This is a genomic window from Sinorhizobium psoraleae (assembly GCF_013283645.1).
Taxonomy (GTDB): domain Bacteria; phylum Pseudomonadota; class Alphaproteobacteria; order Rhizobiales; family Rhizobiaceae; genus Sinorhizobium; species Sinorhizobium psoraleae.
In genome coordinates this window covers 1,359,425-1,416,172 of record NZ_JABEKV010000002.1, presented here as the reverse complement: position 1 = coordinate 1,416,172, position 56,748 = coordinate 1,359,425, and the positions used below count along the sequence as shown (strand labels likewise).

Here is a 56,748-nt window from a genome sequence, read left to right as displayed (position 1 = left end):
CTCGCGGTGCCGCGGCGGCTTGCCGAGGGTGCGCAGATCCTGACCGATCGCAAGGGCGAATGGGCTGGCTGGTCGCCGACATGGATGCTTGGCCGGCGTATCGCCGGCAAACGCATCGGCATCGTCGGCATGGGGCGGATCGGAACCGCCGTCGCCCGCCGTGCCAAGGCGTTCGGACTTTCGATCCATTATCACAACCGTCATCGGGTCAAGCCCGAAACCGAGGAAATGCTCGAGGCGACCTATTGGGACAGCCTCGACCAGATGCTTGCGCGTGTCGACATCGTGTCCGTGAACTGCCCCTCGACGCCCGCGACGTTCCATTTGCTGTCGGCGCGCCGGCTGGCGCTGATGCGGCCGGACAGCTACATCGTCAACACCGCGCGCGGCGGCATCATCGATGAGACTGCGCTGATCAAATGCATCAGGGAAGGCAAGATCGCCGGTGCCGGACTCGACGTTTTCGAAAACGAGCCGTCGGTCAGCCCCAAGCTCGTCAAGCTCGCCGGAGAAGGCAAGGTGGTGCTCCTGCCGCATATGAGCTCCGCGACCCTCGAAGGCCGTATCGACATGGGTGAAAAGGTGGTGATCAACATCCGCACCTTCTTCGACGGCCACCGCCCGCCGGACCGTGTGCTGCCGGGGCGCGACTAGAGCAGATCCAGGAAAAGTGTGTAGCGGTTCTCCGTCCGGATTTGCGTCGTCCTACAGCGCCGCGCGTCTTATCAGACGCGCAAAGGACGCTGTAGCACTTTGAATTGCTGCATGTTTTTATCTTTAAATCGGCTACGATTTAAAGAAACATGCAGTAGCGCTACAGGCGTTTCCGCATTTCGATCGATGTCGGGCGGGTGAAGCCGGGATGGGCCGAACGGCCGGTTTCGACGAAACCCCAGGCCGAGAACGTGGCGTGGTTCTCGGAAAGCTCGATGCGCGTCTGCAGCCGCAGGGCGGGAAGTTTGAGATCGCGCGCCACTTCTTCGGCGGCGGCGAGAAGCAGCCGCCCCGCGCCCTTGCGTTGTGACCGGGGCGCGACGGCGAGCTTGCCGATATAGAGGCAATCCGGTTCCGGCTTGCAGAACACGCAGCCAACGAGATCGCGCTCGGCGAGGGCAACAAAGGCAATTTCGTCTTCGGCCTTTCGACGGAGCACGTCTGGCGTCAGTTGATGCGCGGAGGAAGGCGGATCGATCCGCCCGTCCATATACGCAAAGGATGCAAGGATCAGCGCCAGCAGTTCTTCGAAGCGATCGAAGCGACTGTCGATACGAGTCTTCTCCATGTCCTTGCTCAAACGGCACCGCGACGGTAGCGGATCGTGCTGAACTGTGCGGCAAGCGCATCGTAGAGCAGCAGCCGGCCGACGAGCGGCTCGCCGATGCCGGTGATGAGCTTGATCGCTTCCATCGCCTGCAGCGTGCCGATGACACCGGTCAGCGCCCCCAGCACGCCGGCCTCGGCGCAGGACGGAACCACGCCCGGTGGGGGAGGGGCGGGAAAAAGGTCGCGATAGGACGGGTTGGGATGGCCGTCGCTGTCGGTTTCGTAGGGCTTCAGCACGGTGACGGACCCGTCGAAACGGCCGACGGCGCCGGTGACGAGCGGGACCTGTACCGCTTCGGCCGTATCTGCCGCCAGATAACGCGTATCGAAATTATCCGAGCCATCGATGACGAGATGGTAGTGGCGGAAGATCTCCTCGGCATTTCCCGCCTCGAGCCGTGTGTGATGCATCGTAGCCGTCACGTGCGGGTTCAGCGCATTGATCGCCAGGATGGCGCTTTCGACCTTGGGCCGGCCGATGTCGGCGGTTGCGTGAATGACCTGTCGCTGCAGGTTGGACAGCGATACGACGTCGTCGTCGATGACGCCGAGTGTTCCCACGCCGGCGGCGGCGAGATATTGGAGCACCGGCGCGCCGAGGCCGCCTGCACCGATGACGAGCACCCGCGCGGCCTTTAGCTTCTGCTGCCCCGCGCCGCCCACTTCCGGCAGGACGATATGGCGCGCGTAGCGGGCGATTTCCGCGGTGTCGAGCTTTGCGTCGATCGTCATTCGGAGCCCCCTTTCCGTAGAGCACGATTCTGAATTGCTGCGCGATCCGTCCCAGGACGTTGAACTGCAGGGAGACCGCTAATTCGTCCGCTCTAAAACGAATCTCACCCCGAAACCTGCCCGTTGGCAACGGTCAGGAAGCGGCCGCGTTCACCGAGCGCCGTGAACATGGTCCGGTCGGTTCCGGTCATGAAGGCCTGGCCGCCGAGGCCGTCGACCAGATCGAAGAGCGCCGAGCGCCGCGCCTCGTCGAGATGGGCAGCGATTTCGTCCAGCAGCAGCACGGGTGCGTGGCCGGTCATGTCGCCGACAAGCCGGGCATGGGCGAGCACAAGGCCGACCAGCAACGCCTTCTGTTCACCGGTCGAGCACCGCTCAGCCTCCATGTTTTTTTCCCGGTGACGGATGAGGAGATCGCTGCGATGCGGACCATCGAGCGTGCGGCCTGCTGCGGCATCGCGGCTGCGGCCCTCCAGCAGCATTGCGAGATACCGCTCTTCGAGATCGTAGGCCGGCAGGCCTTGGAGGTCGTCAAGAAAGCCCGAGAGCGACAGCGTCGCTGATGGGAAAGTGCCATCGCTTTGGCTTCGTTCGACAAGCGCTGTCAGCAGGCCCAGCATTTCGAGGCGCGCCAGCGCCATGGACACGCCGAGCCCGGCCATTTCGCGCTCGATTGCCGAAAGCCAGGCGGGGTCCGGCCGAAATTCGGTCAGCAGCCGGTTGCGGCTGCGCATCGCGCGCTCGAACTCGCTGGCGCGCCGCCCGTGCTCAGGGTCGAGCGAGAGCACCAGCCGGTCGAGAAACCGCCGGCGATCGGCGGAAGGGCCGGTGAAGAGGCCATCCATTGCCGGGGTCAGCCAGAGCACGCGCAGATGGTCGGTCAATTCATCCACGGTCTTGGCCGGCGTCCCGTTGAGCCGGAGGCGGCGCGATTGGCCTTCGTCGGTGCCGGCCGTGCCCGTGCCAATCTCTACCGGCCCCTCCATGCCGTCAACCGCCGCAAAGACCGAGAAGCCGTCGGCTGCCCCAACGCGCGCAACCTCGGCATAGGCTGCACGACGCAGCCCTCGACCGGGAGAGAGAAACGAAACCGCTTCCATGAGGTTCGTCTTGCCTGCGCCATTCTCGCCTGTCAGCACCACGTGGCGCGCGTCGAGGTCGAGCGCCAGCGTCGCGTAATTGCGGAAGTCGGTCAGTTTCAGGCGAGTGAGGAAGACCTTGTGGGGCATCTCGGGTCCGGATTCGACGTTGCTGTCAGGTAGGATGAAAGCGGCGCCAAGGCAAGGCGAAAGGATATTCGGGCCTGGGTCATATCGGAGCGAAACCAACGCGCGGAGGCGGGCGTTCGGCCTTCCCCGGCGCGCTTCTTCTGCTTCCTCGACCCGATTCTGTCGTCCGTGCGGCGCTGCGTCATCTGGTCTGGCCAGGCCCCGAATCCCCTGGGGGAAGCCTTTGTTTTCTTGCGCTTCGGAACTTTCCTTGGGATCGCGGGTACAATATGACAGTTTCATGACAATCGACGGTTGGGTGCATCGATAATGATCGGCTTATTTCGCAAGCTTCTTCCTCGCGAAGATCGATTCTTCGATCTTTTTGCGCAGCATTCGCGCACAGTCATGGGAGCGGCGGAAGCTCTGAATGCTTTGCTTGCCGGGGGACCGGACATAGATCGCCATTGCGATCGTATCGTCGCGCTCGAGCACGAGGCTGACGAGATCACCCGCGAAGTCCTGCTCGCGGTGCGCCGCAGTTTCATCACGCCCTTCGACCGCGGAGACATCAAGGATCTCATCCAATCGATGGATGATGCGATCGACATGATGCACAAGACGGTGAAGACGATCCGGCTCTACGAGCAGAAAAGCTTCGATCCCGGCATGCAGGAAATGGGTGGCGCAGTCGTGCAGGCGGCCCATCTCGTTGCCGAGGCCATACCCTTGCTCAATCGGATCGGCGTGAATTCTCACCGCCTCAGCACGATTGCCGAGGAAGTGACCCGTGTCGAAGGGCGTTCGGACGAGTTGCACGACCAGGGGCTCAAGGATCTGTTCCAGCGTCACGGCGCCACCAATCCCATGGCCTACATCATCGGCAGCGAAATCTATGGCGAACTGGAGAAAGTCGTCGATCGCTTCGAGGACGTGGCAAACGAAATCAGCGGCATCGTGATCGAGAACGTCTGATGGATGCGACGCTCGCCTTCCCGCTGCTCGTGGGGCTCATCGCCGTCGCTCTGTTCTTCGACTTCCTCAACGGATTGCATGACGCGGCCAACTCGATCGCGACGATCGTCTCGACCCGCGTCTTGAGGCCGCAATATGCGGTCTTCTGGGCCGCCTTCTTCAACTTCATCGCCTTCCTGTTCTTCGGGCTGCATGTGGCCGAAACGCTCGGGACCGGCATTATCGACCCGGGCATCGTCACGCCGCAGGTGATCTTCGCGGCGCTGATGGGCGCAATCGTCTGGAACATCGTCACCTGGCTTTTCGGGATTCCTTCGAGTTCGTCCCACGCACTCATCGGCGGCCTTGTCGGCGCGGGGCTCGCCAAGACCGGCTTCAGCGCGATCGTCTGGCACGGACTCCTGAAGACGGCGGGGGCGATCGTCATGTCGCCTGCCATCGGTTTCTTCCTGGCGCTGCTTCTCGTCCTGATCGTGTCCTGGCTCTTCGTGCGCCAGACGCCATTCGCTGTCGACAGCACCTTCCGAGTTCTGCAGTTCGTCTCCGCCTCGCTCTATTCGCTCGGGCATGGCGGCAACGACGCGCAGAAGACCATGGGTATCATCGCTGTTCTGCTCTTTTCCCAAGGCTATCTTGGGCCGGAGTTCCACGTGCCTTTCTGGGTGGTCATTACCTGCCAGGCAGCCATCGCGCTTGGCACGCTGTTCGGCGGCTGGAGGATCGTCCACACGATGGGATCGAAGATCACCAAGCTCAACCCGATGCAGGGCTTCTGTGCCGAGACGGGCGGTGCCATCACGCTGTTCGGCGCCACCTGGCTCGGCATCCCGGTCTCGACCACGCATACGATCACCGGCGCGATCATCGGTGTCGGATCGGCACGACGCGTCTCGGCGGTGCGCTGGGGGCTGGCCGGCAACATCGTCATCGCCTGGGTGATCACCATGCCGGCGGCTGCCCTGATCGCCGCTCTTAGCTACTTCGCAGTCGACTTGATCGGCTAAGATAACTCAGGAAACGTGTAACGGTTTCCCATCCGGAATAGCATAGCTTCAAAAGAGTTGGGGCGTTTCGGTGTCTCATCGAGACTGCGAAACGCCCCAAGTGTCTTCGGTCCTGGACGGCGGTGCTTGATATTCCGCCGCATTCGAACCGGCATCAGTCGCTGAGAGTGTCGAAGAAATCCTTCATCCGGGCGAAGAAGCCCGTCGATTCCGGATTGTTCTCCTTGGACGAGATCTGCTCGAATTCCTGCAGCAGTTCGCGCTGACGCTTGGTGAGCTTCTGCGGCGTCTCGATCTGGATCTGGATGTAAAGGTCGCCGCTCTGGGTGGAGCGCAGCACCGGCATGCCCTTGCCTTTGAGACGGAACTGCTTGCCGGCCTGCGTGCCTTCCGGGACGGTCACTCGGGACTTGGTACCATCGAGCGTCGTCACGTCGAATTTGCCGCCGAGCGCCGCCGTCGTCATCGAGATCGGCACGCTGCAATAGAGGTCGGCGCCGTCGCGCTGGTAGAATTCGTGCGGCTTGACGGAGAGGAAAATGTAGAGGTCGCCCGCGGGACCGCCGCGGAGGCCCGCTTCACCCTCGCCCGAAAGGCGGATGCGCGTCCCGTCCTCGATACCGGCCGGAATGTTGACGGAAAGCGTGCGCTCTTCCATCACCCGGCCCTGACCGTGGCACTTGGTGCAGGGATCGGTGATCGTCTGACCGCGGCCGCCGCAGGTCGGGCAGGTCCGCTCGATCGAGAAGAAGCCCTGCGCCGCGCGCACGCGGCCCGAGCCCTGACAGGTCGCACAGGTTTTTGGGCTCGTGCCCGGCTTGGCGCCGCTGCCGCTACAGACGTCGCAGGTGATCGATGTCGGCACCCGGATCTGCGCGGTCTTGCCGGAATAGGCCTCCTCGAGCGAGATTTCCATGTTGTAGCGAAGATCCGCTCCGCGCTCACGCCCGCCGGAGGAGCGCCGCTGGCGGCCGCCGCCCATCATCTCGCCGAAGATGTCCTCGAAAATGTCGGAGAAGCCGCCGGCGCCGCCGCCCGCGAAACCATTGCCGAAGCCGGCGCCCATACCGCCCTGCTCGAAAGCGGCGTGACCGTAGCGGTCGTAGGCCGCGCGCTTCTGCGGGTCCTTCAGTGTTTCATAGGCTTCGTTGATGTCTTTGAAGGTCTTTTCCGCTTCCGTGTCGCCCGGGTTCTTGTCCGGATGATATTTCATCGCCAGTTTGCGGAAGGCGCTTTTCAGCTCCTTCTCATCCGCGTTTCTCGCAACACCAAGCGTTTCGTAAAGATCACGTTTCATGCTTCAAAGATTGTCCCGTTGACAAGGCGTGCCAGCGCGAGGTTCCGGCGGCTGCTGCCTGATTATCTTGCCACAGGATTTAGTAAACCTTGAAGCGTGATACCATAGCCAACTCGGGCTACGCGTGGTTTTTTGTCGAAAAATGGCGCGCATCCGTGCCGTTGCGTGGTCGTCCGCATCCATCGACCGTGGCCGGGCGGTCGTGAGGGCAACAAAAAAGCCCGGGATCGCTCCCGGGCTCATCGGATGTAAAGGTCGAAAGAGACGTTATGCCGACCGCTTGCGACCGTCCTCGTCCTTGACCTCTTCGAAGTCGGCGTCGACGACATCGTCGTCGCGAGCTGCGTCGGCTGCGGCATCCGCATGGGCGGCCTCAGCCTGCTGTGCTTCGTAGATCGCCTGACCGAGCTTCATGGAAACTTCCATGAGCGTGTTGGTCTTGGCCTTGATGTCCTCGGCGTCCGGCTCGGAAACTTCGGTTGCGGCCCTCAAGGCTGCGATCGCGTCGCTGATCGCGTTGCGGTCGGCTTCCGAAACTTTGTCGCCGTATTCCTTCAGCGACTTCTCCGAAGAATGGATCAGGCTCTCCGCCTGGTTCCTGGCTTCGACCGATTCGCGGCGCTTCTTGTCGGCCTCGGCATTGGCTTCGGCGTCCTTGACCATCTTCTCGATGTCGGCATCGGAGAGACCACCGGACGCCTGGATGCGGATCTGGTGCTCCTTGCCGGTGCCCTTGTCCTTGGCCGATACCTGCACGATGCCGTTGGCGTCGATGTCGAAGGTGACTTCGATCTGCGGGACGCCACGCGGTGCCGGCGGGATGCCGACGAGGTCGAACTGGCCGAGCAGCTTGTTGTCGGCGGCCATTTCACGCTCGCCCTGCGAAACGCGAATCGTCACGGCGGACTGGTTGTCATCAGCCGTCGAGAAGGTCTGCGACTTCTTGGTCGGGATCGTCGTGTTGCGTTCGATCAGGCGGGTGAACACGCCGCCGAGCGTTTCGATGCCGAGTGACAGCGGCGTCACGTCGAGGAGCAGAACGTCCTTGACGTCGCCCTGCAGAACGCCGGCCTGGATGGCAGCACCCATGGCGACCACCTCATCGGGGTTGACGCCCTTGTGCGGCTCCTTGCCGAACAGCTGCTTGACGGTTTCCTGGACCTTCGGCATGCGAGTCATGCCGCCGACGAGAACGACTTCGTCGATCTCCGCCGCCGAAACGCCGGCATCCTTCAGCGCGGCCTTGCACGGCGCGATCGTCTTCTGGACCAGATCATCGACAAGGCTTTCGAACTTGGCGCGCGACAGCTTCATCGTCAGGTGCTTCGGACCGGATGCATCGGCCGTGATGAACGGCAGGTTGATTTCGGTCTGCTGCGAGGACGACAGTTCGATCTTTGCCTTTTCGGCAGCTTCCTTGAGGCGCTGCAGCGCAAGCTTGTCGTTTTTGAGGTCGATGCCCTGTTCCTTCTTGAACTCGCCGGCGAGGTATTCAACGAGACGCATGTCGAAGTCTTCACCGCCGAGGAAGGTGTCGCCGTTGGTCGACTTCACCTCGAAGACGCCGTCGCCGATTTCGAGCACCGAGATATCGAAGGTGCCGCCGCCAAGGTCGTAGACGGCGATGGTCTTGCCTTCCTTCTTGTCGAGACCATAGGCGAGCGCGGCCGCGGTCGGCTCGTTGATGATGCGCAGCACTTCGAGGCCGGCGATCTTGCCGGCGTCCTTGGTGGCCTGGCGCTGGGCGTCGTTGAAGTAGGCCGGAACGGTAATGACGGCCTTTTCGACCTTCTCACCGAGATAGGATTCGGCGGTTTCCTTCATCTTCTGAAGGATCATGGCCGAGATCTGCGACGGCGAGTAGCCTTTGCCGTGCGCTTCGACCCAGGCGTCGCCATTGTCCGCCTTGGTGATCTTGTAGGGGACCATCCCCTTGTCCTTCTGGGTGGTCGGATCCTGGAAGGTACGGCCGATCAGGCGCTTGATTGCAAAAAGAGTGTTTTCCGGATTGGTGACGGCCTGGCGCTTGGCCGGCTGGCCGACGAGACGTTCGCCGTCGTCGGTAAATGCCACCATCGAGGGAGTCGTGCGCGCGCCCTCGGCGTTTTCGATCACCTTCGCGTCCTTGCCGTCCATGACAGCGACGCAGGAGTTGGTCGTTCCCAGGTCAATACCAATAACTTTAGCCATGTCGTTCTCTCCTTGCAGCGGACTGTCGGAACCCGGTCAGGCATTCGTGGGACAGCCCCTAACGGGATGGTCTTTAGATTTCATCGCAGCCGCGGCTGCGTCGATGCGGCGTATATAAGGACCGGCGTTTCGGACTGCAAGGCATTCTGCGGGGGGATCAGGGGCAAAAGCAAGTGCTCTTGCAGGTGCGTTGGAGCGATATCGGCACGGCGCCTCAGCGCGGTCGGCGAATCCGTTCGTAAAGCGCGGTTGGCGCGGCGGCTCAACCGCCCGTCAGCAGGTCGAAAAGCGTCGTCCGGCGGGTCGCTCCGGTCGTCTCGCCGACGCCTGCGGGCGGGATGGGGCCGCCGGCATTCTGTTCGTTGACCGGCCGCACCTCATCGATGGCCGCCGTGCCGTCCAGGCTCGCCGGCGGTTCTGGGAAGGCATCGGGATTGCCGCTTGCGAAACCGTCCGGAACGGCGCCGCCGCCTGCGACAGCGCCAGCGTCGTCGAAGACCGGTTGCACGCCGGTGGTTCCGAACAGCGGCGAAGGCGACAGGCCCTCGTGGGCCGCGGCCATGAAATCATGCCAGGCCTTGGCGGGAAGCCCGCCTCCGGTCACCTTCTTCATCGACTTGCCGTCGTCATTGCCAAACCAGACGCCGGTCGTCAGATTGGACGTGTAGCCGACGAAGAGCGAGTCGCGGAAGGATTGCGTCGTGCCGGTTTTTCCGGCCGCCTCCCAGCCTTTCAGGCGCGCCTTCTTGCCGGTTCCGTTCGTCAGCACCCGCACCATCATCTGGTTCATTTCGCTGACGATCGCCGGGTCGAGCACCCGCGGGGGGTTATCGTAGGTATTTTCGTAGAGCACGGTACCGTCTGCGGTGGAGATGCGGCGGATGACGTGCGGCGTCGCCTTGAAGCCACCATTCATGAAGGGTGCGTAGGAGGAGGTGAGCTCGACGAGGCTGACTTCAGACGTTCCGAGCGCGATCGAGGCGTTTGCCTGCATCTCGGAATCGATCCCGAGCCGATGCGCGAGCTTGACCACATTCTGCGGGCCGACTTCCATGACGAGCTGGGCCGCGATCGTATTCAGCGAATTGGCAAGCGCGTCGGCAAGTGTCACCTCGCCGCGATATTTCTGGTCGTAGTTTTCCGGTGTCCAGTTCCCGATCCTGACCGGCGCGTCGTTTCGGACGGACATCGGCGTGCGGCCGATTTCCAGGGCTGCCGCATAGACGAAGGGTTTGAAGGCGGAGCCCGGCTGACGTTTGGCCTTGGAGGCGCGGTCGAACTGGCTTTCGGCATAATCGCGGCCGCCGACCAGCGCGCGGATCGCGCCGGTGCCGTCGATCGACACGAGGGCGGCTTGAGAGGCGTTGAGCTTGCCGCCGTCTGCGTCGAGCGCCGCGGCAATCGCTTCCTCGGCCTTCTTCTCGAGCGTGAGATCGATGGTTGTGTCGATCACCAGATCCTGGCTGATTTCGCCGATCATCCCGGGGAGCTGGTCCATGACCATGTCGGCGACATAGTGTTCGGCCCCGGACCAGAAGCTCTTGGCCTTGGTCGGCGTCTGCGACATCGCCGTCTTGATTTCGGCGTCGGTGACGAAGCCCTCTTCGCGCATCGCGCCGAGCACAAGCTGCGCGCGCTCCTCCGCCGCTTCCGGGTCGCGCGCCGGCGACAACCGCGAGGGCGCTTTCAGGAGCCCGGCGAGCAGCGCCGCCTCGCCGAGATTGACGTCGCGGGCCGACTTGTTGAAGTAGCGTCGCGACGCCGCCTCGACGCCATAGGCGTTGGAACCGAAGAACACGCGGTTGAGATACATCGCGAGAATCTGTTCCTTGGAGTATTTCTGCTCCAGCCAGAAGGCGAGCAGCACTTCCTGGACCTTGCGCTCCAGCGTGCGCTCGGGTGAGAGGAACAGGTTCTTGGCGAGCTGCTGCGTCAATGTCGAGCCGCCCTGGACCATGCGGCCGCTCATCAAATTGGTCAGCATGGCGCGGGCAAGGCCCAACGGATCGATCCCGAAATGCGAATAGAACCGGCGATCCTCGATGGCGATCACCGCTTGCGGAATGTAGGGAGACATGGTTTCGAGCGACAGCGCCTCGCCGCCCGTCGCGCCGCGATTGGCGATGATGTCGCCGTTGACCGAAAGGATTTTCACGTTCGGCGGCCGGTCGGGGATCGACCAGCTAGTCGCACTCGGCATCCGCGCGCCGTAATAGAGCACGAGACCGCCGACTCCGATTGCGCCCCAAATGCCGAGCACGACGCACCAGTAGGCGAGCCTGCGGACAAGGCCGAAAAAGCCGCCGCCGCTGGATTTGGAGCCGCCTCGGCCGCCGCGCTTGCGGGTCTTTCGCTTGCCGGCTTCGGACTTGCCACGGGCGGGCCGGCGGGCGCCGCCGCTCACGCGATCGCTCGCCTCGACACGCAACTCGTCATCATCGCTGTCGCCGCCGAAGGAAGGTTCGATCCGTTGTCCTGATTTGCCGCGTGCTGCCATGCCGGAAGGAACTATCCCTTTGAGGTCCGATCCGTCATCGCTCAAAAGCGATTCCCGGCGGCGCAATTCCTGTCGTGCGGTTCGAGCTAATCTGCCCGCACGTGCCGATGCGTTGGACTCTAAATGCGGCAATTTAAGGGGGAGTTAAGAGTTGCTGAACAACGAGGACGGTCGTCTCGATTTTCCGGAAAGCGCAAATTCTGCCGCGACAGATTTCAGGCCACACGTTGCCATCTCGCCCTGCGTCCAACGCATTGCTGCATTGCAGCATTAGCGGTATTAAATCAGACTAAATGATTTATCTTGAACTCATCGAAGCGCTGCACCTCCTCCCGCGGCGCCCGATGCGGATCGGTTTCACTCCTCCTCCCAGGAACCGATCGAATTCAAGGACCCCGAGCCACCTCCTCCCGGCTCGGGGTCTTTTTGTATCCGCCTGCTGCAGGTTCCCTTAATTCCCGCGCTGGTATATCAGGTTGCTCATGAAATCCAGGGCAAACGGCTACGTCTTCGCGCTTGCTGCGATCGTCATTTTCGCGATCCAGGACGGCATCTCCAAACATCTTGGCACCCTCTATCCGCCGGTCTTCGTGTCGATGATCCGCTATTGGGCGTTTGCGGCCTTTGCCGTCGCCCTGGCGGCGCGGGCGCAGGGTGGGCTGAAGGCCACGATCGTGACGAAGAGGCCAGTGTTGCAGGTGCTACGCGGTGTGCTGCTACCAACGCAGATCGTGGTCGTGATCACAGCCTTCACCGTCGTCGGCCTGGCGCATTCGCAGGCGATTCTGGCGGCTACCCCGCTCTTCGTCGCGCTCCTGTCCATGCCGCTTCTTGGCGAGCGCGTCGGCTGGCGGCGCTGGGCTGCGATTTCGGCAGGGCTTATCGGCGTGCTTCTGATCCTGAAGCCGCAGCAGGGCACCTTCGACACGAGCTTTCTGCTGCCGCTCTCGGCGGCGCTGATGTTCGCCATCTATATTATCACGACGCGACTGGTCAGCCGCGCCGATTCGGCGATGACAAGCTTCTTCTACACCGGCATCATCGGCGCGGTTGCGATCAGCCTCGTCGGCCCGTTCTTCTGGACGGCGCTGGCGCCGACCGATTGGGTCTGGATGCTGCTGCTCTGCGTCACCGGGACCTCCAGCCACTATTTCCTGATTCGCGCCTACGACATGCTCGATGCCGTCGCCGTCCAGCCGCTCACCTATCTGCAACTCGTCTTCGCCTCGATCATGGGCGTCACCATCTTCGGCGAGACGCTGACGACAAATATGATCCTCGGCTCGATCCTTGTTGTCGCGGCCGGCATCTTTACGGTCTGGCGCGAGCACGTGGTTGCAAGGCGCAAGGCCGGCCTGCCGCCGCAGTGATCCCACATCGGCTTCAAATCGCCCTCGCGATCGGGTGAACACTCCCTTGCCTTCTGGCTGCCACTTGCCGGGCTTTGAATGGGTGTCCGGTGAAAGGAGAAGGCGATGAAGGTTTGTTTGATGGCAGCGCTCGCGCTTGCAGCCCTTGCGGTGGTGAAGGCCGAAGCCTCGGCGGAGGAAGTGGTCGCCGCCTATGTCGACGACCGGTCCGATGGCGCGGCACTTGTGCGTTCGCTCTACAATGCGATCAACCGAAAGGAATATGCCCGCGCCTACGGTTATTTCGCCGAGACACAGCCTGTCGGCGGTTTCGCGGATTTCTCGCGCGGCTATGCGAACACGATTTCGGTCGAGGTAAGGATTGGAAAGGTGACGACCGAGGGTGCTGCCGGCAGCGTCTACGCCGCCATTCCCGTTGCGGTCAAATCTATCGAGCGGCCGACAAAAACTCGCTTGTTTGCAGGTTGCTATGTCGCCCGCATCATCAATCCGGCGCAGCAGGCGCCCCCCTTCACGCCCTATCAGATCGAGGCGGCGCGGCTGAAGGAGGTGGAAGGACCGATCGAGCAGGCGATACCCGCCGTTTGCGACGTTCCCTAATGCGCGTCGCCCGGAAGTGTGCAGCGGTTTCGGGACAACGACATGCACGCAAACAAAGACTTAAAGCGCGTCGCCTTGAATGCGACGCGCTTTAGTCGCCTCTCTATCGCGCGGTAGGCTCTACGGCATTCCGCCGTTTCGCTGCGCCAGGAAGCGCGAGCGCTCGTAAATCAGGATGACGACAAGCGCCATGACGAACGGCACGATCAGGTAGAGCAGCCGGAAGATCGCGAGTGCCGCCAGGACGTCTGCCGGATCCATCTCGGGAAGCGCTGCGATGAAGACGAGCTCGAGCACGCCGAGGCCGCCAGGCGCGTGCGACAGCAGCGCTGCCGAGAAGGACGCCAGGAAGATCCCGAGAATCACCACGTAGCCGGGATTGCCGGCCTGCGGCAGGGCGAAATAGATGATTCCGGCGGCACCGAGCAGTTCGACGGGAGCGATCACCAATTGCCTGAAGACGATCGAGGGCCGTGGATAGTGAAGCTGAAACCAGCGCATGCGAATCGGCCGAAGTCCGATCAGGCTGCCGAGCACGTAGAGCCCGACGAGCGCGAGAATGACGACGCCGGTCGTCAGCGACATCTCGATCGGCAGGAATTCCGCAAAGCGCTCGATGATGTCCGGCTTCGCCAGGAGGACGATCGCCGACAACATCAGCGTGCCGAGCGTGAAGGTGAAGGAGCAGAAGGCGACCAGCACGCCGACCTCGCCGGCCGTCAGGCCCTTCGAGCGATAGGCCCGGTAGCGCACCACGGCGCCTGAAAACACCGATGCGCCGAGATTATGCGACAGGGCATAGGTCGTGAACGAGCAGACCGTGATGAACCAGATGGAAATGTGGTGATGCCCGAGATGGTCGAGTGCGAGCTTGTCATAGGCGGCAAGTGCCGCGTAGGCGACGAGGGTCGCGCCGATGGCCAGCAGCCAGCTTCCGAGCGAGATCGCCTGGAAGCTTGCGATGAACTCATCGACGGAAAGACCTCGCAACTCGTGATAGAGCGCATTGACCGAGAACAGGATCGCCGCCAGTCCGACGACAGGCCAGAAATAGGCTTTCAACCTTTTCATGCCGGCGCCAGGGTGTTCCTGGAGGCGAGGTTGGCAGGGGACCTTGGAGGATGGCGAAGAATGCCATTCCAGTCTCGCATTCTAAAAGCACCGCGTCCGGAACGCGATGTCTCGGTCCTCGACCTTACCAACAGCCCATTTCCCCATTCTGATTGTTTTGTGAAAAGGGAAACATCCCATAGCCGCGAGGTCAAGCAGCGATGACCGGATTCCGACACTCATCCGGGAAATCGCGACGGGGCTGAAGGAACGCCAAGACGAGGCGATCCGGCTTTGCACGTCCCATCGCAAACCGTGGCGGAACGTCCGCCACGGTTTGCGAAAGCAAATCAGGCGGCCAGCGCGTCGAGGATGCGGATCCACGAGCGGATGCCCTTGTGGAAGGACATGAGCTCATATTTCTCGTTCGGTGAATGAATCCGGTCGTCGGAAAGGCCGAAGCCGACGAGCAGCGATTCGATGCCGAGCATCCTCTGGAAATCGCCGACGATCGGGATCGAGCCGCCCATGCCGATGACGACTGCAGGTTTCGGCCATTCGTCGGAAAGCGCGACTTTTGCCGTGTTCAACAAGGCGGAATCATAGGGCAGGTGGATCGCCGGCGAGCCGCCATGGGCATGGAACTCGACCGAGCAGTCGGCCGGCACCTTCGACCGGACATAGGCGCGGAAGGTTTCGCGGATCTTGGCTGGGTCCTGGTTGCCGACGAGGCGGAACGACACCTTGGCCGATGCCTGCGCCGCGATCACCGTCTTGAAGCCTTCGCCGGTGTAACCGCCGGTGATGCCGTTGACCTCCGCCGTCGGGCGTGCCCAGGTCAGTTCGAGCACCGAGCGCCCCTTCTCGCCCGAGGGGATCGACAGGCCGATCTCGCCGAGAAACTTCTCCGCCGTCTGGCCGAGCGTGTCCCAGGCCGCCTTGATCTGCGCGGGCGTTTCCTCGACGCCTTCATAGAAGCTTTCGAGTGTCACGCGGCCCGTGTCGTCGTGAAGGCCGGCGAGGATGTCGGTCAGAATGTGGATGGGATTTGCCGCCGCACCGCCGAAATAGCCCGAATGCAGGTCGCGATCGGCCGCCTTGATGATGATCTCCTCGCCGACGAGGCCGCGCAGGCCCGCGGAAATCGCCGGAGTCTCACGGTCCCACATGCCCGTGTCGCAGACGAGCGCATAATCCGCCTTGAGTTCCGCCGCATTGGCCTCGAGGAACGGCTTCAGCGACGGAGAGCCCGATTCCTCCTCGCCCTCGAAAAGAATGGTAATCCGGCAAGGAAGCGCGTCATGGATCTCCTTGTAGGCGCGCACCGCCTCGACGAATGTCATCAACTGGCCCTTGTCGTCGGCCGTGCCACGGCCGGTGATGATCTTGCGCCCGGGCTCGACCTCCTTGATCGCCGGCTCGAACGGAGGCGCATCCCAGAGGTTCAGCGGGTCGACCGGCTGCACGTCGTAATGGCCGTAGAACAGCACATGCGGAGCATCGGCCCTTGCAGCGGCGTGGTGGGCGACGACCATCGGATGACCGGGCGTGTCGCGCACCGAGGCGGTGAAGCCGAGCGCGGTCAGTTCCGACACCAGCCACTCGGCCGCCTTGCGGCACTCTGCCTTGAAGGCCGGATCGGTGGAAATGGACTTGATGCGGACGAGATCGAAAAGCCGGTCGAGGCTCTTCGGAAGATTGGCGTCGGCGCGCTCCAGCACAGGGGTGATATCTGCCATCATGCGAATCCTTATGTGGGTTTCGCGCGGAACCTAAAGCCGAATGCTGATCGCTTTAAGCAAAATTTTTTGATGCAACGGTAAATTGTCGATGCGAGGAATCAGGAAACGCTGTCGTTGCGCGCAGTGTTGGCGAGCGCCATGCGCATGTATTCGATCATCAGTTCCCGTTCGAAGCGGCGAAATCCGGAGAGAAGCGACTGCTCCGCGGCGAGTGCCGCTTCCTTAGCCGCGGCCTCGATCCCCCTCGCCCGGTCGGTCAGGAAGATCTGCTGCGATCGTTTGTCGTTCGGGTGCCTGCGGCGGGTGATGAGCCCGTCGCGCTTCATGCGGGCGAGCGTGTTGGCCATGGTTGGCTGCTCGATGTCCAGCCGATCGAGAAGCTGCTTTTGCGTCAGGCCTTTCTCCGACCAGAGTTCGAGCAGGACCGGAAACTGACCGGCGCGAAGCCGAGCTTCTGTCCGCGCTCCTGCAGGGCGCGCGAGAAGCTCCTGGCCAGCAGACTGGCCAGGTAAGTCGCAGATTCCATGCGATTGGATGCCATGGCCTATGGGTATGCGTGAACCGAAGCGAAGACAAGTTACAAAGCTTGCGATGAAGTTGAAGTGTTCCGCGCTCATAGACTTTGAGCCCCCGCGTCGGGGCGCCGATGCGGGCGGAAAACCGCGCAAACGTTTCGTTATCCTGCTGTTCGAGTGGACAACAAAAAACCGTCGCGGCGCGGAGGCGGCGCCGTGACGGCTCTTTGAAAGCGGGACAAAGGCCCGGAGAGGGGGATAAGGCCTTTGTCCACATCTGGTGCGGGCGGGGGACAGGCCAATCACCAGACGACGGCATCATTTCAGTGCCGTTCGATGATAATTTGAGGAGCCAAATGTGGCTTTTCAAGGATTGTCCGACTGAATCGCACATTACAAATGTGTAACGTTTCCGTGAGCCTTCTGGCGGCCTCCGCGTGTTCCTGTCGTAACTGTTTTGAGATAGGCGCTATGGACGAAAACCGCAATGGACCTTTGCCTCACCCCGCGCTATCCATGGCCGCATGAAAAACGGTGATCACCTCTTCCTCGTCGACGGCTCCGGCTTCATCTTCCGGGCGTTCCACGCAATCCCGCCGCTCAACCGCAAGTCCGATGGCCTTCCGGTCAATGCGGTCGCCGGCTTCTGCAACATGCTCTGGAAGCTCCTGACCGATGCGCGCGATACGTCGGTCGGCGTGACACCGACGCATTTTGCGGTGATCTTCGACTATTCCTCGAAGACCTTCCGCAACACGCTTTACGACCAGTACAAGGCGAACCGCACCGCGCCGCCCGAAGATCTGATCCCGCAGTTCGGGTTGATCCGACATGCCACCCGCGCCTTCAACCTGCCCTGCATTGAGAAGGAAGGCTATGAGGCGGACGACCTGATCGCCACCTATGCCCGGCTTGCCGAAGAGGCGGGCGCCGACGTGACGATCGTTTCCTCGGACAAGGACCTCATGCAACTGCTGACGCCCAGGGTGTCGATGTATGACAGCATGAAGGACAAGCAGATCACGATTCCCGATGTGATCGAAAAATGGGGCGTGCCGCCGGAGAAGATGATCGATCTCCAGGCGATGACAGGCGATTCGACCGACAACGTGCCGGGCATTCCCGGCATCGGACCGAAAACCGCGGCCCAACTTCTGGAAGAATACGGCGATCTCGATACGCTGCTGGCGCGCGCCGGCGAGATCAAGCAGCAGAAGCGGCGCGAGAACATCATCGCCAATGCCGAGCTTGCGCGCCTTTCCCGCCAACTCGTGACGTTGAAGAACGATACCCCTCTCGACGTTCCGCTCGAGGATCTGCGGCTTGAGCCGCAAAACGGGCCAAAGCTCATTGCCTTCCTGAAGACGATGGAATTCAACACATTGACGCGCCGCGTGGCGGCGGCGACGGACACGGACGCTGAAGCAGTCGAAGCGGCCCATGTGCCGATCGAGTGGGGCATCGAGGCGCACGGACCGGATCTCGACACCGGGGAGGCTGCCGGTCCGCCGCCCTCTGCCGAATCGTCAAGCACCGCCCCGCCGCGTGGGCAGGCAGCAAAGGCCGCCGTTTCGTTCCTCTCGAGCGCTGAGGATGCCGACGTCACCGGCGCGACGCCACAAGGCCTTGCGCGGGCGCGCGCCGATTTCTTTGCCAAGGCTTCCGTCGATCGTTCCGGTTACGTCGCGATCCGCGATCTTGCGGCGCTCGACCGATGGATCGCCGATGCGCGCGATGCCGGCGTGGTTGGTCTCGACGTGGCAACGACATCGACCGACGCCATGCAGGCGGATCTGGTCGGCTTTTCGCTGGCGATTGCGAACTACCGCGACAACCCCTCCGGTGCGAAGATACGGGCAGCTTACGTGCCGCTGATCCACAAGAATGGCGCCGGCGATCTGCTTGGTGGCGGTCTTCTCGAAAATCAGGTCCCCATCCGCGAGGCGCTGAGCCGGCTAAAGGCGCTGCTCGAGGATCCGTCGGTGTTGAAGGTCGGGCAGAACCTGAAGTTCGACTATCTGTTGATGAAGCGGCATGGCATCACCATGCAAAGCTTCGACGACACCATGTTGATGTCCTATGTCATCGATGCCGGCAACGGTGCTCATGGCATGGATTCTCTGTCCGAGCGGTGGCTCAATCACAAGCTGACGGCCTACAAGGACATCACCGGCAGCGGGCGGTCTTCGCTCACGTTCGACTTCGTCGATATCGACAGAGCGACGGCCTATGTGGCGGAAGAGGCAGATGTCACGCTGCGACTCTGGCACGTCCTGAAGCCGCAACTTTCCTCCAAGGGGCTGACGCGCGTCTATGAGCGGCTCGAAAGACCGCTGGTCGGCGTTCTTGCCCATATGGAGGAGCGCGGCATCACCGTCGATCGCCAAATTCTCTCGCGCCTCTCGGGAGAGCTTGCGCAAGGCGCGGCGGCGCTCGAGGACGAGATCTATCGCCTGGCCGGGGAAACCTTCACGATCGGCTCGCCGAAGCAGCTCGGCGACATTCTCTTCGGCAAGATGGGATTGCCGGGCGGCTCCAAGACCAAGACCGGCCAATGGTCGACTTCGGCGCAGGTTCTGGAGGAGCTTGCCGCCGAAGGCCATGAGCTGCCGCGCAAAATCGTCGACTGGCGCCAGCTCACCAAACTGAAATCCACCTATACCGATGCGTTACCGGGCTTCGTGCATCCGGAAACGCGGCGCGTACATACGTCCTATGCGCTGGCGGCGACGACTACAGGCCGCCTTTCTTCGGCCGACCCCAACCTGCAGAACATTCCGATCAGGACCGGTGAGGGCCGCAAGATCCGCACCGCCTTCGTCGCCACGCCGGGGCACAAGCTGGTTTCGGCGGACTACAGCCAGATCGAGCTCCGGGTGCTCGCGCATGTGGCGGACATTCCGCAGCTTCGCCAGGCTTTTGCCGACGGCGTCGACATCCACGCGATGACCGCTTCCGAGATGTTCGGGGTTCCCGTCGACGGCATGCCGGGTGAAATCCGCCGCCGTGCCAAGGCGATCAATTTCGGCATAATCTACGGCATCTCCGCCTTCGGGCTTGCCAACCAGCTTTCGATCGAGCGTTCGGAGGCGAGTGAATACATCAAGAAGTATTTCGAGCGCTTCCCCGGTATCCGCGACTATATGGAGAACACCAAGGCCTTCGCTCGCGAGCACGGCTATGTCGAAACGATCTTTGGCCGCCGTGCCCACTATCCGGATATCCGCTCCTCCAACCCCTCGCATCGTGCCTTTAACGAACGCGCGTCGATCAACGCGCCGATCCAGGGCTCTGCCGCGGACATCATCCGCCGCGCAATGGTGAAGATGGAGCCGGCGCTTGAGGAGGCGAAGCTGTCCGCGCGGATGCTGCTGCAGGTGCACGACGAATTGATCTTCGAGGTCGAGGATGGTGAAATCGAGCGCACCATCCCGGTGGTCGTTTCGGTCATGGAAAATGCCGCCATGCCGGCGCTGAACATGAAAGTGCCGCTGAAGGTCGACGCCCGCGCCGCGCTCAATTGGGACGAGGCGCATTGAGCGCGTGAGACGGGGGAGCGGTTGCCCGTCTATTCGGCCGCCTGATCGGCTCCCGTTTGGGGTTGCCGGAAGCTGGCGAAGAGACGCCTCAGCGCTTCGCGTCCTTCTGCCACCAGATCGAAACGGCGGCCGAACAGCAGCCATTCGGTGCACAGCCCCATCATCATCCAGCGCAAGGCGCGTGTGGCGGACGCCGGCGTCCAGCTGACTTGGAGTTGCCCCCGTTCCAGCGCACGCGCGAAGGCGAGTTCGAGCGTTGCGTTGTGGCGGTCATCGATCTCCTTCTGCCGGACGAGCACCGCAGACATGTCATTGTCGTAGTCGCATCTCAGCATGATCGCGAGAATGCGCTGCCGCTGCTCGTCCTTGGCAAGCATGTCCAGCCAATCGCCGGTGGCGCTTTCGACGATCGCGAGCGTGTCGGAGGCTTCGGTTTCGACCTCGCGCGCGACCATGTCTTCCTGCGGCAGCGGCACGGCGTCGTAGAGCGCGAGGAAGAGATCGGTCTTGTTGGCGAAATGCCAGTAGACGGCGCCGCGTGTGACCCCGGCAGCTTTGGCCACCTCCTCGAGCGTCGTATTGGAAACACCCTTGGCGAAAAACATCCGCTCGGCGGCGTTCAATATCCTGCTTCGGGTAGCCTCGGCTTCGGCCTTCGTTCGGCGCATGCATATCTCCCAGATCACGTGATTTTGGGTCGGATCGATCCAAAATCTTAAACGTGATCGATTCCAAGAAGTTAGAGAGCGGGATGCGGGCGGATACTCCTCATTCCGCTCTACAGCGCCGCGCGTCCAATCGGATGCGCCAAGATCGCTGTAGGCTTTGAATTGCTGCATGATTTTGTCCGTAAACCGACTCCCATTTAAGGAATCATGCAGTAGCGCGACGGCCCGCCGGATGAGGCGGGCCGTCGATGGTTGATCACTCGGCAGCTTTGGCGATTTCGGATGCGGTATCTTCTGCCACGGCCGCTTGCGGTGCGGCAGCCGCGCTTTTCCGTCCGAAGATCTTCATGATGAACACGAAGAAGATCGGGACGAAGAAGATCGCCAGCACCGTTGCCGAGATCATGCCGCCCATGACGCCGGTGCCGATGGCGCGCTGGCTGCCGGAGCTTGCACCCGTCGCGATCGCCAGCGGCAGAACGCCGAGGGTGAAGGCGAGCGAGGTCATCAGGATCGGCCGGAAGCGCAAGTGCGCTGCTTCGAGCGTTGCGTCGATCAGCGACTTGCCCTGGTCGCGCAGTTCCTTGGCGAACTCGATGATCAGGATGGCGTTCTTCGCCGAGAGGCCAATGATCGCGATCAGGCCGACCTTGAAGTACACATCGTTCGGCATGTCGCGCATCATGACCGCGAGCACGGCGCCGATAACGCCGAGCGGCACGACCATGATCACCGAGACAGGAATGGACCAGCTCTCATAGAGCGCCGCCAGGCACAGGAAAACGAGCAGGCACGAGAGCGCAATCAAGAGCGGCGCCTGCGAGCCCGACTGAATTTCCTGCAGCGACTGACCGGTCCACTCGTAACCGAAGCCCGCCGGAAGCTGGGCTGCCAACCGTTGCATTTCGGCAATCGCGTCGCCCGAGGAATGGCCGGGAGCGGCTTCGCCGCTGATGCGAACCGCCGGATAGCCGTTGTAGCCCACCGTCTGGGTCGGAGCCTTGATCCACTCGATGCTTGCAAAGGCTGAGAGCGGAACCATGCCGCCGTTCGAGTTGCGAACGTTGAGGTTCAGGAGATCCGCCGTCTGCATTCGCTGGCTCTCGTCCGCCTGCACCGTCACGCGCTGCATGCGGCCGGCATTCGGGAAGTCGTTGACATAGGACGAGCCGAGATTGGTCGAGATCGTCGAGTTGATGTCGGCAAAGGTCACGCCGAAGGTGTTGGCCTTCTCACGATCGATGTTGACGGTGACCTGCGCGGCGTCGGGCATGCCCTCGAAACGGACGCCGGTCAGCACCTTGCTCTGGGAGGCGAGCCCGAGCAACTGGTCGCGTGCCTTCGCAAGGGCTGCTTCGCCGAGACCGCCGCGATCCTGCAGGCGGAAGGAGAAGCCGCCGGTCGTACCGAGGCCCTGGATCGCCGGCGGCGACAGAGCGAAGCTGATCGCGTCCTTGATCTGGCTCATGGCCATCGTCGCGCGGCCGGCGATCGACTGCGCTGCATTGTTCGCGTCACGTTCACTCCAGTCCTTGAGCGTCACGAAGGCAAGGCCCGCATTCTGGCCGGTGCCGAAGAAGGAGAAGCCATTGATCGCAACGATCGTGTCGACGGCCTGCTCCTGGCCGAAGATCTTCTCGGCCTGCTCGATGGCCTCGGTCGTACGGTTCCCGGTCGCTTCCGAAGGCAATTGCATCATGACGATGACAAAGCCCTGGTCCTCGTCCGGCAGGAAGGACGACGGCAGTTGCAGGAAGGCCCAGCCAAGTCCCGCGAGCAGCGCCAGGTAAATGACCATGAAGCGGCCGGTGCGGTGGACGACGCCTCTGACGACGCGGGTATAGCCGTGCGACGTCCGGTCGAAGCTACGGTTGAACCAGCCGAAGAACCCGCGCTTGGCGTGATGATGACCCTTCGGAACCTGCTTCAGGAAGCTCGCGCAGAGCGCGGGTGTCAGCGACAGGGCGAGCAGCGCCGAGAACAGGATCGAGACGACCATGGTCAGGCTGAACTGGCGGTAGATCACGCCGACTGCACCCGGGAAGAAGGCCATCGGGATGAACACGGAAGAGAGCACCAGGGTAATTCCGATCACCGCTCCGGTGATCTGCTTCATCGCCTTGCGGGTGGCTTCCTTCGGCGTCAGTCCCTCTTCCGACATGATGCGCTCGACGTTCTCGACAACGATGATCGCATCGTCGACGAGGATGCCGATCGCCAGCACCATGCCGAACATCGTCAAGACGTTGATCGAGAACCCCATGGCCAGCATGACCGCGCAGGTGCCAAGAAGGGCGATCGGCACGACGATGGTCGGGATGATGGTGTAGCGGACGTTCTGAAGAAACAGGAACATCACCAGGAAGACGAGGCCGACGGCCTCGACCAGGGTATGCAACACCTTCTCGATCGACACCGCGACGAAGGGCGAGGTGTCGTAGGGGATGGAGTATTCCAGCCCCTGCGGGAAGAATTCCGCGAGTTCGTCCATGCGCGCCTTGATCGCGGCCGAGGTCGACATCGCGTTGCCGCTTGGAGAGAGCTGCACGGCGATGGCCGCCGAAGGCTTGCCATTGAGGCGCGTCGAGAAGGAGTAGCTCTCGCCGCCGATCTCGAGCCGCGCAACATCGCGAAGCCGCACGGCGGAGCCGTCGGCATTGGCGCGAAGCACGATGGCGCCGAATTCTTCAGGTGTCGAAAGCTGACCCTTGATGATGACCGGCGCGGCGATCTGCTGCGTGATCGGGTTCGGCTGCGCGCCGATCGAGCCCGAAGCGATCTGGGCGTTCTGCGCCTGGATCGCCGCTGTCACGTCGGCCGCCGTCAGATTGAGGCCGAGCATCTTGTCCGGATCAAGCCAGACTCGCATCGAGCGCTCTGTCGCAAAGAGTTGCGCACGGCCGACGCCGGGGACGCGCTGGATCTCGCTCAGCACGTTGCGGCTCAAATAGTCGCCGAGGCCCGTCGCGTCCAACGACCCGTCGGTCGAGGTGAGCGAGATGATCAGGAGGAAGCCGGAGCCGGCCTCGTCCACCTGCACGCCCTGCTGCCTGACGGAATCGGGCAGGCGCGGCTCGACGCGCTGCACGCGGTTCTGGATGTCCACCGAGGCCTGGCTGGGATCGGTGCCAGGTGCGAAGGTCGCGCTGATTTCGGCCGAGCCGGAAGAGCTCGTCGTCGACTCGAAATAAAGCAGGCCCTCAACGCCGTTCAGTTCATCCTCGATCAGGCGCGTGACGCTCTGATAGGTGTCCTGCGACGAGGCACCGGGGTAGCTCGTGTTGATCGAGATCTGCGGCGGCGCCACGCTCGGATATTGCGATACCGGCAGGAGCGGAATCGCAATGATGCCGGCGAGCATGATGAAGATCGCCACCACCCAGGCAAAGATCGGCCTGTCGATAAAGAAACTGGGCATGTTCAAGCTCTCACTTCGCTTCGGTGGCGGGCTTTTCGCCGGCGGCTTCCGGAGCGCTGGCCTGTTCGGTCGCAGGCTTTGCGTTCGGGTCCCAGTTGGACGGCTGCACGGGCGCGCCCGGGCCAACCTTCTGGAAGCCCTCGACGATTACCTTTTCACCGGCTTTGAGGCCGGAAGTCACTTGCCAGCGGTCGCCGACGGTGCGTCCAAGCGTGATGTTGCGGAATTCGACCTTGTTGTCGGCGCTTACGATGTAGACCTGGGACTGGCCGGCATTGTTGCGCTGGACAGCCTGCTGTGGAACGGTGATCGCATCCTTCTCCAAGCCCTGCTGGATCTGCACGCGCACATACATGCCCGGCAGCAGATCGTTGTTCGGATTGGGGAACTCGCCGCGCAGCGTCACTTGGCCGGTGGTCGCGTCCACGGCAGCTTCGGAGAAGAGCAACTTGCCCTTCAGCGCATAAGGCGTTCCGTCATCGAGGATGAGCTGGACTTCGGCTTCGTTGTCGGAACTCATCATCTGGCCGTCCTTGAGCGCCTTGCGCAGGCGGATGAGGTCGGTCGCGGACTGGGTGAAGTCGGCGTAGATCGGGTCGAGTTGCTGGATCGTCGCGAGGTTCTGCGTGTCCGTCGCACTGACAAGAGCGCCTTCGGTGATCAGCGCCCGACCGATGCGGCCGCTGATCGGCGCGGTAACGTTCGCATATTGCAGGTTGAGTTTCGCCTCGGCGAGACCCGCCTCGGCAATGCCGACATCGGCCTCGGCCTGGGCGAGCGCCGCGATCGCGTCGTCGAATTGCTGCACCGCCGCGAACTGTGCTTCCTTCAGCCGCGACTGCCGATCGGCGGTCCGCTTGGCCTGGTCGGCGACGGCCTGTGCCCGCTTCAGCGTCGCTTCGGCACTGTCGACCTTCACCTGGAAGGGGGCCGGGTCGATCCGGTAGAGCACGTCGCCTTCCTTGACGATCGTGCCCTGCTCGAACACGCGTTCGACGACTATGCCGGAAATCCGCGGCCGAACCTCGGCGATGCGCGTCGCAGTAATGCGGCCCGGCAGTTCGTTGGTGATCGGCAGGGCTTCAGCCACTGTCGTGTAGACGGCCACAGCCGCCGGTGGGAACGCCGGGGCGGCTTGCTGTTCTTCGTTCTTCTGGCAGCCGGCAAGAAAAATCACAGTTGCCAGAGCCGCGGCCAGTGGCGGTCGTTTCATGCGTCGCATCGCAATGTCCATAATCAAGGACCGCCCGCAGCCGGCACTTTGCAGTGTTGCGCGGTCCGAAAGTGAGATGAAGCGGATCCGGTATCGGCGTGGGAACATACCGGGGAGCTAATATACAGACACAAATGTATGTTAATTTCTCCCGCAGTGCAACACCGATTTGGAAATCACACCTGAAGAAGAAAAAAGCCAACAGCTGCAGGCGTTTCGGCCATGCAGCTGCTGGCGATCACGCAGGCGCGATCCTTCGTCGAAGAGTTCCGAGAGCGGATTTCCGCCCCTCATCCCGCTGCCGCGACCTTCTCCCCGCGGGCGGGGAGAAAGGGCTTGCCGCGCCGTTCCAGTCCCCTCTCCCCGCGTGCGGGAAGAGGGCTAGGGTGAGGGGCAGTCACATCGACATCCGGGCCTCACTGCCCGGAATTGATCACGCGAGCGTCCGTGCCGAAGCGGTGCATGCTGCCGATGACCGGCGTCGCATAGACGATATTGTCCTCGGCATACCGGTGTTCACCGAACAGCCGCACCGTGATCGTGCCGACGTTTTCCGTATCGAGATAGACGATCGTGTCGGCGCCGAGATGTTCGACGTGGATGACCTTGCCCTTCCACTCGCCGCTCTCGCGAGAAAGCCCGATATGCTCGGGACGGATTCCGATCGTCTTGGCTTGCGCGTCGCCGAGCCGCTCGCCCTCGATGAAATTCATCTGCGGCGAGCCGATGAAGCCGGCGACGAAGACGTTGGCCGGTCGGTTATAGAGTTCCATCGGCGAACCGACCTGCTCGACCTGGCCGGCGTTCAGAACGACGATCTTGTCGGCGAGCGTCATTGCCTCGACCTGGTCATGGGTGACATAGATCATCGTCGCCTTGAGGCTGCGGTGTAGCCGGGCGATCTCCAACCGCGTGTTGACGCGGAGCGCCGCATCGAGGTTCGACAGCGGCTCGTCGAAGAGGAACAGTTTTGGCTCGCGAACGATCGCGCGGCCGATCGCCACGCGCTGCCGCTGGCCGCCCGAAAGCTCTGCCGGACGGCGTGCGAGATAAGGCTCCAGCGACAGCATGCCGGCCGCCTTTGAAACCTTCTCGTCGATCTCCTTCTTCGGCGCGCCTGCCTGCTTCAAGCCAAGGCCCATGTTGTCCTTGACCGTCAGGTGCGGATAGAGCGCGTAGGACTGGAAGACCATGGCAATGCCGCGCTTGGCCGGAGCGACGTGGCCAACCTCCTCGCCGTCGATCTGCACGCTGCCCGAGGTGGCGTCCTCGAGTCCGGCGATGGTGCGCAACAGCGTCGATTTTCCGCAGCCCGAGGGGCCGACGAAAATGACGAACTCGCCATCCTTCACCTCGAGGTCGATGCCTTTCAGCACCTCATGGCTGCCGAAGGCCTTGCGGATGGATTTGAGCTGCAGTGATCCCACGTGTTGCCCCTCTTGGTTAAAGCTTGACCGGCATGCCGGTGCGCACGCTTTCGTCCGCAGCCAGGCAGATCTTGAGCGATTGCACGGCATCGTCCATGTGGCGGTCGAGATTGATGTTCTCGCTGATGGCCTTGAGCACGAAGGCCTGCTCGCGGTCGCAGAGTTCCTGGTGCCCCGGCTCCCCTTCCATCGTAAGGTCCTCGTCGGACTTAAGGAAGCGGCCGTCCGGGCCGGTCGTTGCGCTGTGGAGGCGAATGACTGCGGTCTTGGTGTGCACGTCGATGTCGTCTGACTTCGCGTCCTGGTCCATGACGATCGACACCGATCCGTTCGGCGAGATCACGTCCTTCACGAAGAAGGCGGTCTCCGAGATCATCGGGCCCCAACCGGCCTCGTACCAGCCGACCGACTTGTCGTCGAAGATCACCTGCAGATGCCCGTAATTGTACATGTCCGGCGCCACCTCGTCGGAGAGGCGCAGGCCCATGCCACGGACCTCGACCGGCCTGGCGTCGGTGATCTGGCACATCACGTCGACATAATGCACGCCGCAGTCGACGATCGGCGGCGTCGTCTGCATCAGCGACTTGTGCGTCGCCCAGGTCGGACCGCTGGATTGCTGGTTCAAGTTCATCCGGAAGACATAAGGGCCACCCAGTTTCCGCGCTTCGGCGATCAGCCGCATCCAGGAGGGATGGTGGCGCAGGATGTAGCCGACCACCAGCTTGCGGCCGTTGGCCCGGGCGCAGGCGACGACACGCTCCGCATCGGCTACAGTCGTGGCGAGCGGCTTTTCGACAAAGACATGCGCGCCCGCTTCCATCGCCATCACGGCATAGTCCGCATGACTGTCGGAATAGGTGTTGATCGAGCAGAGCTCCGGCTTGAGCTCGGCGAGCGCCTCCGAGAAGGACGGCAGGATCTCGTAGCCCGCAAGCGCGTCGGGCAATGCGACCTTCGATCGATTGACCAGACCGGCGATCTCGAAGCCGGGGTTTTGGTGATAGGCGAGCGCGTGGCTGCGCCCCATGTTGCCGAGGCCTGCGCAAAGAACGCGGACCGGGTTGACGGTTGAACTCACTTGACTGCTCCTGCCGTGATGCCGCGGATCAGTTGCCGCGAGAAGATGACGTAGAGGACGAGGACCGGGAAGATCGCCAGAGACAGCGCGGACAAGACCGCGTTCCAGTTGGTCACGAACTGCCCGATGAAGATCTGCGAGCCGAGCGTCACCGTTTTCGTCGTCTCCGCCGGTGCGAGGATCAGCGGGAACCAGAGATCGTTCCAGATCGGGATCATGGTGAAGACGGCGACCGTCGCCATGGCCGGGCGAACCAGCGGCAGCACCAGCCGGAAGAAGATCGCGTATTCCGAAAGCCCGTCGATGCGTCCGGCATTCTTGAGGTCATCCGATACGGTGCGCATGAATTCGGAAAGGATGAAGACGGCAAGCGGCAGGCCCTGCGCCGTGTAGACGAGAATGAGTGCCGTCAGCGTGTTGACAAGGCCGGTTGCGACCATGCCCTGCAGGATGGCGACGGTGCCGAGGCGGATCGGGATCATGATGCCGAGCGCCAGATAGAGTCCCATCATGGCATTGCCTCGAAAGCGGTATTCGGACAGTGCGAAGGCGGCCATGGCGCCGAAGAGCAGGACGAGCGCGATCGAGACGACCGTGACGATGGTGCTGTTCTGGAAATAGCCGACGAAGTCACCCTGTTTCAAAACCGTCTCGTAGCCGATCAGGCTGAAGGTTTCGGGTGTCGGGATCGCCAAGGGCTCGCGGAAAATCGCGTTGCGGCTCTTGAACGAGTTGACGATCGTCAAAAATACCGGAAACAGCGCGACGAGCGTGTAGGCGATAAGCGCGATGTGAACGCCGGCAGTCCGGCCAAGGGAGGCGCGTGCTTTCGACATTTCGGATCCTCCCTTAGAACTGGTAGCGGCGCATGCGGCGCTGGATGACGAAGAGGTAGAGCGAGACGCCGGCGAGAATGATCAGGAACATGATCGCCGCGATGGTCGCGCCCATCGATCGGTCGCCGAGCTGGAGCTGGAAACCGAAGAAGGTGCGGTAGAGCAGGGTGCCGAGAATGTCCGTCGACTTGTCCGGGCCGGCAAGCGCGCCCTGCACCGTGTAGATCAGGTCGAAGGCGTTGAAATTGCCGACGAAGGTCAGGATCGAGACGATGCCGATCGCCGGCAGGATCAAGGGCAGCTTGATCTTCCAGAACTGGCTCCAGCCCGTGACGCCGTCGCATTCCGCAGCCTCGATGACCTCGTCGGGAATGTTGAGCAGCGCGGCGTAGATCAGCATCATCGGGATGCCGATATATTGCCAGACGGAGATCAGAGAGACCGCGATCAGAGCGGAATCGGGCTTGCCGAGCCATGGCGCGAACAGCCACTTCAGGCCGACGACATCCAGCAGGGAAGGGGCCACACCCCAGATCGGCGAAAGAATGAGCTTCCAGATGAAGCCGACGATGACGAAGGATAAGAGCGTCGGCAGGAAGATGGCCGTGCGATAGAAGGCGCTGAAGCGCAGCTTCGGGATCGACAGCATGGCGGCGAGCGCAATGCCGATCGGGTTCTGCACGGCCATGTGGATCAGGAAGAAGACGAAATTGTTCTTGAGCGCGTTCCAGAAATCCGCCGCCCAGCGTGGGTCGCCGAAGAGCACCTTGAAATTGCCTAAGCCCACGAAGGTGTACTGGCCTTCGACCGTGTTGAAGAACGATTGCCGCAGCGTCTCGATCAGCGGCAGGATCATCACCGCGGTGTAGACGATCAGGGCCGGCAGCAGGAACACGAGGATATGCCAGCGCCGGGGACGCTTGATCTCGCTGATGTTCGTCGTTTTAGTGTCGCTTGCGTTCATCGGCCTCTGGCCCGCTCTCAACTGGCTGGCCGCTATTGGCACAGCTCCGATTTCGTCCGAAATGCAGCGCGCCCGCATGACGCGCCAGGACGTCCCGGTCCCTTGATTCAGGCTATCCCTTCACGTTCGGCGATCTTGCCCGAACGCGGGATGTCCCGGTCATGATCGGTTCGCCCCTTGCGCCTCTCCAATGGAGCGTGGCGCGAGCCCAGCTGGGCCGAGCATGAAGGTGTGGCGCAGGCGAAGCACCACCATGACATGGGAAAATGCCAGCTAAGCCGGGCTCCCTGGTCCCTTCACATCCGGCTTCGCACCGGACATCCAAACACAAATACGGCGTCCTTCACAGCGCACGAGGGAAATTTCGTGCGAGGAGAAAGGGCGCGCTACCGCGCGGGGATCGCGCGCCCTTTCCATGATTATTTGACGGGCTTGAACCAGCTGTCGAGGCCGTCCTGAAGCTTCTTGGCGGCCACTTCGGGCGTGTCGGTGCCGTTGATGACATTGGCCGATTCGACCCAGGTCTCGTTCTCGAGGTTCGGCGTACCGCGCGCCAGGATCTGATAGGTCGAACGGATCGTCGGCTTGCACTTTTCGCGCCAGGAGACGAATTCCTGGGCGAGCGGATCGGTCATCTTCACCGGCGTCGAGTTCAGGCTGAAGAAGCCCGGCAGCGCATTTGCGTAGATTTCCGCGAATTCCGGCGAAGCGACCCAGGTGAGGAAGGTCTTGCCAGCTTCGGCGTTCGGGCTCTTGGCGTTCAGGCCGATGCCGATATCGGTATGGTCGGAGATGTAGCAGGTGTCTCCGGCCTTCTTCACCGGCGGCGGGAAAGCGCCCATCTTGAATTGCGCCTGGGTGTTGAAGCCGGAGATTTCCCACGAACCGGCCGGATAGATCGCCGCGCGGCCGAGCGTGAAGAGGTTCTGGCTGTCCGGGTAGGTCTGGGCCTCGAAGCCGTCACCCAGATAGTCCTTCCACTTGGCGAGAACGCGGTAGGGCTCGACCCAGGGCTCGTCAGTCAGCTTCTGCTCGCCCTTGATCAGCGCCAGGCGGCCTTCCTCACCCTTCCAGTAGGTCGGGCCGATGTTCTGGTAGCCCATGGTCGCGGCTTCCCAGAGGTCCTTGGTGCCCATCGCCATCGGGATATAGTTGCCGTCGGCTTTGATCTTCTCCAGAACGGCAAAGAACTCTTCCTCGGTCGTCGGAACCGAAAGGCCGAGTTGGTCGAAGGCGTCCTTGTTGTAGATGAAGCCGTGGATGACCGAAGCCATGGGCACGCAGAAGGTTGCCTTGCCATCGTCGGTCGACCAGGCAGACTTCGCCACGTCGGAGAAGTTCTCCATGCCCGGCAAGCTGGTCAGGTCGGCGAGGTGCTTCTTGTTGAAGAGTTCGAGCGAAGTGTCGAACGGGCGGCAGGTGATGAGGTCGCCGGCGGATCCGGCGTCGAGCTTGGCGTTCAAGGCTGCGTTATATTCGGTCGGAGCGGAGGGCGAGAAGACGACCTTGATGCCAGGATTCTTTGCCTCGAAGGCGGGGATGAGCTTCTCCTGCCAGATCGCCAGGTCATCGTTGCGCCAGCTCTCGATCGTCAGCGTCACGTCCTGGGCCTGGGCAAGCCCGGCCGAGCCGAGGATGCTCGAGGCGAGCAGCAAGCCTTTCATTGTTGTGCGGGTCATGCATGTTCTCCCTTTTTATAGGCGCCGCCAAGGCGCGGTTTGGATCCCAGTTTTATCGATGCGAGACGATTTCGATCGCCCGCCGCAAGTTCTGATTGGCGCTTTTGAGCGCGGCTTCGGCGGCGGCGACATCCTCGGCCCCGGAAGCGAGCAGGATCGCGACCTTGACCGAACCCGACGCCGCCTTGATCAGCCGGCCTGCCTCGGCGGCGCTGATGCCGGTGATGTCGCAGACGATGCGCATCGCACGCCCTTGCAGCTTGATATTGTCTGCCCGCAGGTTGACCATGTGCCCGTCGAGCACATGGCCGAGATGAATGCCGACCAGCGTAGAAAACATGTTGAAGGCGATCTTCTGCGCCGTACCGGCGCCCATACGTGTCGAGCCGGATACGACTTCCGGCGGCGTTTGTAAGAGGATCGAGACGTCGGCGCCCTTGAAGAGCGGCGCGGCGGCATTGTTGGCAATCGCGATGACTTTTGCGCCGCGCTTCTTCGCCTCGTCGGCGGCAGCGAGCGCATAAGGCGTGGAGCCGCTGGCGGAGACGGAAATGAGGCAGTCACCGGCAGTAACTCCGGAATTGCGCACATCCGCACGCGCAAGGTCCATGTCGTCTTCATAGCCGCCAGCGAGATCGGCGAGACTTGCCGCGCCGCCAGCGAGAAGAATGATGATCTGTTCCTGCGGAATGCCGTAGGTTCCCGGCAGTTCGAGCGCGTCCGCCATGGCCATCAGACCCGAACTTCCCGCACCCGCATAGGCGAGCCGCCCGCCGGCGGAAAGGACTTGCGCCGCAAGCGCTGCTGCGGCCGAGATCTGCTCGATCGATGCATCGACCGATTTCGCCGCCGCCTGCTGACCGGAGGCGAGCAGGCGAAGTGCCAGCGCCGGATGCATCACATCCAGGCCCTTGGCGTTGTCGTGGCGCTGTTCGGTCTTCGCTGACGGCATGCGCTTTGTCTCCTCTTCGTGAATTAATGCCAAAAAAATACCAATTGTCTAGGAGAATTTTAATTTTTGTGGCTTGGACCAGCGAATGCTGAAAAAATTCGCGGAAAAACAACGGTTTATTTCAAATGTTAGCTGCTTGAAGAAATCTTGCTTGGTTATTGGTCTTTTTTTGGTATCTTGTCGATGCGGAGGTGCCCATGACGTTTTATCTGATCGGAATCGATGGTGGCGGAACGAGCTGCCGCGCAGCCGTGGCCGCGCCGGACGGCCGAATTCTCGGTCGCGGAAAGTCTGGTGCCGCAAACATTCTGACCGATCCGGAGACAGCGCTCGCGAATATAGCAGGGGCCTCGCGGGCTGCCTTTGAAGATGCCGGCCTTGATCCGGCCGGGATCGCAAATGCAAGCGCAATCGTCGGCGTCGCGGGCCACAATGTCGGCGATGCTGTGCATTATGTGAAGCGGCGCCTCCCCTTTGCGGTGGCGGAAATCGAGTCCGATGGACTGATCGCGCTCCAGGGCGCGCTCGGCGGCAAGGACGGCGCAGTCGCCATTCTCGGAACCGGCACCATCTACATCGCGCGCAATGGCGAGGCCGTGAGCTATGTCGGCGGCTGGGGCTTCACGATCGGCGATCATGGCAGCGGTGCGCGCATCGGTCATGCGCTGCTGCAGGAAAGCCTGCTCGCCTTCGACGGCATTCACGAGGGCTCGCCGGTAACCGATTCCGTTATGGCGGAATTCAACAACGATCCGAGGGATGTGGTCGACTTTGCGCGACTTGCCAAGCCCGGCGAATTCGGACGCTACGCCCCGCGTGTCTTCGAACACGCGGAACGCGGCGATGCCGTGGCTCTGCGCTTGCTGAAGGCCGCCGCGACCACGGTCGACGAGGCGCTCGACGTGGTTGTATCGAGAGGAAGCGAGCGGCTCTGCCTGCTTGGCGGCTTGGCACCGCTTTATCGTCGGTGGCTTGCCGAGCGCCACCAGAAGCACTTTGTCGAAGCGGAGGCGGATGCCTTGACCGGAGCAGTGGCGCTGGCCGCTGCGCGTTTCGGTTCCAAGGAGGTTGGCGCATGACCCAGCAACTCGCCGCCATTCTGCCGTTGGAAGGCCTGCAATCGGGCGGGGCAGGTCCACTCTATCTGAAGCTCAGGCAGTCGCTCGAGGAGGCGATCCTCTCCGGCAAGCTCAACCATGGAGATGCGCTGCCGCCAGAGAGGGATCTCGCAGACTATGCCAATATCAGCCGGGTGACCGTGCGCAAGGCGGTCGATGACCTTGTCCGCGATGGGCTGCTTGTACGCCGCCATGGCTCCGGTACCTTCGTCGTCAGGCCTGTCTCCCGCGTCGAGCAGTCGCTGTCGAGGCTCACCTCCTTTACCGAGGACATGGCACGGCGCGGCCTCAATACGCGGGCGGAATGGCTGGAGCGCGGGCTGTTCCACCCGTCGCCCGACGAAATGATGACCCTCGGTCTTCCGGCCGATGCGCTGGTTACGCGTCTCGGCCGCCTTCGCATCGCCGACGACATGCCGCTGGCGATCGAGCGCGCGAGCGTCTCGGCGGAATTCCTGCCGGATCCGCTGGCCGTCACCTCGTCGCTCTATGCCGCGCTCGACGAGACCCGTGCCCGGCCGGTACGAGCGGTGCAGCGCATCTCCGCCTGCAATATCAAGGATCCCGACGCGTCGATGCTGGGCGTCGCCGTCGGCGCCGCCGGCCTTTCCATCGAGCGAGTCTCTTATCTCGCCTCGGGGCGTGTCGTTGAATTCACCCGTTCGCTCTATCGGGGCGACGCCTATGATTTTGTCGCGGAACTGACCCTTTCGGAGTCTTGACCGCGACGCGAGGAAAGGAATGGATGATGCAAACCAACATGCGGCGAGAAATCGACGAGATCCCGGAAGCGACCGCGCGGTTGCTGGACCGCTCTGCCAAGGCCTTGAGCGCGGCAGGCGCGGCGCTCAAGGCAAGGGATCCGGCATTCCTCGTGACAATCGCGCGCGGTTCGTCGGATCATGCGGCGCTGTTCCTGAAATATGCGATCGAGCTCACGGCCGGTCGCCCGGTCGCTTCGCTCGGGCCGTCGCTCGCTTCGATCTACGGCGCCAATCTGAAGCTCGGTGGTGCGGCTGCGATCGCGATCTCGCAGTCCGGCAAGAGCCCGGACATCGTGGCGATGGCGCAGTCGGCAACACGCGCCGGCGCGGTGTCGATCGCACTCACGAACACGGTGCCTTCGCCGATCGCCGAGGCCTGCACCCATCCGCTCGACATTCTTGCCGGTCCCGAACTCGCCGTCGCCGCGACAAAATCCTATGTTAACTCCATCGTCGCGGGCCTTGCCGTGCTTGGCGAATGGACCGGCGACGCGGCGCTCAAGCGCGCCGTTGCAGATTTGCCGAACCAGTTCGCCAAGGCTGTGAAGCTCGATTGGCAGGATTTCGCCGCCGATCTCGGCGAGGCCGAATCGCTTTATGTGCTGGGCCGTGGTCCGGCGCTAGCGATTGCGAGCGAAGCGGCGCTGAAATTCAAGGAAACGTCGGGCATGCATGCCGAGGCCTATTCCTCGGCAGAAGTCTTGCATGGTCCGGTTGCGCTTGTCGGCGCCAAATTTCCGGTGCTGGCGCTTGCCGCTCGTGATGCGGCCGAAGCCTCTGTGGTCGAGAGCGCCGACAGCATGAGTGCCAAGGGTGCGGTCGTGCATGTCACTTCGGCACGGGCTCAGAAGGCGAAACGGCTGCCCTTCGTCGAGACGGGGCATCCGATTACCGATGCGCTGGCGCTGATTCTGCCGTTCTATGGCTTCGTCGAAGCCTGGTCGCGCTCGCGCGGCCTTAATCCGGATGCGCCCGCAAGTCTCAAGAAGGTAACGGAGACACGATGACTGCGAAGAAGAAAATCACCGGAGCGCGGATCTTCGACGGCATCGACTGGCATGACGGCGCGGTTCTCGTCGTAGAGGCGGGCCGCGTGAAGGCGATCGTTCCGGCCGCCGCAGCGCCCGCCGATGCAGACATGGTCGACGCGCACGGCCTGTTGCTCGTTCCGGGATTCATCGACCTGCAGGTCAATGGCGGTGGCGGCGCGCTGTTCAACGAGCAGCCGACCCTCGATGGCATTCGGCAAATTTGCGCCGCGCATGCGAAATTCGGCACCACGGCGCTTCTGCCGACCCTGATCACGGACACGCGCGAAGTGCGAAGCGCCGCCATCAAGGCCGGACTAGAGGCAAGAAGGGCGAGCGTCGCCGGCTTTCTCGGCCTGCATCTTGAAGGCCCGCATCTTTCGATCGCCCGCAAGGGAGCCCATGACCCTTCGCTGATCCGCCCGATGGAGGATGCCGATCTGGCAGAGATGGCCGCCTGCGCACGCGCTTTGGGCTGTCTGATGGTGACGGTCGCTCCGGAAAACGCCACGCGGGAGCAGGTGCGCGCGCTTTGTGATGCCGGTGCCGTCGTCAGCCTCGGCCATACCGATGTCGGTTACGAAACCGCCTGCAGCTATGCCAGGGCGGGCGCGCGGACTGTCACGCACCTCTTCAACGCGATGAGCGGCCTCGGCCACCGCGAACCGGGCGTCGTCGGCGCGGCGCTCGCAACGGGCGCGCTGCATGCCGGCATGATCGCCGATGGCTTCCATGTCGATCCGGCGTCGATGGGCATCGCATTGCGGGGCAAGAAAGGACCGGGACAGATTTTCCTGGTGACGGACGCGATGTCGCCTATCGGTACCGACATGACCAGCTTCCATCTCAATGGTCGCGAAATCCTCCGCCAGGGCGGGCGCCTGACGCTCGCCGACGGAACGCTCGCCGGAGCCGACATCGACATGCTGTCCTCGGTCCGTTTCGTACACGAGAAACTCGCCCTGCCGATCGAGGAAGCGATCCGCATGGCATCCGCCTACCCGGCCGATGTCATGGGCATTGCCTCTCACAAGGGCCGGCTGCTGCCCGGGACGGACGCCGATTTCGTGCTGCTGACGCCGGAGCTTGCGATGAAGTCGGCCTGGATCGGCGGCGAACAGGCCTTTTCGGCTTAACCACCTGGCGTCCACACAGCGTCCAGTCGCGCCTTCATTGCCTTGATCGTCGCCGCATCCGTCCGGCGTCGGCCTCCGGAAACGAAGCCCATCGCCACCAGCCGCGGATCCTGAGCCGACTCACGAACGGAGCAGGACGAATGCACTTCCGTGACGGCAAGTCTGGAGAGCAGCACGTCGATCGTGTCGATGGTAACGCCGGAGCCAGGCATCACGGAAATCCTGCCTGCTGCCAACTCGATAAGCCGCACCAGTGTGTCGACGGCTTCCGGTGCTGTTTTCGCACCTCCGGAGGTCAGGATGCGCTCGAAGCCGAGATCGACCGCGATCTCGATTGCCTCGGCGAAATCGGGCACCAGATCGAAGGCCCGGTGCAGGGTCAGCCCCAATCCCGCCGCGTGGCCGGTAAGCTTGCCGAGCATTTGCCTATCGAGCCGCCCATCCGCGAGTGACCCGCCGAGGACGACGCCGGCAAGCCCGGTGGCGCGGACCGCATCGATGTCCCGGCGCATCGCATCGAGATCGGCAGGTCCATAGATGAAGTCACCGGCGCGTGGTCGGACCATCGCATAGACCGGCACCGGTGGCGGGCCGGCGAGCGCCATCAACCCCGGGCTTGGCGTCAAACCGCCAAGCGCAAGGGCAGAGCACAGCTCGATGCGATCGGCACCGCCCTCGACCGCCGCCATCAGGCCGTCCGCGTCGTCGACGCAAACCTCGAGCAGGATGCCGCTCATGCGCCTTTCCCTCCGAATCCGAGCAGGGCAGCGCCGATCAGGCCCGGCTCGAGCCGGCATTCCCCGCGCACGACCAGCGGCCGGTCGAAGCGCCGCAGGATGCGGCCGCGCACGGCGCGGTCGATTTCGGCAAGCAGGGCTTCGGAGTTGGAGAGGCCGCCGCCGACCGGGACGATCGTCGCACCGGTTATGTTGATGACGAGCGCCAGTGGCGAACTTATGAGATCGACGAAAATATCGATCGTCCGCGCCGCCTCTTCGTCGCCGTTCTGCCAGGCGTCGATGATCTCGTGGCTGGAGAGAGATTTTCCGTGCACTGTCGTATGCAGTCTCTCGAGCCCGCGCGCGCCGCCCACGGTGTCGACGCAGCCGCGCAGTCCGCAACCGCAGTCGAAGATCGGTATGGTGATGGGAGGGTGTCCCGCCTCCGACGCGACGGCGGGAGCATGCCCCCATTCCCCGGCAAAGCCGCCATCGGCGTTGATCAACTTCCCGTCGACCACCAGTCCGCCGCCGACCCCTGTGCCGAGGATCGCCCCGAAGACGATCCGGTGGCCGCGTCCCGCGCCGATACCGGCTTCCGCTAGCGCGAAGCAATCGGCGTCGTTGGCGACCACCACGGGCAGGTGCAAGGCGGCCTCGAGCTCGGCGGCAAGCTCCCGCCCGTCGATACAAGGAATATTGGCGCATTTGATCCGGCGCGTTTCCGGATCGATGACGCCTGTGATCGAGATCGCGACCCTTTCCGGCAGGCCGCCCGCTTCGTCGAGCACCGACTCGAGCGTTGCGACGAACCGACGAAAATCATCAAGCGGCGTGGTTCGCCGCGGCAGGGGAAATATCCGCTCCGGCGAATGGGTGATCGCGCCTTTGATCGCGGACCCGCCGATATCGAAGCAGATGATCATGCTTCACCCCGGATGATCGCCTCGGCGGCAAGGGCCGCGCCAAGCAGCCGATCGTCCTGGTGGTGGGGTGCGGAGAGCAGCAAGCCGACCGGCATACCGGCGGCACCCGTGCCGCAGGGAATGGAGACGCCGCAGAAGTCGAGGAAATTGCCGATCAGCGTGTTCCGCAAGGTCTTGGCATTGGTCTTGAAGAAGAGTTCGTCGTCGGAAAGAAGCGGTGCGATCGGCGGCGCGACATGCGGCAATGTCGGATGCGCGATCAGTTCGCCGGGCCCGAGGCTCTCCACCGTCTCATGAATCAATCGGTCACGTGCATCGAGAATGGCGATGTAGTCGCTGAGCGTAATCTTTTCGCCGAGCCGGGTGCGGGTCACGACGCGCGGATCGATGCGCGCCGCCTCGGGACCGGCCAGGCGTTCGCGGTGGAGCGCATAGGCTTCCGCCGTCACCAGCGCGCCATGGCGCGCCGCCAGATCGAACACGGCGGCAAAGCTCGGGAAGTGCGCGCGTCTCACTTTGACGCCCGCCGCCTCGAGCCGCCTGATCGCCGCCTCGAAGGCCGCGACCACTTCCGGCTCGGCGTCGTCGAACACGATCGTTTCGGGAATGACGATCGAGAGATCGGCGAGTTCGGCGCGGCGGATAACCGGTGCCGTCAGGCCGTGCATGGCGGCATCCGCCCACACTGCATCCTGTACCGTATGGCAGAGGGGGCCAAGCGAATCGAGGCTTTCGGCAAGCGGAAACACGCCCTTCGTCGCATAGCGGCCACGCGTCGCCTTGTAGCCGACGATACCGGTCATTGCCGCGGGGATGCGTACCGAACCGCCGGTATCGGTACCGATCGCAACCGGCACCAGGCCGGCCGCGACGGCCACGGCCGAGCCGGAGGACGAGCCGCCGGGAATCCGGTGGACATCCGGCGATGCCGGATTTCGTGGGGTTCCATAGTGCGGATTGATGCCGAGGCCGGAAAAGGCAAACTCGCTCATGTTCGTGCGGCCGACGCTGACCATGCCGGCGGCGGCGAGCGCGCCGACGACGGGCGCGTCGGCCGTCGCGGGCAGATCGTCCTTGAAGACGACCGAGCCCGCAGTCGTCACGCTGCCGGCAAGATCGAACAGATCCTTCCAGGCGACGGGCAGGCCGTCGAGCAGACCGAGCGAACGTCCCGCCTTGAGCCGGCTTGACGCGGCTTGCGCTTCCCTGAGCGCACGCTCGCGCGTCAGACCGACGAAGATCGACTGGTCCGGACAGGCTTCGATGCGATGAAACGTCTCTGCGGCGAGTTTGACGGGATCGAGCTTGCCGGACTGGACAAGAACGGCGAGGCTGGCGAGCGTTTTCTGATTGGTCATTTCGTCTCCATGGCTGGCCGCGACGTCTTGTCGGCGCGACGCCGCCCTGCATCGATTTTAGGCATAGCATATCGCCCTCCGTCCCGTTTGCCAGCGGTTGGGGGCAATGACCCAGGCGATTTTTGCCGGCAGCGAGGCGGCACGATGCGGCGCGGCTTGCAACGCAATCGCAGATCGGCGGCTGAAACTGCTGTCTGTCTTGTTGTTTCCAACGGATCTGCCTACATGCCGCTGAGCCACCTTGCTGTCGATGGAGAGCGGTCATGATTATGGATGCGGCGCGACTTGCCTTCGCAAACCTCTTTGCGGCGGAGACCCGCTCGGTCTTCTGGAAGGTGCTCGGCCTGACATTGCTCGCGCTCATCGCCCTTTGGTTCGCGCTCCGCGAACTGTTCGTCTGGCTCGCTCTGCCCTGGATCGACGCGCTGATGCCGGGCATGCCGGACTGGGCCGGCTGGCTCACATTCGTCGTAGGCATCTTCGCGAGCCTCGGCCTGGCCCTGGCGCTCGCCCTTCTGCTAGCGCCGGTCACCGCCCTCATTGCCGGTTTCTTCCTCGATGACGTCGCCGAGGTGATCGAGACGCGTGACTATCCCGATGGCGCGCCCGGCAAGCCGCTGCCGCTCGTGGAGGCGATGACCGGATCGGCGAAATTCCTCGGCGTCGTGGTCATCGGCAACATCATCGCCCTCCTGCTGCTGCTGGTGCCGGGCGTCAATCTCATCGCCTTCTTCCTCGTCAACGGCTATCTGCTCGGGCGGGAGTTTTTCGAGTTCGCCGCCATGCGCTACCGCCCGCCCGCGGAGGCGCGGCTTTTTCGCACCAAACACCGCTCGACCGTGTTTCTCGCGGGGCTCGTGCTGGCGGCCTTCCTGGCGGTGCCGCTGCTGAACCTGCTGACACCGCTCTTCGCCGCCGGCGTGATGGTGCATCTCCACAAGATGCTTTCGGCACGTGACCCAGGCTTCTCGGTGGCTCACAAAGCGGCGGCCGGCGCGTGAGGCCATTGCTTGACAGGGCCAGTGACTTGGACAATCTGCGCCGAAATCCCGCGCAGGCTTTCCGCTCGCATCGGGCGCCGACAAGTTGAAACGAATGCGATGGAGGACGGCATGAGTGACAAAGAAAGCCGGATCGTACGTCTGGAAGAAATGCTGGCGCACCAGGCGAAGACCATCGAGGAGCTTTCGGACCAATTGGCCGAACAGTGGAAGGTGGTCGAACAGACCAGGGCGAAGCTCGACCGATTGACGGAGCGCTTCCTGAGCCTCGAGGAGCAGGCGCGTGATGCGGTTCCGGTGACCCGCCCGCCGCATTACTGACGGAAGCCGCTTCATGCCGCTCCGCCGGAAACGAAAAGGCCGCCTGCTTCGCTTGAAGCAGGCGGCCTTTTGATGTCAGGTCACCGCAATCAGTAGGGGCAGGATTCGGTGCTCATGTAGTCGTGCACCTGGACCTTGCCGGCAATGATGTCGGCCTTCACCTTTTCGACCGCATCGTGCATTTCGGGCGTGATGAGGGCCTTGTTGTTGTCGTCCAGCGCGTAGCCGACGCCATCTTCCTTGAGGCCGAGGTTGGAAATACCGAACTCGAACTTGTCGTCCTTCGCCGCCATGAAGGCGTCGTAGACGGCGACATCGACGCGCTTCAGCATCGAGGTCAGCACTTTGCCCGGCTGCAGCATGTTCTGGTTGGAATCGACGCCGATGCCGAGCTTGCCGGCATCCGCTGCCGCCTGCAACACGCCGACGCCGGTGCCGCCGGCGGCGTGATAGACGACATCCGCGCCCTGGTCGATCTGCGACTTGGCGATTTCACCGCCCTTGACGGGATCGTTCCACGCGTCCGGCGTCGTGCCGGTATAGGCCTCGAGCACCTTGACGTCCGCGCCGACCGACTTGGCACCGCCGACATAGCCGCAGGCGAACTTGTGGATCAGCGGGATATCCATGCCGCCGACGAAGCTGACGGTCTTCGACTTGGAGGCGAGACCGGCGAGCACGCCGACGAGATAGGAGCCTTCCTGCTCCTTGAACACGATCGATTTGACGTTCGGCTTTTCGACCACCATGTCGATGATCGCGAATTTCGTGTCCGGGTATTCCACGGCAATCTTCTCGAGCGATGCCGCCCAGTTGAATCCGGCCATCACGATCGGGCTGTTGCCGTCGCTGGCAAAGCGGCGCAGCGCCTGTTCGCGCTGAGCGTCGTTGGCGATTTCAAACTCGCGGTATTCGATGCCTGATTCGGCCTTGAACTTTTCGGCGCCGTTAAAAGCCGCTTCGTTGAAGGATTTGTCGAACTTGCCGCCGAGATCGTAGATGATCGCCGGCTTGATGTCGGCGGCCAGTGCCGTCGCGGACATCATGGAGAAAGCAAAGAGACCGAGAATGGTTTTTTTCATCGTGCAGCCCTATTGTCGCTATTGATCTTATCGGGTCTGCCGGCAGCCCCCACGAGCCTGTCCGCGCGACCCGCCCCTCTCTTGTTAAGGCTTGGGTGGGCGCATCCTTGCACGGCTTCCGCAAAAAAACACTCAAAATTTTTCGGATGGTAAAAAAGATGCCGACGCCCGGCGAGGGGCCGCCGGGCGCCGGACTCAAGGAGCAAATCGGTGCGCCGTGCCTGCAGCGCCGCGCGTCTTATCAGACGCGAAAAGCACGCTGTGGCACTTTGAATTGCTGCATGGTTTTATTCTCGCTCGGCCACGATCCAAGGAAACATGCAATAGCGCGAAAACAGACCTAGCGGCCGATCGGGCAGCTGACGCCGGTGCCGCGAAGGCCGCAATAGCCATCGGGGTTCTTGGCCAGATATTGCTGGTGATAGTCCTCGGCAAAGTAGAGCGGTCCGGCCATGCCGATTTCGGTGGTGATCTGGCCACCATGATTGAAAGCCGTCAGCGCCTTCTGGAAGGCGTCGCGGGCAGCCTCCGCCTCGCGAAGCTGCTCCTCGTCATAGACATAGATCGCCGAGCGATATGTCGTGCCGATGTCGTTGCCCTGCCGCATGCCCTGGGTCGGGTCGTGTTCCTCGAAGAAGGTCTTGAGCAGCATTGCGAAGGAAGCCTTGGCCGGGTCGTAGACGACAAGCACGACCTCCGCATGCCCGGTGAGCCCGGTCGTCGTCTCCTGATAGGTCGGGTTCGGCGTCAGCCCGCCGGAATAGCCGGCGGCGGTGACATAGATGCCGGGGATGTTCCAGAGCAGCCGCTCGGCGCCCCAGAAGCAGCCCATGCCGAAAAGCACCCTCTTCATGCCTTCGGGGTAGGGGCCCTTCAGCGGACGTCCGGAGACGAAATGCGTCTCCGCCGTCGGGATTTCCTCCTCGCGTCCGCGGAGCGCCGTCTGCGCATCGGGCAGGATCGTCTTCTTCTTGAACATGTCGATCAGAAACATCTCCGGTTCCTTTCGTGCGCGCGGAACGCGTCGATGACGGGCTGCTGCATGTTTCCTTAAACCGAAGCCGATTTAAGGAAACATGCAGCAATTCAAAGTGCCACAGCGTCCATTGCGCTTCTGATAAGATGCACGGCGCTGTAGTCGAAATCAGGCGGCAAATCGGCCCGCGGCGGGGCGTTTCTTGTAGCCTGCCATCCAGAGGAGCAGGGCGAGTACCAGGAGCACCGCGAAGGCGGGTCGGGCGAGCAGCCATTGCAGCCCCGCCAACCATATGGCCGGCCCGGCATCCGTGCGCTGCAGTGCGTGCACCCAGTTGAGCGCATCCGGGCCGAGGACGGACATGGCATCAGCGAGCGAGGTCATAGCCGGCGCCGAAGCCGCAACCGACTGGATCGCGTCGACGGTCCCGACGAGCACCGCCACCGTAAGCACGAGAAAGCTTGCAAGCCTCAGCAGCAACCGCATCTTCGTCCTTTCGGCCGCCGTGGCCCGCTACGCTCCAGATACGCGCCCGACACGCGTTTTTCCGATCAATTACGCTTATGCGCCACAGATAAGCGCCGCAAGTTGCGAGCGCAATGGTTGGCTTCGCCGACGCCATTTCGCAAGATGTCAATAAACTGTCAGAAACCAGTTGATCCCGCGCAGATCATCGGTATATATCGCGCCCGTCCGCCGGTTCGTCCGGCGCACGTCGGTGGAGCTTCGCTCTTCCCCCATCCAGCCGGGCTGACCATCGGCTGTTTAAGGATGGACAGGTGGCCGAGTGGTTGAAGGCGCACGCCTGGAACGCGTGTATACGTGAAAGCGTATCGAGGGTTCGAATCCCTCTCTGTCCGCCATAAGCTTTTCCCAAGCACCCTGACCAATGCCCACGTTTCTACCACTTACCGCCGAAACCCGGCGAAAAGCGGGTACGAATGCGGGTATCAAAAATGGAAAATGCGGGTATCAGCGGGGCGCCAGAGTGCTTACGGACGCAAAGGTAAGAACGCCAAAGGCGGAAACTGCGTACAAGCTCACCGAGGCGATCACACCCGGAGAAGGTAACCAAGGCGGCAGGCCGCGGCGGCGAAGGCCATCGCGGGAAGGATGGTGTAGAAGGCCGCCGACGGAGCCGCGAGGAGAAGTGCAACCAGTAGAGATCCGACGAGGCCGCCGCCGATCTGCATGAAGCCAGTCATGGCCGATGCGGCGCCGGCTGCGTGGGGAAATTCTGCAAGCGCGAGCGTGGTTGCGCCCGGGATGATGAAGGCGGCGCCGAAGGCCCATAGCCCGACAGGCAGCATCACTGTCCACAGTGTCGTGTGGAGGAGACCGCTGCCGGCGAGCGCGATGCTCGCCGCAGCCACGATCCCGATGCCGGCCGTTAGCAGATCCTCGCCTCGGATCTGCCTGAGGAGCCGCGCAGCGATCGCGCTGCCGATGACATAGGCGCCGGTCTGCAAGATCATTGCCATGCCGAACTGCGTCGGCGTCAGCTTGACGGTCTCGACGAGGACGAACGGAAGCACGACCGCAAGAGTATAGATGCCCCCGACCGAAAGGCCCAGAACGAGGCTACCGTGCAAGAAGTGGCGGTTCATGAGGATCGCGCGATAGGTCCGCATCACCACTGCCGGTCTCACCATGTCGGAACTGCGCATGAGGTTCGTCTCCCGGCATAGGAGGACGATGACAGCGAGCGCGAAGACCGAGTAGCCTGCCATCATGATGAAGAGCGCGTGCCAGCCGAACGCCGAGAGGATCGCTCCGCCCAAGGTCGGCGCCACAGCCGGGCCGACGGCGAATATGAGGCCGATCAGGCTCATGATGCGCATCGATATCTGCCCGTGGTATTGGTCGCGCACGATCGCTCGTGAGATCGAGACTCCAGCGGCCGCCCCGATGCCCTGAAGCAGCCGCGCGGCCGTGAGGAGCTCCACTGTGAACGCCGCTAGCGCGACGACGCATCCGATCAGGTAGACGACCAAGAAACCGATCGCCGTTCGCCGCCGGCCGAAGGCGTCGGAGAGCGAGCCGCAGGCGAGAATGGCGGCAGCATAACCCGCAAGATAGATGGTCAGCGTGAACTGGACGGCCGCCACGGAAGTCGAGAATTCGTCAACCAGGAGCGGCATGGCCGGCGTGTAGATCGACATGCTTATGGAGCCGAGAGCGACAATGACAGCGCCGATGAAGGCCGTTCGGAATTCGCTCATGATCGGCTGCATTGCGGTCTCGCACAGGATTGGAGGAACCGGCCGCCGATGGTGAAGGGCGGCGGCCGGCGGGTATTGTCAACGCAGTCCGCTCATGGTGCTCCACATGCGGACGAATTCCTTCCGCCGGGAGAGCAGCTCGGGGGATTCTTTCAGGAACATCAGCTTGAGCTCGGCGATGGGCGCGCCGCCGGGCGGCGGATCGACATCGGTGCGAGGCGAATGCAGGAAAATATTCTCCGCCTGGACTTTCTGCCCCAGCGGCGAGAGGAACCAATCGAGGAAGAGGCGGGCCGCTTCGGGGTGAGGAGCCTCCTTCGTCACGCCCCAGATTTCAGGGCCGGCCGGCAAGCCGTCGCTGGGCGCGACGAATTCCATCGGCGCGCCTTTCTTGTGATAGAGCAGATAGCCGGAATATTGCGCTGTCACGGCCAGCTTGTCGTCGCCGTTGACGATACGGTCATACTGCTGGACGTAGGAATCGAAGGCCTTCGGCTTGAGTTCGGAGAATTTCTTCCAGAAGGCGTCGCCGCCGTTTGCCCGCCCGACGAGCTCCCATGTCAGGAACTGGAGGCCGGAATTGCTCGATTTCACGCTGACGGCGCCGTCCCAGCGAGGATTGTCGATCTCGGCCCAGGTTTTTGGCGCCTCTTCGGCCTTGAGGAAGGCCGGATTGTAGGCAAAGCCCGCCATGATCACTGCGCCCCAGGTCCACAGGCCCTCCGGCTGGCTCTTGTATTCCGCGCCATAGTGCGACAGCTGCGGGGAGGCATAGGGCGCGAAACCGTTCTTGTTCTGGAAGTCGTGGACGAGCGTCTGGTCGGACATATGCAGCACGTCGGCCAGATAACTGCCTGCCTGGCGCTCGGCCATCAGGCGGGCGTAGAGGGCGCCGGTCTGGAGCCGGACGTAACTCGTCTTGATGTTCGGGAAGAGCTTGTTGAACTCCTCCAGGATCTTGACCGTCCCCGGCTCGGGCGCGGGCGAATAGAGGACGAGCGCACCTTCCGCTTCGGCCCTGGCCACGTCCGCGCAGGTCGTGAAGCCTTTTATTTCCACCGGATTGGAGCAGGTGGTGGCGCGCGCATCCTCCTGCGCAAAGGACGGTGAAACGACCATCGTCGCCATCACCATTAATCCTGCTGTCAGGCATTTTCTCATAGGGTTCCTCCTCCCTTGCTGCGGCTGTTCAGCTTGTGGACGCTTCGAGCAGAACACAGTGTTCCGCATCGAAGGCGATCGTGACCGTTTCGCCTTCCTCGATCAGTTCCGCCGGCGGCCGGCGCACGACCAGCTGCCCGGCCGGCCAGTCGATGAGGTACTGGACAAAATCGCCGTGGAACATGCGACGCGCCACGCGGCCCTCGATGCGGTTCGCGTGGCTGGTCGCCGTCGCGCCGAGGCCGATATAGGCCGTGCGGATCGCCACCTGCGCCTCGTCTCCCTTGACCGGCCGCGGCGACAGCGCCTTGAGCGAAAGCCCGGATTCCGTCCGAAACGTGATGTGGTCGGCGCCTGAAGCTGCCTTGTCCACGCGGCCGTTGATGAGATTGGCGGAGCCGACGAAGTCCGCGACGAAGCTGTTGCGCGGGCGGTCGTAGATGTCCTGCGGACCGCCGATCTGCTCGATCCGCCCCTCGTTCATGATCACGACCCGATCGGAGATGGCGAAGGCCTCTTCCTGATCGTGCGTCACATAGACCGAGCTGATGCCGAGGGTGCGTTGCAGGTCCTTGAGCTCCACCCGCATCTCGCCGCGCAGCTTGGCGTCGAGGTTTGAGAGGGGCTCGTCGAACAGCACTACGGCGGGTTCGAAGGCGATGGCGCGGGCAAGGGCGACGCGCTGCTGCTGTCCGCCGGAGAGCTGCGACGCCGGGCGGTCCGCGTAGCGGCGCATCTGCACGAGGTCGAGCGATTTCTCGACGGCCACGCGAATGGCATCCGCCGATATCTTTCTTACGCGCAACCCATAGGCGACGTTCTCGAAGACGGTCATGTGCGGCCAGATCGCATAGGACTGGAACACCATCGACACGCCGCGCTGTTCCGTGGGCACGTTGACGCGCCGGCTGGAGGAATACACAGGGTGTCCGTCGATCAGGATCTCGCCGCTGAACGGATGTTCGAGGCCGGCGATCGAGCGCAGGGTCGTCGTCTTGCCGCAGCCCGACGGGCCGAGGAGCGTGAGATGTTCGCCCTTAGGGATGTCGAAGCTCACGCCGTGGACGGCGGTATAGGCGCCGTATTTGATGACGAGATCGGAGACCACGATATGAGGTGGCTTGGCGGGCTCTGGCGACGCGTCGACGGGCGCAGCGGCGGTCATTTCCGTGACGGTCTCGATGCGTTCTGCCTGTTTCATGATTCATTTCCCTGTTTTGACAGACGCGCGGTCACCCAAAACATGAGCATGACAGCGATGAAGATGGTGAGGGTCTGGATCACCGCCATCGCGGCCGTCAGTTCCGTTCCGGCGCTTGACCAGGAGCTGACGATGGCCGGTGCGATGACCTTGGAATTTGGTCCCATGAGATAAATCGAGACACCGAGTTCCCGGACGCTGGCGATGAAGAGCAGCAGCCAGGCGGCCAGGATACCGGGCTTGAGGAGCGGGAGCGTGATCGTGCGCAACTGATGCGTCCATGACGCGCCGCAGACGCGGGCGCATTCCTCCAAGCTCTTGTCAACTTGCAGCACGACACCCGCAAGCGTCCGCACGCCGAGCGGCAGAAGCACCGTGAAGTAGCCGATGCCGAGCAGCCAGAGTGTGCCGTAGAGCGAGACCGGCATGTTGAGCCAGGCCCAGAGGATCGCAAGGCCGAAGACCATGCGCGGCACTGCCTGCGGGAACATCACGACATATTCGATGACGCCGGCCCCGGGCATGCGGGAGCGATAGATGATCCAGACGAGCAGCACCATCACGAAGACGCCGACGGTGGCCGTGCCAAAGCCGAGGATAAGGCTGTTGACGATGGCGTCGCGCACGGAGGCGAGACTGAAGGCCGTGATATAGTTCTGCGCGGTGAACTGCGCCTGGTGCAAAAGCACGGTGGCAAAGCGTTCGAAGGACGTGATGAGCAGCGCGCCGAGCGGCATCACGACCGCCACGACAACATAGAGCCAGCAGAAGCCTGCCAGAACCCATGTCCATCGCCCCATCTGCATGCGGCGCGGCCGGAACGCCTTTCCGGAAATGGTGGAATAGGCATCCTTCCTGACGAGCCAGCGGTAGAGGGCCAATGTCGCGAACATGATGACGAAGAGCGAGATGCCGAGGGCCGAGGCCCGGCCGTAATCCGGCGGATAGGAAAGGGTCAGCTCCCAGATCGCCGTTGTGATGACATAGAAGTGGCCGGGAATTCCGAGAACCAGAGCGGCGGCAAAGGAGCCGAGCATCTCGGCGAAGACGAAGATCGCCGCGCCGAGTACGCCGGGCGCGACCAGCGGCAAGGTGACCGTGATCATGGTCCGCAGCTTGCTCGCGCCCATGACGCGTGCGCCTTCCTCGAGAGCCGGATCCATGGACTTCATCGCCGCGGAGATCATGACGAAGGCGACGCTGCCTTCGAAGAGCGCCATGACCCAGGCGACACCCATGGGGGTATAGACGTCGATAAGGCGGTTCGAGCCGCCGAAATAGGCCCATGCCTGGTTGAGGAAGCCGCTCTGCGGCGCGGCCAGGATACTCCAGGAAAGCGCCCCGACGAGGGGCGTGACATAGAACGGCACCTCCATCAGCCGCTCCAGCACGGCGCGCCCGGGGATTTCCGTCCGCGTCAGGATCCAGGCGAGGATGAAGCCGATCGTGACGGCGATGCCGGTCGAGAAGAGCGCCACCTTCAGCGTGTTGCCGATGATGCGCCAGTCGAACAGCATATCGACGTAGTTTCCGAACCCGATACGCTCGGGCGGGAAGACCTGCGGATCGCCAATGTTCAGCGATTCCGCGAAAAGGAAGAACAGAGGGTAGAGCACGAGGGCGCCGCAGATGATGAGGATCACCGCCGTGATGATCCCTTGCGACGTCAGGCCCAGGCCGCGCCGGTCGAACCCGGCGTCGGCGTCAACAGATTGCAAAGCCAATGATCTTCCCCCGCTTACTGGAGCCCGGACATCGAGCGCATCTGGCGAAGGAAGTCCGGCCTAGTCGCCGCATAGGCCAGCCAGTCGGCCGGGAAGAGCAGCTTCATCTTGCTCAGCGGCAGGGCGCCTTCAGGCGGCGCCACGTCCTCGCGCGGCGAATGGAAGTACCAGTGCGCGACGGACGCCTTCTGCCCTTCCGTTGATAGATACCAGTCGAGGAAAAGGCGCGCGGCGTTGGCGTGCGGCGCTTCCTTGACGATACCGACGACCTCGGGGCCTGAGGGAAGGCCGGAGGAGGGGGCGACGAAGGCGATCGGGGCGCCCTTCGCCCGGTATTCGAGATAGGCCGCGTATTGCGCGGTCATGGCCACCTTGTCTTCACCGTTTACCAGACGGTCGAACTGCTGGACCATGGAATCGAAGGCACGCGGCTCCAACTCGGCAAACTTTTCCCAGTAGTCAGGGGCCACATGCTCCCGAATCTGATACCAGGTCACGTGCTGCATGCCGGAATTGGCCGACTTCATGCTGACGGCGCCCTTCCACTTGGGGTCGAGAAGGTCGTTCCAGTCCTTCGGTGCTTCGTCATCCGGAGTTATTTTCGGATTGTAGGCGAGGCCGGCCGGCATCAGTACGGCCCAGGTCCAATAGCCTTCGGGATTGCTCTTGTACTCGGCCTTGTAGGCCGTCATTTCCGGCGAGACGTAGCGGGCGTAGCCGCCGCGTTTCTGGAAATCCATGACGAGGCCGACGTCGCCGATCTGGAAGATGTCGGCGAGATAGCTCTGGCCCTGCCGCTCGGCGAGCAGACGGGCATAGAGCGCACCGGCCTGAAGGCGGACGTAACTGGTCTTGATCTTGGGATAGAGCTTCTCGAAATCCTGGAGAACCTTGACCGTACCGCTCTCGATGTCGGTTGCGTAGAAGACAAGTTCGCCCTCGGCTTCAGCCTTGGCGATGTCGGCGCAGGTCTTGAAGCCCTTGGCCTGGGTCGGATTGGGACACACTGTGTCGACGTCAGGAATGGCGTCCTGGGCCGCTGCCGAAAACTGAACCGATGTCGCAAGGAACAGGGCTGTGATGCCGGTTTTTATGAGATCGCATGTCTTCATCATTTCTCCTCCCGATGAAAGCCTGCTTTTCTGACTCTCCTAACTGATATCAGATATCTGTGATCACAGTAGTGGATATGGCTCGACCTGACAAGGGGGGCGGCGGAGGGACCCTGGGCTCAGGCGAGGGCGGAATACCCCCCGTCGACTAGCAACTGCGTGCCGGTCACGAAATTGGAAGCGCTTGAGGACAGAAACACGACGGGGCCTTTGAAGTCATCCGGCGAGCCCCAGCGTTTAGCCGGCGTCCTGTGCATCACGTTGTCGTTTAGCCCATCGACCTGCTCTCTGGCCGAGACGGTAAGGTCGGTATCGATCCATCCCGGCAGGATGGCGTTGACCTGGATATTGTCGGCTGCCCAAGCAGTGGCGAGCGCCTTCGTCAGCTGCACGAGGCCGCCCTTGCTGGCGGAATAGGCGACCGTGAAGGGCGCGGCGAGATACGACATGATCGAGCCGATATTGACGATCTTCCCGGCGCCCGCCCGGCGCATATAGGGATACGCGGCATGCGCCATGAGGAAGGCGCTCGTCAGGTTGGTATCGAGGACTTTGTGCCATTCGGCGAGCGAATAGTCCTCGGGCCGCTTGCGGATCGCGATCCCGGCATTGTTGACCAGGATGTCCACGGAGCCGAACCGCGCCGCGACTGCGTCGACAGTCTCGCGGACGGATTGCTCGACGGCGACGTCGGCAGAAAAGAAGGCAGCATCGATGCCGCGGTTGCCCAGCTCGGCGGCGGCTTTTGCGCCCTTGGTCTCATCGCGCGCGACAAGGGCAACCGATGCACCCGCTTCGCCGAGGGCTGCCGCCATGGCGAGACCGATGCCGCCATTGCCTCCCGTCACGATTGCTGTTTTCCCCGACAAGTTGAACATCATCATCGTCTCATCCTCCCTGGCGCCGGCGCATTTGCTGGACAGCGCGTCATCTTCATCTTATATGTGATCACAGATCACGGTTTTGGCAAGCTTATTTGGGAGGATTTTATGAAGCCTTGTCTTAGAACGCGCATTCGCAACGGAGAGACTCTGCTGGGGGCCTTTGTGATGATTCCGTCGCCCGCCGTTGTCGAGATGCTGGGCTACGCGGGTTTCGACTTTGCCATCATCGACAGCGAGCACGGAGCGTCAAGCGTCGAATCTGTAGAAAACCAGATCCGCGCCGCGGAGGCGGCCGGAATTTCCGTGATTGTCAGGACGGTCGGCATGACGGCGGGTGAGGTGCTTCGCATTCTCGATGCGGGCGCGGAAGGCGTCGTGGTTCCGCACGTCAAGTGCGAAGCTGATGCGCGGGCGCTCGTGGCTGCCGCACACTACGCCCCGCGCGGCATTCGCGGCATGGCGACGACGGCGAGGGCGGGGCGGCATGGCATGACGAGCGTCGCCGAACACATCGCCAATGCCGCAGAACGAACTTTGGTTATCCCGCAGATCGAGGATGCCGAAGCCCTGCCGAATGTCCGAGCCATTGCCGCGCTCGACGGCATCGACGCCCTCTTCATCGGCCCGGCGGACCTTTCGATGTCGCTGGGACACCCCGGCAATCCTGCCCATCCGGAAGTCGTGAAGGCGATCGACGGTGTAGTCTCCGACATCACCAGCGTCGGCCGCAGGCCGATGATCTTCACCAAGAGCGCCGAAGAGGTTTCGGCGATGCGCAGGCGCGGCATAGACATCGCTGTCTACTCGACGACCTCCATCATCTCCGTCGCGATCCGCCGCACGATCGAGGAGGTTCGTGCACTGCCGGCCGCATAAGAGAAAGGCCGGGCTTGGCCCGGCCTTCATGCTCAACCGGCTTTCTTGCCGAAACCGCCCGCCCTTTCCCGATAGACGGGATCGTCGTGGCAGGCCTCGGAGGCCAGCATGTGATAGACGCCGATCATGCCGGCGCTTGCCGGCGGGGTCGGGTCGAGGGCGACCTTCGAAAGGAACAGCGCCTTGCCGCTGCGGGTGGCAAGGTCCTGGGCAAAGCGTTTCGTCTCCCCCAGGAACGACTCCAGCGGATAGACGTGGTTTGCCAGACCGGTCCGGTAGGCTTCCTGGGCATCGACCCGGCGCCCTGTCAACGCCCATTCCTTGGCGATGCCGAGGCCGACTATCAAGGGAAGCCGCTGCAGACCGCCCGATCCCGGAATGGTCCCGATGTTGATTTCCGGCAGAGAGAAAAGCACGTTCTCCGCCACGAAACGCATGTCACAGGCAAGCGCGAGCTCGAAGCCACCGCCCGCCACATGACCATGCAGGGCCGCAATTACGGGCTTCGTGCAGGCCGCAACGCGGTTCTTGGTCGTGAAGTCGAGCTGGAGGTAACGCTGGGCCTCCACGCCCTGAAATTTCGACACTTCACGCAAGTCCGAACCCGAACAGAATGCCCGTCCGGCCCCTGTCAGGATCGCGACCTTGATATCTTCGGCGTGGTCGACCCAGTCCATTGACGCCTGGACCTCCCGGTGCATGTCCGGATTGCAGGCATTGAGGACCTCCGGCCGATTCAGCGTGATGGTCGCGACGGCGCCTTCAGTCTCGACCGTCAGGTAGCGAAAATCCGGGGCGCTCATTTCGGACGCCTCCGGATGAGCGTGATATGCTCGCCGCTCTGTACGACCTCACCGCGCTGGTTGACCAGTTCGACGAACTCCGTGATGAGCCCCATGTTCGGTTTGCTCTTGCTCTCCCGCTTGTGGACCACTTTCCAGCGGACACGGACGGTATCGCCGATCTTTATCGGCCCCTTGAAGGCGTACTTGTCCCAGCCGACGGATGCGACGCCCGTGCCCTGCGTGTAGTTCGTCCGCCACATCAGGCCTTGCGCCACGGCGAGGCCGAACAGGCCGTGCGCGATGCGTGTGCCGAATTCCGTCTTCTTGCAGAATTCCTCGTCCGTGTGGACCTGACTATAGTCGCCGGTGAGGCCCGCGAAATTGTTGAGATCGGATTCCCCGATCGTGCGGCCGGGCGAAAGGCGCTCCTCGCCAACGACAAAGTCCTCGAACCAGCAGCCCAGTACGACCTGTTCTGGTGCTTCAATCATTCTCGACCTCCCAGTGAGTTTTCAAGCCGAACGGCCCGTCGGTTAGTAGTTCCTGCGGTGTTTCGCGAAGGGATGGCGAAACCTTCAATTCGAAGCCCATCTGCTGGCGTATGTCCCGGTCGAGATCGATACCCGGCATGATTTCGGTGAGCACCGGGCCGTCGGCCTCCAGCCGGAACGAGCAGCGGTCGGTGATGTAGTGAACCTCCTGTCCGCGCTCGAACGCCATCCGCGCGTTGAAGGTCACTTCCTCGACCGCCTTCACGAACTTGCGGAACTTGCCTTCCTGCGTGATGGTCATGCGGCCATCGGCGATCTCGCTGCGCAGCTTGCCGCTGGTCAGCGAGCCACAGAATATGATGCGTTTCGTCTTCGAGGTGATGTTGATGAAGCCGCCGGGTCCGTTAAGTTCCGGGCCGAACCGGCTGACGTTGAGGTTGCCGGTGCCGTCCACTTCGCCGATCCCGAGGAAGGTGATGTCAAGGCCGCCGCCATCGTAGTAGTTGAACTGGAAGACGGAATCCATGATCGCGTCCGCATTGAGCGCGGGAACGAAGGACCCGCCGATCGCGGTCGCCATCAGGCCGCCAAAGATGCCGTGCTCGTTGGTGAAGGTCACGGTGTCGAGCACGCCCTCTTCCAGGGCGACGATCGGCAGGCGGGTCGCGACGCCGGCACCGAGATTGATGACGTCGCCCTCCCTCAGGTGCATGGCGGCACGCCGGAGCATGATCTTCTCGGCCGAGAGCGGCAGAGGCTGAATGCCCGACAGCGGATGTTTGAGTGCGCCGGCAAGGAAGGGGTTCCAACCCTGGGCGGGATCGCTCATGCCGGGTGAGACCTGGGTCTGGGTCGGATGGACCACGACGGCATCCACGAGCGTTCCCGGGATCCGAACCAAACGGGGATCGAGGCTGTTGGCGCGGGCAACGCGCTTGACCTGAACGATTACCTTGCCGCCAGAGGCCTTGCACGCCATGGCCATTTCGACGGCACCGAGCGTGTTCGGCTCCTCCTCGAAGCTGATATAACCGTTCTCGTCCGCCGTCGTGCCGCGGATGAGCGCGACGTCGATCTTCTGGCTCGGATAGAAGAGGTACTCCTCGCCTTCGAGCTCGATCAGTTTGACCGGCGGCTGAGTCGACTGCGCATTCATCGCGCCGCCACCATGACGAGGATCGATGAATGTTCCGAGCCCGACCTTGGTGATAACGCCCGGCTTACCCGAGCCGATCGCGGTCAGCAGCTGGATCATGATACCCATGCCGGCGATGTAGCCCTGGACGGAGCCGTCGCGCATCAGTTCGAGGAACCGTGGATGCCGCGCCTTGGCGAAGGAGGCGCCGAAAACCTTCCTGAGCATGCCTGGATGAGCGAAGCAGTTGAACCCTCCGTCGCCGGGACGGTCGCCGGGAAGCATGGGACTGAAGAGATAAAGGTGCTTCGGATGGCCTTGCTCGAGAAAACGCTGCTCCAGTGTCGAAAGCAGAAGGTCTGGTTCAAGGACGGGACCGGTACCGGCGACAGCGACGGTCGCGCCGTCCTCGATCAGCGCTATGGCGTCCTGTGCGGATAGAAGCTTCTTCATCGGGCATGCTCGCGGTAGAGGTTGCCTGCGAGCCAGCGCTCGCGTAGGCCCATGCATTCTTCGCTGAAACAGATGTCGGGTATCGTCCGGAGGTTTTCCGCGACAGCGATTTCGGTGCCGAGGTGGGCGAGGATATCGCGCTCGACATCAAGGCCCGGGGCGATCTCGACGAGGGTCAGTCCGCGATCCGTCAGCCGGAACACGGCTTTCTCGCTGACATAGAGAATATTCTGACCGCGCTTTGCCGCTTCGGCGGCGTTGAACGTCATGTCCTGGACGTCGACGACGACCTTGCGTGCCGCCTTGTCGCCGAGGACCATGCAGAACACGATGTTCTCGATGCCCTGCGTCATTTCGACGAAACCGCCGGCGCCGGGGATTCGTTCGCCGAAGCGGCTGACATTGACGTTGCCCTTGGCATCGACCTCGCCGACACCAAGAAAGGCGCGATTGATACCGCCGCCGGCAAAGAAACGAAGCTGGTCAGGCGCCTCGAGGATCGCGACCGGATTGTGGGCGACCGGGAAGGTCTTGCCACCTGCGGCATAGCCGTTGATTCCGCCGAAGACGCCATGTTCGATCGTGAAGGTGACGAGATCGAACACGTCCTCCTCGATCGCGACCGCCGGGAGGAAGCCGGCGATGCCGAAGCCGATAGCAAGGAGATCTCCGTTCTGCGCTTCGAGAAAGGCCCGCCGCATGACGACCTTCCCGGCATCCATCGGGCGGCGCTCGATGGCAGAAAGCGGCAGCGTTTCCTCGCCTGTCAATGTCGGGTCATAGAAGCAGTGCGTAATTTGGCGCTGGCCCTCGCTTACCACGACCGCATCGACCAGCACGCCGGGTACGCGCACGTCGTGCGGGCGCAAAGAGCCGGGCGACGCGATCCGCTTGACTTGCGCGATCACCTTGCCGCCGTTTGCGCGCGCGGCCTGCGCCAACAGCAACCCGCCGATCAGGGCTGGCTCTTCCTCGAATGTCAGGTTGCCGTCGGCATCGGCCGATGTCGCGCGGATAAGGGCGACATCGACGGCCGGTGCCTTGTAGTAGAGAAGTCGCTCGCCCTCTATCTCGATTGCCTGGACGAGCTTTTCCCGCGAGATCGCGTTGAGCGCTCCGCCGCCGCGGTCCGGGTCCTGAAACGTGCCGAGGCCGACGCGGCTGACGACGCCCGGCCTTTTCGCGGCCGCCGCTTCGAGCATGGCGTAGATGACGCCGATCGAGAAATTGTAGGCCTCCATCTCGTCGGCATTGATGCGGCGGATCAATTCCGGTACCCCGACGGGCCAGAAGGAGCCGCCGATCATGCGGCGGACGAGGCCTTTTGCGCCGAAAAGACTAGTGCCGCGCCCCTCGATCTCGCCCGTCCGTATCGCATGAATTTCGACGAGGTCGCGCGGCTCTCCGGTTCGCTTGAATCGTTCCACCAGCGCTTCGATCAACGCGTCGGGTTCCTGGACGCCGCCGGCGCCCCCGACCGCCAATGTCATGCCGGACTTGATGAGCGCGACGGCGTCCTCTACGGGCATGATCTTGCTTTTGGTCACTTTATCTCCCATCACCCGTGCTCCCGGTCGAAGGCCTGCGTGCGTGCGCGATAGTCGGCGTCCGCCTGCCGTGTCGCACTGATGAGCCCATGGAAGGCCGCCGCCGCATGGGGCTCGTTCTTCAGCAACATCGCGGCCTTCATATACGCGATCGCTTCGCGCGGACGGGACAGGAATGGGGAGAGCCAGGCGTCGACATCGGCCTGGCTGTCGGCAACGGCGTTGACCAGGCCGATCGTGTGCGCCTCGGACGCCGAGAAACGCCGCCCTCCGACCATCATCTCGATGGCACGTGCCGGGCCGATTAGCGTTTGCAGTCGCTGTGCGGCGCCCGAACCGGGCACGCTGCCATAGGTCATCTCGGGAAAGCCGATCGCCGTATCCGCTGCCGCGACCCGAAGGTCGCAGGCAAGCGCGAGCTCCGCCCCGCCGCCAAGCGTATAGCCGT

The 56,748-nt window shown here is 62.8% G+C and carries 47 protein-coding genes, 1 tRNA gene and 1 pseudogene (2 of these 49 only partly in view); 14 read left to right on the top strand and 35 right to left on the bottom strand.

Annotated features, from left to right (window positions below; all coding sequences use genetic code 11):
* A protein-coding gene (locus tag ILFOPFJJ_RS15440) for a 2-hydroxyacid dehydrogenase (RefSeq protein ID WP_173511382.1) crosses the window boundary here: on the top strand, positions 1-654 show its 3' portion. Its footprint begins 351 nt before the window's first position; the window shows 654 of its 1,005 coding nt (coding positions 352-1,005); the start codon falls outside the window, past its left edge; the stop codon is at positions 652-654.
* Positions 655-814: 160 nt separating this feature from the next.
* Here ILFOPFJJ_RS15440 and ILFOPFJJ_RS15435 read toward each other — a convergent pair whose 3' ends face one another.
* The 3 genes from ILFOPFJJ_RS15435 to recF all read right to left on the bottom strand — a co-directional run bounded on the left by ILFOPFJJ_RS15435 (position 815) and on the right by recF (position 3,284).
* Positions 815-1,282: a GNAT family N-acetyltransferase gene (locus tag ILFOPFJJ_RS15435; protein WP_173511381.1), complete on the bottom strand. Its 468-nt coding sequence runs from the start codon at positions 1,280-1,282 to the stop codon at positions 815-817.
* An 8-nt stretch (positions 1,283-1,290) separates the two neighbouring features.
* Positions 1,291-2,055, bottom strand: a complete 765-nt coding sequence (locus ILFOPFJJ_RS15430) for a molybdopterin-synthase adenylyltransferase MoeB (protein WP_173511380.1) — start codon at positions 2,053-2,055, stop codon at positions 1,291-1,293.
* Positions 2,056-2,159: 104 nt separating this feature from the next.
* Complete coding sequence (gene recF, locus ILFOPFJJ_RS15425; protein WP_173511379.1) at positions 2,160-3,284, bottom strand: DNA replication/repair protein RecF; 1,125 nt, start codon at positions 3,282-3,284, stop codon at positions 2,160-2,162.
* A gap of 309 nt (positions 3,285-3,593) precedes the next feature.
* On the opposite strand from recF, the gene ILFOPFJJ_RS15420 reads away from it, so the two are divergent.
* Both ILFOPFJJ_RS15420 and ILFOPFJJ_RS15415 read left to right on the top strand, forming a co-directional pair.
* Entirely contained in the window at positions 3,594-4,238 is a 645-nt protein-coding gene (locus tag ILFOPFJJ_RS15420; RefSeq protein ID WP_173511378.1) for a DUF47 domain-containing protein, read from the top strand.
* Complete coding sequence (locus ILFOPFJJ_RS15415) at positions 4,238-5,242, top strand: inorganic phosphate transporter (protein ID WP_173511377.1); 1,005 nt, start codon at positions 4,238-4,240, stop codon at positions 5,240-5,242. The genes ILFOPFJJ_RS15420 and ILFOPFJJ_RS15415 overlap by 1 nt, the downstream gene beginning before the upstream one ends.
* 154 nt (positions 5,243-5,396) lie before the next feature.
* On the opposite strand, the gene dnaJ is transcribed toward ILFOPFJJ_RS15415, so the two are convergent.
* The 3 genes from dnaJ to ILFOPFJJ_RS15400 form a co-directional block, all read right to left on the bottom strand.
* Positions 5,397-6,539 carry a molecular chaperone DnaJ gene (gene dnaJ / locus ILFOPFJJ_RS15410; protein WP_173511376.1) on the bottom strand — a complete coding sequence of 381 codons (1,143 nt, stop codon included), beginning with the start codon at positions 6,537-6,539 and terminating at the stop codon, positions 5,397-5,399.
* 267 nt (positions 6,540-6,806) lie between these two features.
* Positions 6,807-8,729, bottom strand: a complete 1,923-nt coding sequence (gene dnaK, locus ILFOPFJJ_RS15405) for a molecular chaperone DnaK (RefSeq protein ID WP_173511375.1) — start codon at positions 8,727-8,729, stop codon at positions 6,807-6,809.
* 262 nt (positions 8,730-8,991) lie between these two features.
* On the bottom strand, positions 8,992-11,226 hold the full coding sequence (locus tag ILFOPFJJ_RS15400) for a transglycosylase domain-containing protein (protein ID WP_173511537.1): 2,235 nt from the start codon (positions 11,224-11,226) through the stop codon (positions 8,992-8,994).
* Between the two features lie 482 nt (positions 11,227-11,708).
* On the opposite strand from ILFOPFJJ_RS15400, the gene ILFOPFJJ_RS15395 reads away from it, so the two are divergent.
* Positions 11,709-12,596, top strand: a complete 888-nt coding sequence (locus ILFOPFJJ_RS15395; RefSeq protein ID WP_173511374.1) for a DMT family transporter — start codon at positions 11,709-11,711, stop codon at positions 12,594-12,596.
* A 105-nt stretch (positions 12,597-12,701) separates the two neighbouring features.
* Complete coding sequence (locus tag ILFOPFJJ_RS15390) at positions 12,702-13,196, top strand: hypothetical protein (RefSeq protein WP_173511373.1); 495 nt, start codon at positions 12,702-12,704, stop codon at positions 13,194-13,196.
* A 120-nt stretch (positions 13,197-13,316) separates the two neighbouring features.
* Here ILFOPFJJ_RS15390 and ILFOPFJJ_RS15385 read toward each other — a convergent pair whose 3' ends face one another.
* The 3 genes and pseudogenes from ILFOPFJJ_RS15385 to ILFOPFJJ_RS15375 form a co-directional block, all read right to left on the bottom strand.
* On the bottom strand, positions 13,317-14,267 hold the full coding sequence (locus tag ILFOPFJJ_RS15385) for a lysylphosphatidylglycerol synthase transmembrane domain-containing protein (protein ID WP_173511372.1): 951 nt from the start codon (positions 14,265-14,267) through the stop codon (positions 13,317-13,319).
* Between the two features lie 329 nt (positions 14,268-14,596).
* Positions 14,597-15,988 (bottom strand): M20/M25/M40 family metallo-hydrolase, encoded by a 1,392-nt coding sequence (locus ILFOPFJJ_RS15380; RefSeq protein WP_173511371.1) that lies wholly within the window; start codon positions 15,986-15,988, stop codon positions 14,597-14,599.
* Between the two features lie 98 nt (positions 15,989-16,086).
* A pseudogene (locus tag ILFOPFJJ_RS15375) lies at positions 16,087-16,529 on the bottom strand (MarR family winged helix-turn-helix transcriptional regulator).
* Between the two features lie 498 nt (positions 16,530-17,027).
* Between ILFOPFJJ_RS15375 and polA the strand changes: the two are divergent.
* The gene (gene polA, locus ILFOPFJJ_RS15370) at positions 17,028-20,042 is read left to right on the top strand and encodes a DNA polymerase I (protein WP_173511370.1); all 3,015 of its coding nucleotides are present in this window, start codon (positions 17,028-17,030) and stop codon (positions 20,040-20,042) included.
* Positions 20,043-20,071: 29 nt separating this feature from the next.
* Here the strand turns inward: polA and ILFOPFJJ_RS15365 are convergent, their stop codons facing one another.
* The 9 genes from ILFOPFJJ_RS15365 to ILFOPFJJ_RS15325 all read right to left on the bottom strand — a co-directional run bounded on the left by ILFOPFJJ_RS15365 (position 20,072) and on the right by ILFOPFJJ_RS15325 (position 32,280).
* Entirely contained in the window at positions 20,072-20,710 is a 639-nt protein-coding gene (locus tag ILFOPFJJ_RS15365; protein WP_173511369.1) for a TetR family transcriptional regulator, read from the bottom strand.
* Positions 20,711-20,966: 256 nt separating this feature from the next.
* Positions 20,967-24,128: a multidrug efflux RND transporter permease subunit gene (locus tag ILFOPFJJ_RS15360; RefSeq protein ID WP_173511368.1), complete on the bottom strand. Its 3,162-nt coding sequence runs from the start codon at positions 24,126-24,128 to the stop codon at positions 20,967-20,969.
* Between the two features lie 10 nt (positions 24,129-24,138).
* On the bottom strand, positions 24,139-25,341 hold the full coding sequence (locus ILFOPFJJ_RS15355) for an efflux RND transporter periplasmic adaptor subunit (protein ID WP_246299617.1): 1,203 nt from the start codon (positions 25,339-25,341) through the stop codon (positions 24,139-24,141).
* A gap of 416 nt (positions 25,342-25,757) precedes the next feature.
* Complete coding sequence (locus tag ILFOPFJJ_RS15350) at positions 25,758-26,768, bottom strand: ABC transporter ATP-binding protein (protein ID WP_173511366.1); 1,011 nt, start codon at positions 26,766-26,768, stop codon at positions 25,758-25,760.
* A gap of 16 nt (positions 26,769-26,784) precedes the next feature.
* Positions 26,785-27,849, bottom strand: a complete 1,065-nt coding sequence (locus ILFOPFJJ_RS15345; RefSeq protein WP_173511365.1) for a Gfo/Idh/MocA family protein — start codon at positions 27,847-27,849, stop codon at positions 26,785-26,787.
* Positions 27,846-28,685, bottom strand: coding sequence for a carbohydrate ABC transporter permease (locus ILFOPFJJ_RS15340; protein ID WP_173511364.1), 840 nt, complete (start codon positions 28,683-28,685; stop codon positions 27,846-27,848). The genes ILFOPFJJ_RS15345 and ILFOPFJJ_RS15340 overlap by 4 nt, the downstream gene beginning before the upstream one ends.
* Positions 28,686-28,698: 13 nt before the next feature.
* A complete protein-coding gene (locus tag ILFOPFJJ_RS15335; protein ID WP_173511363.1) occupies positions 28,699-29,649 on the bottom strand; it encodes a carbohydrate ABC transporter permease in 951 nt (316 codons plus the stop codon).
* A gap of 419 nt (positions 29,650-30,068) precedes the next feature.
* Positions 30,069-31,328: an ABC transporter substrate-binding protein gene (locus ILFOPFJJ_RS15330; RefSeq protein WP_173511362.1), complete on the bottom strand. Its 1,260-nt coding sequence runs from the start codon at positions 31,326-31,328 to the stop codon at positions 30,069-30,071.
* A gap of 52 nt (positions 31,329-31,380) precedes the next feature.
* On the bottom strand, positions 31,381-32,280 hold the full coding sequence (locus tag ILFOPFJJ_RS15325; protein ID WP_173511361.1) for an N-acetylmuramic acid 6-phosphate etherase: 900 nt from the start codon (positions 32,278-32,280) through the stop codon (positions 31,381-31,383).
* Positions 32,281-32,477: 197 nt separating this feature from the next.
* Between ILFOPFJJ_RS15325 and ILFOPFJJ_RS15320 the strand changes: the two genes are divergently transcribed.
* The 4 genes from ILFOPFJJ_RS15320 to nagA are packed head-to-tail and all read left to right on the top strand — an operon-like array spanning position 32,478 to position 36,326.
* On the top strand, positions 32,478-33,359 hold the full coding sequence (locus tag ILFOPFJJ_RS15320) for a glucosamine kinase nucleotide-binding domain-containing protein (protein WP_173511360.1): 882 nt from the start codon (positions 32,478-32,480) through the stop codon (positions 33,357-33,359).
* Positions 33,356-34,120, top strand: a complete 765-nt coding sequence (locus ILFOPFJJ_RS15315; RefSeq protein WP_173511359.1) for a GntR family transcriptional regulator — start codon at positions 33,356-33,358, stop codon at positions 34,118-34,120. Before ILFOPFJJ_RS15320 ends, ILFOPFJJ_RS15315 begins: the two co-directional genes overlap by 4 nt.
* A 26-nt stretch (positions 34,121-34,146) precedes the next feature.
* Positions 34,147-35,169 (top strand): SIS domain-containing protein, encoded by a 1,023-nt coding sequence (locus tag ILFOPFJJ_RS15310; RefSeq protein WP_173511536.1) that lies wholly within the window; start codon positions 34,147-34,149, stop codon positions 35,167-35,169.
* On the top strand, positions 35,166-36,326 hold the full coding sequence (nagA, locus tag ILFOPFJJ_RS15305; RefSeq protein ID WP_173511358.1) for an N-acetylglucosamine-6-phosphate deacetylase: 1,161 nt from the start codon (positions 35,166-35,168) through the stop codon (positions 36,324-36,326). The genes ILFOPFJJ_RS15310 and nagA overlap by 4 nt, the downstream gene beginning before the upstream one ends.
* Here the strand turns inward: nagA and ILFOPFJJ_RS15300 are convergent.
* From ILFOPFJJ_RS15300 to ILFOPFJJ_RS15290, 3 genes are read right to left on the bottom strand one after another with little or no spacing between them, the layout of a single operon-like run.
* Positions 36,323-37,063 carry a copper homeostasis protein CutC gene (locus tag ILFOPFJJ_RS15300; protein ID WP_173511357.1) on the bottom strand — a complete coding sequence of 247 codons (741 nt, stop codon included), beginning with the start codon at positions 37,061-37,063 and terminating at the stop codon, positions 36,323-36,325. The genes nagA and ILFOPFJJ_RS15300 overlap by 4 nt on opposite strands.
* Positions 37,060-37,971 (bottom strand): ROK family protein, encoded by a 912-nt coding sequence (locus ILFOPFJJ_RS15295; protein ID WP_173511356.1) that lies wholly within the window; start codon positions 37,969-37,971, stop codon positions 37,060-37,062. The genes ILFOPFJJ_RS15300 and ILFOPFJJ_RS15295 overlap by 4 nt, the downstream gene beginning before the upstream one ends.
* The gene (locus tag ILFOPFJJ_RS15290; protein WP_173511355.1) at positions 37,968-39,329 is read right to left on the bottom strand and encodes an amidase; all 1,362 of its coding nucleotides are present in this window, start codon (positions 39,327-39,329) and stop codon (positions 37,968-37,970) included. The genes ILFOPFJJ_RS15295 and ILFOPFJJ_RS15290 overlap by 4 nt, the downstream gene beginning before the upstream one ends.
* Before the next feature lie 263 nt (positions 39,330-39,592).
* On the opposite strand from ILFOPFJJ_RS15290, the gene ILFOPFJJ_RS15285 reads away from it, so the two are divergent.
* Positions 39,593-40,330: a sulfate transporter family protein gene (locus ILFOPFJJ_RS15285; RefSeq protein WP_173511354.1), complete on the top strand. Its 738-nt coding sequence runs from the start codon at positions 39,593-39,595 to the stop codon at positions 40,328-40,330.
* Between the two features lie 111 nt (positions 40,331-40,441).
* Positions 40,442-40,651 (top strand): SlyX family protein, encoded by a 210-nt coding sequence (locus ILFOPFJJ_RS15280; RefSeq protein WP_173511353.1) that lies wholly within the window; start codon positions 40,442-40,444, stop codon positions 40,649-40,651.
* Positions 40,652-40,740: 89 nt separating this feature from the next.
* Here ILFOPFJJ_RS15280 and ILFOPFJJ_RS15275 read toward each other — a convergent pair whose 3' ends face one another.
* From ILFOPFJJ_RS15275 to ILFOPFJJ_RS15265, 3 genes are all read right to left on the bottom strand, one after another.
* On the bottom strand, positions 40,741-41,733 hold the full coding sequence (locus ILFOPFJJ_RS15275; RefSeq protein ID WP_173511352.1) for a BMP family lipoprotein: 993 nt from the start codon (positions 41,731-41,733) through the stop codon (positions 40,741-40,743).
* Between the two features lie 340 nt (positions 41,734-42,073).
* Complete coding sequence (msrA, locus tag ILFOPFJJ_RS15270; RefSeq protein WP_173511351.1) at positions 42,074-42,727, bottom strand: peptide-methionine (S)-S-oxide reductase MsrA; 654 nt, start codon at positions 42,725-42,727, stop codon at positions 42,074-42,076.
* Between the two features lie 150 nt (positions 42,728-42,877).
* Positions 42,878-43,195: a hypothetical protein gene (locus ILFOPFJJ_RS15265; protein ID WP_173511350.1), complete on the bottom strand. Its 318-nt coding sequence runs from the start codon at positions 43,193-43,195 to the stop codon at positions 42,878-42,880.
* 287 nt (positions 43,196-43,482) lie between these two features.
* Between ILFOPFJJ_RS15265 and ILFOPFJJ_RS15260 the strand changes: the two genes are divergently transcribed.
* Positions 43,483-43,572: transfer RNA gene (locus tag ILFOPFJJ_RS15260), tRNA-Ser, on the top strand.
* 189 nt (positions 43,573-43,761) lie between these two features.
* Here ILFOPFJJ_RS15260 and ILFOPFJJ_RS15255 read toward each other — a convergent pair.
* The 6 genes from ILFOPFJJ_RS15255 to ILFOPFJJ_RS15230 form a co-directional block, all read right to left on the bottom strand.
* Positions 43,762-44,931, bottom strand: coding sequence for a multidrug effflux MFS transporter (locus ILFOPFJJ_RS15255; RefSeq protein ID WP_173511349.1), 1,170 nt, complete (start codon positions 44,929-44,931; stop codon positions 43,762-43,764).
* A gap of 78 nt (positions 44,932-45,009) precedes the next feature.
* Positions 45,010-46,059 carry an ABC transporter substrate-binding protein gene (locus ILFOPFJJ_RS15250; protein ID WP_173511348.1) on the bottom strand — a complete coding sequence of 350 codons (1,050 nt, stop codon included), beginning with the start codon at positions 46,057-46,059 and terminating at the stop codon, positions 45,010-45,012.
* A gap of 61 nt (positions 46,060-46,120) precedes the next feature.
* Complete coding sequence (locus tag ILFOPFJJ_RS15245; protein WP_173511347.1) at positions 46,121-47,293, bottom strand: ABC transporter ATP-binding protein; 1,173 nt, start codon at positions 47,291-47,293, stop codon at positions 46,121-46,123.
* A complete protein-coding gene (locus ILFOPFJJ_RS15240; protein ID WP_173511346.1) occupies positions 47,290-49,017 on the bottom strand; it encodes an ABC transporter permease in 1,728 nt (575 codons plus the stop codon). Before ILFOPFJJ_RS15240 ends, ILFOPFJJ_RS15245 begins: the two co-directional genes overlap by 4 nt.
* A 14-nt stretch (positions 49,018-49,031) precedes the next feature.
* Positions 49,032-50,132 (bottom strand): ABC transporter substrate-binding protein, encoded by a 1,101-nt coding sequence (locus ILFOPFJJ_RS15235; RefSeq protein WP_173511345.1) that lies wholly within the window; start codon positions 50,130-50,132, stop codon positions 49,032-49,034.
* 116 nt (positions 50,133-50,248) lie between these two features.
* Positions 50,249-51,013: an SDR family NAD(P)-dependent oxidoreductase gene (locus tag ILFOPFJJ_RS15230; RefSeq protein ID WP_173511344.1), complete on the bottom strand. Its 765-nt coding sequence runs from the start codon at positions 51,011-51,013 to the stop codon at positions 50,249-50,251.
* 105 nt (positions 51,014-51,118) lie between these two features.
* Here ILFOPFJJ_RS15230 and ILFOPFJJ_RS15225 point away from each other — a divergent pair, with 105 nt between their 5' ends.
* Positions 51,119-51,889, top strand: a complete 771-nt coding sequence (locus ILFOPFJJ_RS15225; RefSeq protein WP_173511343.1) for an HpcH/HpaI aldolase family protein — start codon at positions 51,119-51,121, stop codon at positions 51,887-51,889.
* Positions 51,890-51,921: 32 nt separating this feature from the next.
* On the opposite strand, the gene ILFOPFJJ_RS15220 is transcribed toward ILFOPFJJ_RS15225, so the two are convergent.
* The 5 genes in view from ILFOPFJJ_RS15220 to ILFOPFJJ_RS15200 are tightly spaced (at most 11 nt apart) and all read right to left on the bottom strand, a layout consistent with a single transcriptional unit that may run on beyond the window.
* Positions 51,922-52,692, bottom strand: a complete 771-nt coding sequence (locus tag ILFOPFJJ_RS15220; RefSeq protein WP_173511342.1) for an enoyl-CoA hydratase/isomerase family protein — start codon at positions 52,690-52,692, stop codon at positions 51,922-51,924.
* Positions 52,689-53,165: a MaoC family dehydratase gene (locus ILFOPFJJ_RS15215; protein WP_210267424.1), complete on the bottom strand. Its 477-nt coding sequence runs from the start codon at positions 53,163-53,165 to the stop codon at positions 52,689-52,691. The genes ILFOPFJJ_RS15220 and ILFOPFJJ_RS15215 overlap by 4 nt, the downstream gene beginning before the upstream one ends.
* Positions 53,158-54,753, bottom strand: a complete 1,596-nt coding sequence (locus ILFOPFJJ_RS15210) for an acyl CoA:acetate/3-ketoacid CoA transferase (RefSeq protein ID WP_173511341.1) — start codon at positions 54,751-54,753, stop codon at positions 53,158-53,160. Before ILFOPFJJ_RS15210 ends, ILFOPFJJ_RS15215 begins: the two co-directional genes overlap by 8 nt.
* Complete coding sequence (locus ILFOPFJJ_RS15205; protein WP_173511340.1) at positions 54,750-56,300, bottom strand: CoA-transferase; 1,551 nt, start codon at positions 56,298-56,300, stop codon at positions 54,750-54,752. The genes ILFOPFJJ_RS15210 and ILFOPFJJ_RS15205 overlap by 4 nt, the downstream gene beginning before the upstream one ends.
* 11 nt (positions 56,301-56,311) lie before the next feature.
* Positions 56,312-56,748, bottom strand: the 3' portion of a protein-coding gene (locus tag ILFOPFJJ_RS15200) for an enoyl-CoA hydratase/isomerase family protein (RefSeq protein WP_173511339.1). Its footprint extends 313 nt past the window's final position; the window shows 437 of its 750 coding nt (coding positions 314-750); its start codon lies off the right edge, out of view; it ends in the stop codon at positions 56,312-56,314.

Coding starts and splice junctions, on each gene's coding strand:
- ILFOPFJJ_RS15265 (WP_173511350.1), bottom strand. CDS start 43,195: ATGCGGTTGCTGCTGAGGCTTGCAAGCTTTCTCGTGCTTACGGTGGCG.
- ILFOPFJJ_RS15250 (WP_173511348.1), bottom strand. CDS start 46,059: ATGGCGACGATGGTCGTTTCACCGTCCTTTGCGCAGGAGGATGCGCGC.
- ILFOPFJJ_RS15415 (WP_173511377.1), top strand. CDS start 4,238: ATGGATGCGACGCTCGCCTTCCCGCTGCTCGTGGGGCTCATCGCCGTC.
- dnaK (WP_173511375.1), bottom strand. CDS start 8,729: ATGGCTAAAGTTATTGGTATTGACCTGGGAACGACCAACTCCTGCGTC.
- recF (WP_173511379.1), bottom strand. CDS start 3,284: ATGCCCCACAAGGTCTTCCTCACTCGCCTGAAACTGACCGACTTCCGC.
- ILFOPFJJ_RS15390 (WP_173511373.1), top strand. CDS start 12,702: ATGAAGGTTTGTTTGATGGCAGCGCTCGCGCTTGCAGCCCTTGCGGTG.
- ILFOPFJJ_RS15245 (WP_173511347.1), bottom strand. CDS start 47,293: ATGAAACAGGCAGAACGCATCGAGACCGTCACGGAAATGACCGCCGCT.
- ILFOPFJJ_RS15210 (WP_173511341.1), bottom strand. CDS start 54,753: ATGAAGAAGCTTCTATCCGCACAGGACGCCATAGCGCTGATCGAGGAC.
- ILFOPFJJ_RS15325 (WP_173511361.1), bottom strand. CDS start 32,280: ATGCCGTCAGCGAAGACCGAACAGCGCCACGACAACGCCAAGGGCCTG.
- ILFOPFJJ_RS15430 (WP_173511380.1), bottom strand. CDS start 2,055: ATGACGATCGACGCAAAGCTCGACACCGCGGAAATCGCCCGCTACGCG.
- ILFOPFJJ_RS15310 (WP_173511536.1), top strand. CDS start 34,147: ATGCAAACCAACATGCGGCGAGAAATCGACGAGATCCCGGAAGCGACC.
- ILFOPFJJ_RS15315 (WP_173511359.1), top strand. CDS start 33,356: ATGACCCAGCAACTCGCCGCCATTCTGCCGTTGGAAGGCCTGCAATCG.
- ILFOPFJJ_RS15395 (WP_173511374.1), top strand. CDS start 11,709: ATGAAATCCAGGGCAAACGGCTACGTCTTCGCGCTTGCTGCGATCGTC.
- ILFOPFJJ_RS15255 (WP_173511349.1), bottom strand. CDS start 44,931: ATGAGCGAATTCCGAACGGCCTTCATCGGCGCTGTCATTGTCGCTCTC.
- ILFOPFJJ_RS15225 (WP_173511343.1), top strand. CDS start 51,119: ATGAAGCCTTGTCTTAGAACGCGCATTCGCAACGGAGAGACTCTGCTG.
- ILFOPFJJ_RS15235 (WP_173511345.1), bottom strand. CDS start 50,132: ATGATGAAGACATGCGATCTCATAAAAACCGGCATCACAGCCCTGTTC.
- ILFOPFJJ_RS15230 (WP_173511344.1), bottom strand. CDS start 51,013: ATGATGATGTTCAACTTGTCGGGGAAAACAGCAATCGTGACGGGAGGC.
- ILFOPFJJ_RS15330 (WP_173511362.1), bottom strand. CDS start 31,328: ATGACCCGCACAACAATGAAAGGCTTGCTGCTCGCCTCGAGCATCCTC.
- dnaJ (WP_173511376.1), bottom strand. CDS start 6,539: ATGAAACGTGATCTTTACGAAACGCTTGGTGTTGCGAGAAACGCGGAT.
- ILFOPFJJ_RS15365 (WP_173511369.1), bottom strand. CDS start 20,710: ATGCGCCGAACGAAGGCCGAAGCCGAGGCTACCCGAAGCAGGATATTG.
- ILFOPFJJ_RS15385 (WP_173511372.1), bottom strand. CDS start 14,267: ATGAAAAGGTTGAAAGCCTATTTCTGGCCTGTCGTCGGACTGGCGGCG.
- ILFOPFJJ_RS15295 (WP_173511356.1), bottom strand. CDS start 37,971: ATGATCATCTGCTTCGATATCGGCGGGTCCGCGATCAAAGGCGCGATC.
- nagA (WP_173511358.1), top strand. CDS start 35,166: ATGACTGCGAAGAAGAAAATCACCGGAGCGCGGATCTTCGACGGCATC.
- polA (WP_173511370.1), top strand. CDS start 17,028: ATGAAAAACGGTGATCACCTCTTCCTCGTCGACGGCTCCGGCTTCATC.
- ILFOPFJJ_RS15220 (WP_173511342.1), bottom strand. CDS start 52,692: ATGAGCGCCCCGGATTTTCGCTACCTGACGGTCGAGACTGAAGGCGCC.
- ILFOPFJJ_RS15290 (WP_173511355.1), bottom strand. CDS start 39,329: ATGACCAATCAGAAAACGCTCGCCAGCCTCGCCGTTCTTGTCCAGTCC.
- ILFOPFJJ_RS15360 (WP_173511368.1), bottom strand. CDS start 24,128: ATGCCCAGTTTCTTTATCGACAGGCCGATCTTTGCCTGGGTGGTGGCG.
- ILFOPFJJ_RS15215 (WP_210267424.1), bottom strand. CDS start 53,165: ATGATTGAAGCACCAGAACAGGTCGTACTGGGCTGCTGGTTCGAGGAC.
- ILFOPFJJ_RS15285 (WP_173511354.1), top strand. CDS start 39,593: ATGATTATGGATGCGGCGCGACTTGCCTTCGCAAACCTCTTTGCGGCG.
- ILFOPFJJ_RS15300 (WP_173511357.1), bottom strand. CDS start 37,063: ATGAGCGGCATCCTGCTCGAGGTTTGCGTCGACGACGCGGACGGCCTG.
- ILFOPFJJ_RS15435 (WP_173511381.1), bottom strand. CDS start 1,282: ATGGAGAAGACTCGTATCGACAGTCGCTTCGATCGCTTCGAAGAACTG.
- ILFOPFJJ_RS15280 (WP_173511353.1), top strand. CDS start 40,442: ATGAGTGACAAAGAAAGCCGGATCGTACGTCTGGAAGAAATGCTGGCG.
- ILFOPFJJ_RS15320 (WP_173511360.1), top strand. CDS start 32,478: ATGACGTTTTATCTGATCGGAATCGATGGTGGCGGAACGAGCTGCCGC.
- ILFOPFJJ_RS15420 (WP_173511378.1), top strand. CDS start 3,594: ATGATCGGCTTATTTCGCAAGCTTCTTCCTCGCGAAGATCGATTCTTC.
- msrA (WP_173511351.1), bottom strand. CDS start 42,727: ATGTTTCTGATCGACATGTTCAAGAAGAAGACGATCCTGCCCGATGCG.
- ILFOPFJJ_RS15380 (WP_173511371.1), bottom strand. CDS start 15,988: ATGATGGCAGATATCACCCCTGTGCTGGAGCGCGCCGACGCCAATCTT.
- ILFOPFJJ_RS15355 (WP_246299617.1), bottom strand. CDS start 25,341: ATGAAACGACCGCCACTGGCCGCGGCTCTGGCAACTGTGATTTTTCTT.
- ILFOPFJJ_RS15400 (WP_173511537.1), bottom strand. CDS start 11,226: ATGGCAGCACGCGGCAAATCAGGACAACGGATCGAACCTTCCTTCGGC.
- ILFOPFJJ_RS15275 (WP_173511352.1), bottom strand. CDS start 41,733: ATGAAAAAAACCATTCTCGGTCTCTTTGCTTTCTCCATGATGTCCGCG.
- ILFOPFJJ_RS15340 (WP_173511364.1), bottom strand. CDS start 28,685: ATGTCGAAAGCACGCGCCTCCCTTGGCCGGACTGCCGGCGTTCACATC.
- ILFOPFJJ_RS15335 (WP_173511363.1), bottom strand. CDS start 29,649: ATGAACGCAAGCGACACTAAAACGACGAACATCAGCGAGATCAAGCGT.